At 64.3% G+C, this 56,133-nt stretch carries 54 protein-coding genes and 1 tRNA gene (2 of these 55 running past the window's edge); 30 read left to right on the top strand and 25 right to left on the bottom strand.

The genetic code is table 11. From position 1 onward, the window contains the following. A protein-coding gene (locus tag HS053_RS07675; RefSeq protein WP_174210642.1) for a formimidoylglutamate deiminase crosses the window boundary here: on the top strand, positions 1–572 show its 3' portion. It extends 787 nt beyond the left edge of the window; the window shows 572 of its 1,359 coding nt (coding positions 788–1,359); the start codon falls outside the window, past its left edge; its stop codon occupies positions 570–572. Beyond that, positions 569–1,255, top strand: coding sequence for a UTRA domain-containing protein (locus tag HS053_RS07670; protein ID WP_174210641.1), 687 nt, complete (start codon positions 569–571; stop codon positions 1,253–1,255). The genes HS053_RS07675 and HS053_RS07670 overlap by 4 nt, the downstream gene beginning before the upstream one ends. Here HS053_RS07670 and HS053_RS07665 read toward each other — a convergent pair whose 3' ends face one another. After that, positions 1,256–2,107 (bottom strand): LysR family transcriptional regulator, encoded by an 852-nt coding sequence (locus HS053_RS07665; RefSeq protein WP_174210640.1) that lies wholly within the window; start codon positions 2,105–2,107, stop codon positions 1,256–1,258. It lies immediately after the preceding gene. Between the two features lie 106 nt (positions 2,108–2,213). On the opposite strand from HS053_RS07665, the gene HS053_RS07660 reads away from it, so the two are divergent. Beyond that, positions 2,214–4,655: a GcvT family protein gene (locus HS053_RS07660; protein WP_174210639.1), complete on the top strand. Its 2,442-nt coding sequence runs from the start codon at positions 2,214–2,216 to the stop codon at positions 4,653–4,655. Positions 4,656–4,747: 92 nt separating this feature from the next. On the opposite strand, the gene HS053_RS07655 is transcribed toward HS053_RS07660, so the two are convergent. Beyond that, entirely contained in the window at positions 4,748–5,302 is a 555-nt protein-coding gene (locus HS053_RS07655) for a helix-turn-helix domain-containing protein (protein ID WP_174210638.1), read from the bottom strand. A gap of 160 nt (positions 5,303–5,462) precedes the next feature. On the opposite strand from HS053_RS07655, the gene HS053_RS07650 reads away from it, so the two are divergent. From HS053_RS07650 to HS053_RS07635, 4 genes are all read left to right on the top strand, one after another. Next, complete coding sequence (locus HS053_RS07650; protein ID WP_174210637.1) at positions 5,463–7,916, top strand: GcvT family protein; 2,454 nt, start codon at positions 5,463–5,465, stop codon at positions 7,914–7,916. Positions 7,917–7,981: 65 nt separating this feature from the next. Next, on the top strand, positions 7,982–9,541 hold the full coding sequence (locus HS053_RS07645; RefSeq protein ID WP_174210636.1) for a trimethylamine methyltransferase family protein: 1,560 nt from the start codon (positions 7,982–7,984) through the stop codon (positions 9,539–9,541). A gap of 7 nt (positions 9,542–9,548) precedes the next feature. Then, positions 9,549–10,979, top strand: coding sequence for an aldehyde dehydrogenase family protein (locus HS053_RS07640; protein WP_174210635.1), 1,431 nt, complete (start codon positions 9,549–9,551; stop codon positions 10,977–10,979). A 47-nt stretch (positions 10,980–11,026) separates the two neighbouring features. Beyond that, entirely contained in the window at positions 11,027–11,926 is a 900-nt protein-coding gene (locus tag HS053_RS07635; protein WP_174210634.1) for an NAD(P)-dependent oxidoreductase, read from the top strand. Between the two features lies 1 nt (position 11,927). Here HS053_RS07635 and HS053_RS07630 read toward each other — a convergent pair whose 3' ends face one another. Next, positions 11,928–12,890: a hypothetical protein gene (locus HS053_RS07630; RefSeq protein ID WP_174210633.1), complete on the bottom strand. Its 963-nt coding sequence runs from the start codon at positions 12,888–12,890 to the stop codon at positions 11,928–11,930. 234 nt (positions 12,891–13,124) lie between these two features. Here HS053_RS07630 and HS053_RS07625 point away from each other — a divergent pair, with 234 nt between their 5' ends. The 4 genes from HS053_RS07625 (at position 13,125) to HS053_RS07610 (ending at position 15,570) form a co-directional block, all read left to right on the top strand. Then, positions 13,125–13,727, top strand: a complete 603-nt coding sequence (locus tag HS053_RS07625) for a superoxide dismutase (protein WP_174210632.1) — start codon at positions 13,125–13,127, stop codon at positions 13,725–13,727. Between the two features lie 68 nt (positions 13,728–13,795). Then, positions 13,796–14,665 carry an EamA family transporter RarD gene (rarD, locus tag HS053_RS07620; protein WP_174210631.1) on the top strand — a complete coding sequence of 290 codons (870 nt, stop codon included), beginning with the start codon at positions 13,796–13,798 and terminating at the stop codon, positions 14,663–14,665. 44 nt (positions 14,666–14,709) lie between these two features. After that, the gene (locus HS053_RS07615) at positions 14,710–15,024 is read left to right on the top strand and encodes a hypothetical protein (RefSeq protein WP_174210630.1); all 315 of its coding nucleotides are present in this window, start codon (positions 14,710–14,712) and stop codon (positions 15,022–15,024) included. 15 nt (positions 15,025–15,039) lie between these two features. After that, complete coding sequence (locus tag HS053_RS07610) at positions 15,040–15,570, top strand: hypothetical protein (protein WP_174210629.1); 531 nt, start codon at positions 15,040–15,042, stop codon at positions 15,568–15,570. Between the two features lie 19 nt (positions 15,571–15,589). Here HS053_RS07610 and HS053_RS07605 read toward each other — a convergent pair whose 3' ends face one another. After that, positions 15,590–16,147 carry an LOG family protein gene (locus HS053_RS07605; RefSeq protein WP_174210628.1) on the bottom strand — a complete coding sequence of 186 codons (558 nt, stop codon included), beginning with the start codon at positions 16,145–16,147 and terminating at the stop codon, positions 15,590–15,592. A gap of 115 nt (positions 16,148–16,262) precedes the next feature. Between HS053_RS07605 and HS053_RS22175 the strand changes: the two genes are divergently transcribed. Continuing rightward, the gene (locus HS053_RS22175; protein WP_241699790.1) at positions 16,263–17,582 is read left to right on the top strand and encodes a LysM peptidoglycan-binding domain-containing protein; all 1,320 of its coding nucleotides are present in this window, start codon (positions 16,263–16,265) and stop codon (positions 17,580–17,582) included. Here HS053_RS22175 and HS053_RS07595 read toward each other — a convergent pair. Next, complete coding sequence (locus tag HS053_RS07595) at positions 17,555–17,935, bottom strand: ArsR/SmtB family transcription factor (RefSeq protein WP_174210627.1); 381 nt, start codon at positions 17,933–17,935, stop codon at positions 17,555–17,557. The genes HS053_RS22175 and HS053_RS07595 overlap by 28 nt on opposite strands. Before the next feature lie 88 nt (positions 17,936–18,023). On the opposite strand from HS053_RS07595, the gene HS053_RS07590 reads away from it, so the two are divergent. After that, positions 18,024–19,862 carry an ABCB family ABC transporter ATP-binding protein/permease gene (locus tag HS053_RS07590; RefSeq protein WP_174210626.1) on the top strand — a complete coding sequence of 613 codons (1,839 nt, stop codon included), beginning with the start codon at positions 18,024–18,026 and terminating at the stop codon, positions 19,860–19,862. Positions 19,863–19,918: 56 nt separating this feature from the next. On the opposite strand, the gene HS053_RS07585 is transcribed toward HS053_RS07590, so the two are convergent. From HS053_RS07585 to cobA, 6 genes are all read right to left on the bottom strand, one after another. Next, a complete protein-coding gene (locus HS053_RS07585; RefSeq protein WP_174210625.1) occupies positions 19,919–20,749 on the bottom strand; it encodes a ferredoxin--NADP reductase in 831 nt (276 codons plus the stop codon). 51 nt (positions 20,750–20,800) lie between these two features. Then, on the bottom strand, positions 20,801–21,205 hold the full coding sequence (locus HS053_RS07580) for a DUF934 domain-containing protein (protein WP_174210624.1): 405 nt from the start codon (positions 21,203–21,205) through the stop codon (positions 20,801–20,803). A 64-nt stretch (positions 21,206–21,269) separates the two neighbouring features. Further along, positions 21,270–22,013 carry a phosphoadenylyl-sulfate reductase gene (locus tag HS053_RS07575; RefSeq protein ID WP_174210623.1) on the bottom strand — a complete coding sequence of 248 codons (744 nt, stop codon included), beginning with the start codon at positions 22,011–22,013 and terminating at the stop codon, positions 21,270–21,272. Then, complete coding sequence (locus tag HS053_RS07570; RefSeq protein WP_174210622.1) at positions 22,003–23,673, bottom strand: nitrite/sulfite reductase; 1,671 nt, start codon at positions 23,671–23,673, stop codon at positions 22,003–22,005. The genes HS053_RS07575 and HS053_RS07570 overlap by 11 nt, the downstream gene beginning before the upstream one ends. 3 nt (positions 23,674–23,676) lie before the next feature. Continuing rightward, positions 23,677–23,982, bottom strand: a complete 306-nt coding sequence (locus HS053_RS07565) for a DUF2849 domain-containing protein (protein WP_174210621.1) — start codon at positions 23,980–23,982, stop codon at positions 23,677–23,679. Beyond that, positions 23,979–24,752 (bottom strand): uroporphyrinogen-III C-methyltransferase, encoded by a 774-nt coding sequence (cobA, locus tag HS053_RS07560; protein ID WP_174210620.1) that lies wholly within the window; start codon positions 24,750–24,752, stop codon positions 23,979–23,981. The genes HS053_RS07565 and cobA overlap by 4 nt, the downstream gene beginning before the upstream one ends. Before the next feature lie 136 nt (positions 24,753–24,888). On the opposite strand from cobA, the gene HS053_RS07555 reads away from it, so the two are divergent. Further along, positions 24,889–25,350, top strand: a complete 462-nt coding sequence (locus HS053_RS07555; RefSeq protein WP_174210619.1) for an Lrp/AsnC family transcriptional regulator — start codon at positions 24,889–24,891, stop codon at positions 25,348–25,350. Positions 25,351–25,441: 91 nt separating this feature from the next. Here HS053_RS07555 and HS053_RS07550 read toward each other — a convergent pair whose 3' ends face one another. Genes HS053_RS07550 through HS053_RS07535 form a run of 4 tightly spaced genes read right to left on the bottom strand, consistent with a single transcriptional unit; the run spans position 25,442 to position 31,309 of the window. Beyond that, positions 25,442–26,113 (bottom strand): TetR/AcrR family transcriptional regulator, encoded by a 672-nt coding sequence (locus tag HS053_RS07550; RefSeq protein ID WP_174210618.1) that lies wholly within the window; start codon positions 26,111–26,113, stop codon positions 25,442–25,444. Further along, positions 26,110–29,160: an efflux RND transporter permease subunit gene (locus HS053_RS07545; protein ID WP_174210617.1), complete on the bottom strand. Its 3,051-nt coding sequence runs from the start codon at positions 29,158–29,160 to the stop codon at positions 26,110–26,112. Before HS053_RS07545 ends, HS053_RS07550 begins: the two co-directional genes overlap by 4 nt. Beyond that, on the bottom strand, positions 29,157–30,227 hold the full coding sequence (locus HS053_RS07540; RefSeq protein WP_174210616.1) for an efflux RND transporter periplasmic adaptor subunit: 1,071 nt from the start codon (positions 30,225–30,227) through the stop codon (positions 29,157–29,159). Before HS053_RS07540 ends, HS053_RS07545 begins: the two co-directional genes overlap by 4 nt. Positions 30,228–30,253: 26 nt before the next feature. Beyond that, a complete protein-coding gene (locus HS053_RS07535; protein ID WP_174210615.1) occupies positions 30,254–31,309 on the bottom strand; it encodes an efflux RND transporter periplasmic adaptor subunit in 1,056 nt (351 codons plus the stop codon). A gap of 308 nt (positions 31,310–31,617) precedes the next feature. Here HS053_RS07535 and HS053_RS07530 point away from each other — a divergent pair, with 308 nt between their 5' ends. The 5 genes from HS053_RS07530 (at position 31,618) to HS053_RS07510 (ending at position 39,230) form a co-directional block, all read left to right on the top strand. Further along, positions 31,618–32,421, top strand: a complete 804-nt coding sequence (locus HS053_RS07530) for a transglutaminase-like domain-containing protein (RefSeq protein ID WP_174210614.1) — start codon at positions 31,618–31,620, stop codon at positions 32,419–32,421. A 339-nt stretch (positions 32,422–32,760) separates the two neighbouring features. Then, positions 32,761–34,098: a tyrosine-type recombinase/integrase gene (locus tag HS053_RS07525; protein WP_174210613.1), complete on the top strand. Its 1,338-nt coding sequence runs from the start codon at positions 32,761–32,763 to the stop codon at positions 34,096–34,098. A 271-nt stretch (positions 34,099–34,369) separates the two neighbouring features. Continuing rightward, the gene (locus HS053_RS07520) at positions 34,370–34,702 is read left to right on the top strand and encodes a helix-turn-helix transcriptional regulator (RefSeq protein ID WP_241699789.1); all 333 of its coding nucleotides are present in this window, start codon (positions 34,370–34,372) and stop codon (positions 34,700–34,702) included. 115 nt (positions 34,703–34,817) lie between these two features. Next, on the top strand, positions 34,818–36,980 hold the full coding sequence (locus tag HS053_RS07515) for an AAA family ATPase (protein WP_174210612.1): 2,163 nt from the start codon (positions 34,818–34,820) through the stop codon (positions 36,978–36,980). A 453-nt stretch (positions 36,981–37,433) separates the two neighbouring features. After that, positions 37,434–39,230: an AAA family ATPase gene (locus HS053_RS07510; RefSeq protein ID WP_174210611.1), complete on the top strand. Its 1,797-nt coding sequence runs from the start codon at positions 37,434–37,436 to the stop codon at positions 39,228–39,230. 35 nt (positions 39,231–39,265) lie between these two features. Here HS053_RS07510 and HS053_RS07505 read toward each other — a convergent pair whose 3' ends face one another. Next, entirely contained in the window at positions 39,266–39,496 is a 231-nt protein-coding gene (locus HS053_RS07505; RefSeq protein WP_174210610.1) for a hypothetical protein, read from the bottom strand. A 215-nt stretch (positions 39,497–39,711) separates the two neighbouring features. On the opposite strand from HS053_RS07505, the gene HS053_RS07500 reads away from it, so the two are divergent. The 5 genes from HS053_RS07500 to HS053_RS07480 are packed head-to-tail and all read left to right on the top strand — an operon-like array spanning position 39,712 to position 41,775. After that, positions 39,712–40,431, top strand: a complete 720-nt coding sequence (locus HS053_RS07500) for a hypothetical protein (RefSeq protein ID WP_174210609.1) — start codon at positions 39,712–39,714, stop codon at positions 40,429–40,431. Between the two features lie 3 nt (positions 40,432–40,434). Continuing rightward, positions 40,435–40,920, top strand: a complete 486-nt coding sequence (locus tag HS053_RS07495; RefSeq protein WP_206677593.1) for a hypothetical protein — start codon at positions 40,435–40,437, stop codon at positions 40,918–40,920. Then, entirely contained in the window at positions 40,917–41,324 is a 408-nt protein-coding gene (locus HS053_RS07490; protein WP_174210608.1) for a hypothetical protein, read from the top strand. Before HS053_RS07495 ends, HS053_RS07490 begins: the two co-directional genes overlap by 4 nt. Positions 41,325–41,350: 26 nt before the next feature. Beyond that, the gene (locus tag HS053_RS07485) at positions 41,351–41,512 is read left to right on the top strand and encodes a hypothetical protein (protein ID WP_174210607.1); all 162 of its coding nucleotides are present in this window, start codon (positions 41,351–41,353) and stop codon (positions 41,510–41,512) included. A 5-nt stretch (positions 41,513–41,517) separates the two neighbouring features. Beyond that, entirely contained in the window at positions 41,518–41,775 is a 258-nt protein-coding gene (locus HS053_RS07480) for a hypothetical protein (protein WP_174210606.1), read from the top strand. A gap of 1,095 nt (positions 41,776–42,870) precedes the next feature. On the opposite strand, the gene HS053_RS07475 is transcribed toward HS053_RS07480, so the two are convergent. The 4 genes from HS053_RS07475 to HS053_RS07460 all read right to left on the bottom strand — a co-directional run bounded on the left by HS053_RS07475 (position 42,871) and on the right by HS053_RS07460 (position 46,335). After that, a complete protein-coding gene (locus HS053_RS07475; protein WP_174210605.1) occupies positions 42,871–43,935 on the bottom strand; it encodes a hypothetical protein in 1,065 nt (354 codons plus the stop codon). Then, on the bottom strand, positions 43,922–44,812 hold the full coding sequence (locus HS053_RS07470; protein ID WP_174210604.1) for a hypothetical protein: 891 nt from the start codon (positions 44,810–44,812) through the stop codon (positions 43,922–43,924). The genes HS053_RS07475 and HS053_RS07470 overlap by 14 nt, the downstream gene beginning before the upstream one ends. Positions 44,813–44,814: 2 nt before the next feature. Next, positions 44,815–45,759 carry a major capsid protein gene (locus tag HS053_RS07465; protein ID WP_174210603.1) on the bottom strand — a complete coding sequence of 315 codons (945 nt, stop codon included), beginning with the start codon at positions 45,757–45,759 and terminating at the stop codon, positions 44,815–44,817. A gap of 123 nt (positions 45,760–45,882) precedes the next feature. Then, positions 45,883–46,335, bottom strand: coding sequence for a helix-turn-helix domain-containing protein (locus HS053_RS07460; RefSeq protein ID WP_174210602.1), 453 nt, complete (start codon positions 46,333–46,335; stop codon positions 45,883–45,885). A 754-nt stretch (positions 46,336–47,089) separates the two neighbouring features. Here HS053_RS07460 and HS053_RS07455 point away from each other — a divergent pair. The 3 genes from HS053_RS07455 to HS053_RS07445 are packed head-to-tail and all read left to right on the top strand — an operon-like array spanning position 47,090 to position 48,777. Next, positions 47,090–47,695: a hypothetical protein gene (locus HS053_RS07455; protein WP_174210601.1), complete on the top strand. Its 606-nt coding sequence runs from the start codon at positions 47,090–47,092 to the stop codon at positions 47,693–47,695. A gap of 9 nt (positions 47,696–47,704) precedes the next feature. Beyond that, the gene (locus HS053_RS07450; RefSeq protein ID WP_174210600.1) at positions 47,705–48,256 is read left to right on the top strand and encodes a DNA-binding protein; all 552 of its coding nucleotides are present in this window, start codon (positions 47,705–47,707) and stop codon (positions 48,254–48,256) included. Positions 48,257–48,261: 5 nt separating this feature from the next. Further along, the gene (locus tag HS053_RS07445; RefSeq protein ID WP_174210599.1) at positions 48,262–48,777 is read left to right on the top strand and encodes a hypothetical protein; all 516 of its coding nucleotides are present in this window, start codon (positions 48,262–48,264) and stop codon (positions 48,775–48,777) included. A 180-nt stretch (positions 48,778–48,957) separates the two neighbouring features. On the opposite strand, the gene HS053_RS07440 is transcribed toward HS053_RS07445, so the two are convergent. Beyond that, positions 48,958–49,032 (bottom strand) — tRNA-Asn (locus tag HS053_RS07440). A 58-nt stretch (positions 49,033–49,090) separates the two neighbouring features. Then, on the bottom strand, positions 49,091–49,909 hold the full coding sequence (locus HS053_RS07435; RefSeq protein WP_241699798.1) for an MBL fold metallo-hydrolase: 819 nt from the start codon (positions 49,907–49,909) through the stop codon (positions 49,091–49,093). 171 nt (positions 49,910–50,080) lie between these two features. Here HS053_RS07435 and HS053_RS07430 point away from each other — a divergent pair, with 171 nt between their 5' ends. After that, positions 50,081–51,415 (top strand): ATP-binding protein, encoded by a 1,335-nt coding sequence (locus HS053_RS07430; protein WP_174210597.1) that lies wholly within the window; start codon positions 50,081–50,083, stop codon positions 51,413–51,415. On the opposite strand, the gene HS053_RS07425 is transcribed toward HS053_RS07430, so the two are convergent. Genes HS053_RS07425 through HS053_RS07415 form a run of 3 tightly spaced genes read right to left on the bottom strand, consistent with a single transcriptional unit; the run spans position 51,412 to position 54,955 of the window. Further along, positions 51,412–52,062: an ATP-binding cassette domain-containing protein gene (locus tag HS053_RS07425; protein ID WP_174210596.1), complete on the bottom strand. Its 651-nt coding sequence runs from the start codon at positions 52,060–52,062 to the stop codon at positions 51,412–51,414. The two genes, HS053_RS07430 and HS053_RS07425, sit on opposite strands and share 4 nt — an antisense overlap. Then, complete coding sequence (locus HS053_RS07420; RefSeq protein ID WP_347233306.1) at positions 52,059–53,747, bottom strand: ABC transporter permease; 1,689 nt, start codon at positions 53,745–53,747, stop codon at positions 52,059–52,061. The genes HS053_RS07425 and HS053_RS07420 overlap by 4 nt, the downstream gene beginning before the upstream one ends. Beyond that, positions 53,744–54,955: an ABC transporter substrate-binding protein gene (locus HS053_RS07415; protein WP_174210595.1), complete on the bottom strand. Its 1,212-nt coding sequence runs from the start codon at positions 54,953–54,955 to the stop codon at positions 53,744–53,746. The genes HS053_RS07420 and HS053_RS07415 overlap by 4 nt, the downstream gene beginning before the upstream one ends. 104 nt (positions 54,956–55,059) lie before the next feature. On the opposite strand from HS053_RS07415, the gene HS053_RS07410 reads away from it, so the two are divergent. Next, a complete protein-coding gene (locus HS053_RS07410; RefSeq protein ID WP_174210594.1) occupies positions 55,060–55,674 on the top strand; it encodes a CDP-alcohol phosphatidyltransferase family protein in 615 nt (204 codons plus the stop codon). Positions 55,675–55,799: 125 nt separating this feature from the next. Further along, positions 55,800–56,133, top strand: the 5' portion of a protein-coding gene (locus HS053_RS07405) for an ATP-dependent Clp protease proteolytic subunit (protein WP_174210593.1). Its footprint extends 296 nt past the window's final position; only the first 334 of its 630 coding nucleotides appear in the window; it begins with the start codon at positions 55,800–55,802; the stop codon falls past the right edge of the window.

Genomic DNA, 56,133 nt, shown 5'->3' with positions numbered 1-56,133 from the left:
GGTGCCTGATCCATGCGACGCAGATGGAGCCGTTCGAGACCGAGGGGATGGCACGCGCCGGGGCGGTGGCGGGGCTGTGCCCGATCACCGAAAGCAATCTGGGCGACGGTATCTTTGACAGTATGCGGTTCCGCGCGGCGGGGGGCGTGTTCGGTGTGGGGTCCGACAGCAATGTGCGGATTTCGCTGAGTGAAGAGTTGCGCACGCTGGAATATTCGCAGCGGCTTGCGGGCAAGGGGCGGGCGATGCTGGCCGATGCCGGGCGCTCGACGGGCCGGGTGCTGTATGAAGAGGCGGCCAAGGGTGGCGCCGTGGCCGGGGGCCGCGCCAGCGGGGCGATTGCGCCGGGGCTTTGGGCCGATCTGCTGGCGCTGGATTGCTCCGGGCCGGATATGGCCTTTGCGGCGGGGGATACGCTGCTCGACACGTTCCTGTTCGCCGGGGATGACCGGATGGTGGCCGAGGTCTGGTCGGCAGGGCGGCATATCGTGACGGGCGGGCGCCATGCCGGGCGCGAAGCCATCCGGGCGCGCTACCGCGGGGCAATGGCGCGGCTGCGGGGGGCGTTGTGATCAGCGGCTGGGAGGATATCAGGGCCGAGGTGCTGCGCCGCATCCGGGTGCGCGATTGGCCGCCGGGGGCGCTGATCCCGACGGAAGAGGATCTTGCGGCGGAATTCGGCGTGGCCCGGGCCACCGTCAACCGCGCGCTGCGCGAATTGGCGGGGGCGGGCGTGCTGGAACGGCGGCGCAAGGCCGGAACCCGCGTGGCGGCCCTGCCGGTGCGCAAGGCCACGCTGGACATTCCGGTGATCCGGCAAGAGGTGGAGGCACGGGGGCAGGTCCATGGCTTCCGCCTGCTGGAACGGGTGGAGGGGGTGCCGCCGGTGCCCGTCACCTCGCGCATGGGGCTGGCGCCGGGCACGCGCATCCTCTGGCTGGAGACGCTGCATCTGGCCGACGGGCGGCCCTTCGTGCATGAGGGGCGTTGGCTGAACCCTGCGGTTCTGCCGGTGCCCCTGCCGGATTTCGCGGCGGTCAGTGCCAATGAATGGCTGGTGGCACATGTCGCTTATGCGACGGGCGACATCGCCTTTGCCGCCGAAGGCGCCGGTCCGCGTGAGGCGGCCGTGCTGGGCGTGGCCGAAGGAACCGCGCTCTTCATCACCGAGCGGATGACATGGACGGCAGAGGCGCCGATCACCTATGTCCGGCTGGCCCATGCCCCGGGCTACCGGCTGCAGACCATGGTCTGATCAGCGCGCCGGGAAGTGCTTTTGCACGCCCTTGACCAGCCGCCGATAAGACCGTTGCGGGCGGTGGCGCTGATGCATCGCGGCATAGACGGGTTGGGTGATCGGCTCGACATCGGTGACGATCTGGAACCCGCCCGTGGCGACCATCGCCTCGGCCGTGGTTTCAAGCACGAAACCCGCACCGCCGAAGGTCGAGAGCAGCCCCGCCACCGCCGCGTTCTGTCCGGTGGCAACGGGGGTTGCCGTCATCTCGGGCAGGGCCTGTGCATGGGCGGCATCGAAGGCGGGCGAGAAACTGGCCCGGATGTAATCCGCCGGGTTCAGCGCCGCCCGCGCCGCGCCCGCCGACGAGACCAGCCGATAGCTCACCTCGCCCAGCGAGACGAAATGCAGGTCGGGCAGCGGTTGCGGCGAATAAAGGATGGCGAAATCAAGCGCCCCTTTCACCACGTCCTGACACATCTGGATCGAGTAATCCGGCTCGATGTAAAAGGCGCAATCGGGCACCGCCCTGCGGAAACTACCAAGCCATTGGCCGAATTGCCCCATCGCCAGATCGTGCTGGATGCCGATGCGCAGGGTCATGGCGGCACTTCCGGCAGGCGCGACCGAGCGTTGCGCCTCGGTCCAGGCGTGGCGCAGCCCGCGGGCATGGGCCTGAAACTTCAGCCCTTCGGTGGTCAGTTGCGTGCCCGCACGCGAGCGGGAGAAAAGCCGCCCGCCCACCGCCTGTTCCAGCGCCAGAACCCGGGCCGACACGGTGGATTGCGTGATCTGCATCCGGTCGGCGGTGCGGTGAAAGCTGCGCGTCTCGACCAGATCGAGGAAGGTGTCGAGAAGTTCGATCTGCATGTGCCTGCCTGCCCCTGATCGTTTTTTCCGATCATTAGGCAAGAGGCGCTGCGATTGAAAGCCCCTTTGTGCTGGCCGATACTGCCGCCAAACAAGGGAGCAGACCATGAGTGATTTTCCGGCAACTGCCCGCGTCGTGATCATCGGCGGCGGGGCGGTCGGCGCGTCGAGCCTTTATCATCTGTGCAAGGCCGGCTGGACCGATTGCGTGTTGCTGGAAAAGAACGAACTCACGGCAGGCTCCACCTGGCACGCGGCGGGCAATGTGCCGACCTTCTCGTCAAGCTGGTCGATCATGAACATGCAGCGTTATTCGGCCGAGCTTTATCGCCGTCTGGGCGATGAAGTCGATTATCCGATGAATTACAACGTCACCGGCTCGGTCCGGCTGGGCCACAGCAAGGAACGGCTGCGCGAGTTCCAGAAGGTTGTCGGCATGGGGCGCTATCAGGGGATGGACCTGAACATCCTTGGCCCGGACGAATTGCGGCGGCTTTATCCTTTCGTGGAAACCCATGACCTGAGCGGCGCCCTGCATGACCCCTATGACGGCGATATCGACCCGGCGCAACTGACGCAGGCGCTGGCCAAGGGGGCGCGGCAGATGGGCGCGCGGATCGAACGCTTCTGCCCGGCAACCGGCGTGCGGCGTGAGGGGGACGAATGGGTGGTCTCCACCCCCAAGGGCGACATCCGCTGCGAGATCGTGGTGAATGCGGCGGGCTATTATGCCCGTGAGGTCGGCAAGTGGTTTGGCCGCGATCTGCCGATGATGGTGATGAGCCATCAGTATATGCTGTTCGATACCATCCCCGAGCTGGAAAACTGGACGGCAGAGGTCGGCCACAAGCTGCCGCTTCTGCGCGATGTGGATTCCAGCTACTACCTGCGGCAAGAGAAGAATGGCTTCAACCTTGGCCCCTATGAGGGCAACTGCAAGGCGCATTGGGTCACCAAGGACGATCCTTTCCCCGAGGATTTCAGCTTTCAGCTTTTCCCCGACGATCTGGAGCGGCTGGAATGGCATATCAACGATGCCATGGCGCGGGTGCCCTTGCTGGCGCAGGCCGGGCTGTCGAAGGTGATCAACGGGCCGATCCCCTATACGCCCGACGGCAATCCGCTGATCGGGCCGATGCCGGGGGTGCCGAATGCGTTTGAGGCTTGTGTCTTTACCTTCGGCATCTGTCAGGCGGGCGGCGCGGGCAAGGTGCTGGCCGAATGGGTGACCGAGGGGGCCACGGAATGGGACATGTGGTCCTGCGACCCGCGCCGCTTCACCGGCTTTGAAGACCCCGATTACTGCGTGAAAAAGGGGATGGAGGTTTATGGCCACGAATACGCTATCCACTTCCCGCACCATTCCTGGCCCGAGGGGCGCGACAAGAAGCTGTCAGCGGTGCATGACCGGACCAAGGCCCTGGGCGCCGTCTATGCGCCCTATAACGGCTGGGAGCGGGCGGCATGGTATGCGCGGCCCGGCGATGACACTTCGGAAGAGGCGCAGCGCACATGGGACCGCGAGGGGCCATGGTTCGGCGCGGTGAAGGCGGAATGCGAAGCAGTGCGCGATGCGGCAGGTATTTTGGACCTGCCGGGCTTCAGCCGCTTCCTGGTCACCGGCGCGGGCACGGCGGAATGGCTGTCGCGCCAGATCACCGGCAAGCTGCCGCCGGTCGGGCGGCTGGGGCTGGCCTATTTCGCCGATGACAAGGGCCGGATCGTGACCGAAATGTCGGTGGCGCGGCTGGGCGAGGATCAGGTTCTGCTGATCACCGCCGCCACGGCGCAGGGGCATGACAAGGAATGGCTTCTGAAGCACCTTGATCCCGGTCTGTCCCTTACCGATGCGACCGAGCTTTGGTCCTGTCAGATCCTGACCGGGCCGAAGAGCCGGGAGATCCTCGCGGCGGTGTCGGATGCCGACCTGTCCAAAGGCTGGCTGACCTTCCAGAAGGCGAAAATCGCCGGGGCAGAGGTTTATCTGTTCCGCGTCTCTTTCGCGGGTGAACTGGGCTGGGAAATCCACACGCCGGTGGCCGATACCGCGAAGGTGTGGGATGCCGTGCTGGCCGCCGGGGCGCCTTTGGGGCTGAAACCCTTTGGCATGTTCGCGCTGAATTCCTTGCGGGTGGAGAAAGGCTATCGCGCCTGGAAGGGCGATCTGTCCACCGATTACACCGTGTTGCAGGGCGGGCTGGAGCGGTTCGTCGATTGGACCAAGCCCACCTTCCGCGGCAAGGCGGCGCTGGCGGCCGAAAAGCAGGCGGGGGTGACCAAACGCTTCTGCACGCTGGTCATTCAGGCGGGCGAGATGGACCCGCCCTATATGGCGACGATCTGGCACGAGGGCCGCGTCGTGGGTGAGGTCACCTCGGGCTATTACGGGCATCGCGTTGGCGCCTGCATCGGGCTGGGGATGCTGCAATCGGGGCTGAATGTGCCCGGGCAGGCGGTGGAGGTGGAAATCTTCGGCACCCGCTATCCGGCGGTGGTGCAGGCGGATGCGCCGCTCTGGGATGCGAAGAACGAGCGGCTGCGCGCGTGACGGGTGGCGGACCCCGGGGGCTTCGCGCCCCCGGACCCCCGCGGGATATTTAGAGACAGATGAAAGGCAAAGGCGTGACGGTTCGGGCGGGATCAGTAGACCGGGGGGGCGATGACCCAGATCACCTCGCAGGGGGTCGGGCCGTCGTTGCGCCAGCTATAGGGGCGGGCGGCGAAGTGAAAGCTGTCGCCGGGGTGCAGCGTGGTCGTCAGCCCGTCGATGGTCAGCGTCAATTGCCCCGCGATCACCGTGCCGCCATCCTCGCGCGGGGGCTGGGGTGTTTGCGGGCCGCCATGGGCGCCGGGGGCGAAGGTGGATTTGATCATCTCGAAGGCGCCGCCAAGGCTGGGGGAAAGCAGTTCCTCGGTCAGGCCGGAGGCGGTGCTGCCCAGCGCCACGCGGTCTGCGGCACGCTGGATCAACCCGCGCTCTTCGGGGCGGCGGGCGGCAGAGCGGAAGAAGAAGCTGATGGTGACGCCGAACACTTCGGCGATGCGGGCAAGGTCGGGGATGGCGGGCACGGTCTGACCCCGCTCCACCTGACTGAGCCAGCCGGTGGAACGGTCGAGCCGCGCCGCAAGCTCTTGCAGCGTCAGGCTGCGCGCCTTGCGCAGGGCGCGGATGTCGGGGCCGAGGGGATTGGTCATGGCACGCTCCTATCCGGGCAGGGTGGCGTGAAACCGGGCCGGCTGGCAAGGGGTTCGGTGAAGAATTTCACCCATGAGCATTCAGAAATGAAAAAGAACATTGAAATTTCATTTTGGCGGGCGCAAAAGCTGGCTGTCCCCAAGCTGAAAGGTCTTTGACATGTGCGCTGCCCCGATTCCGTCCCATGCCCGTGCCGTCATTATCGGCGGCGGCATCTCTGGCGCCTCGGTCGCCTATCACCTCGCCAAGGCGGGCTGGAGCGACATCGTTCTCTTGGAGCGCAAGCAACTGACCTCGGGCACCACGTGGCACGCGGCGGGGCTGATCGGGCAGTTGCGCGGCTCGGCGAATATGACGCGGCTGGCGAAATATTCGGCGGATTTGTATGTGAAGCTGGCGGCCGAAACCGGGGTGGAAACCGGAATGCGGCAGGTCGGCAGCATCTCGGTCGCGCTGACGGAACACCGGCGCGAAGAGTTGCTGCGGCAGGCGACGGTGGCGCGGATCTTTGATGTCGATGTGCAGGAGATCAGCCCTTCGGACGTAAAGCGGATGTATCCGCATCTGAACACCGAAGGCGTGGTCGGGGCAGTGCATCTGCCCTTGGACGGGCAATGCGACCCGGCCAATATCGCCATGGCGCTGGCCAAGGGCGCCCGGATGCGCGGGGCGCAGATTTTCGAGCATACCAAGGTGACGGGCGTGACCCGGGCCGAGGGCCGGGTGACCGGGGTGGATTATATCAGCGCCGATGGCGAGCCGGGGCATATCGCCGCCGATGTGGTGGTGAATTGCGGCGGCATGTGGGGGCGCGATCTGGCCGCCGCCGCCGGGGTGACGGTGCCGCTGCACGCCTGCGAGCATTTCTATCTGATCACCGAGCCGGTGGCGGACCTTGGCCATATGCCGGTGCTGCGGGTGCCCGACGAATGCGCCTATTACAAGACCGATGCCGGCAAGATGATGGTCGGCGCCTTTGAACCGAAGGCCAAACCCTGGGGCATGGCCGGTATCCGCGAGGATTTCGAGTTCGACACGCTGCCCGAGGATTGGGATCATTTCCAGCCGATCCTTGAGGACGCGATGAACCGGATGCCGCTGTTCCAGACCTCTGGCATCCACACCTTCTTCAACGGGCCGGAAAGCTTTACCCCGGATGACCGCTATTATCTGGGCGAGGCGCCGGAACTGGGTGGGTTCTGGGTGGCGGCGGGGTATAACTCGGTGGGCATCGCTTCGTCTGGCGGGGCGGGGATGGCGCTGGCGCATTGGATCACCGAAGGTGAGGCGCCGTTTGATCTCTGGGAAGTGGATATCCGCCGCGCCCAGCCGTTCCAGAAGAACCGCCGTTACCTGAAAGAGCGGGTGACCGAAACGCTGGGCCTGCTTTATGCCGACCATTTCCCCTATCGGCAGGTGGAAACCGCGCGGGGCGTGCGGCGCACGCCGCTGCATGACCATCTGAAGGCGCGGGGTGCGGTCTTTGGCGAGGTGGCGGGCTGGGAGCGGGCGAACTGGTTCGCAGGCCCGGGGCAGGAGCGGGAATACCGCTATAGCTGGAAGCGGCAGAACTGGTTCGAGAACCAGAAGGCCGAGCATCTGGCGGTGCGCAACGGCGTTGGTCTGTTCGACATGACCAGTTTCGGCAAGATCCGGGTCGAGGGGCCGGGGGCCTGCGCCTTCCTCAACCGCGTCTGTTCGGCGGAAATGGACGTGGCGGCGGGACGGATCGTCTATACGATGATGCTGAACGACAAGGGCGGCATCGAGGCTGACCTGACGGTGACGCGGCTGTCGGAAACCGCTTATCTTCTGGTGGTGCCGGGGGCGACGCTGCAGCGCAATCTGGCATGGCTGCGGGCGCATCTGGGCGATGATTTTGCGGTGATCACCGATATGACGGCGGCGGAATCGGTGCTGTGCGTGATGGGGCCGAAGGCGCGCGATCTGATGCAGGCGGTGTCGCCCGATGATTTCTCGAACACGGGCCACCCCTTCGGCACGGCGCGCGAGGTTGAGGTGGGCATGGGTCTGGCCCGGGCGCATCGGGTGACCTATGTGGGCGAGCTGGGGTGGGAGCTGTATGTCAGCGCCGACCAGACGGCGCATGTGTTTGAGGCGCTGGAAGAAGCGGGCGCGGGGCTGGGGCTGAAGCTGTGTGGGCTGCACGCGCTGGATAGCTGTCGGATCGAGAAAGCCTATCGCCACTGGGGCCATGACATCACCGACGAGGATCATGTGCTGGAGGCGGGGCTTGGCTTTGCTGCCAGCCGCAAGAAAGCCGCCTACATCGGGCGCGAGGCGGTGCTGCGCAAGGCTGAAGCCGGGCTTGACCGCCGGATGGTGCAGTTCCGTCTGACCGACCCCGAGCCTTTGTTGTTCCACAACGAGGCGCTGGTGCGCGATGGCAAGATCATCGGGCCGGTCACCTCGGGCAATTACGGGCATCATCTGGGGGGTGCCATCGGCATGGGCTATGTGCCCTGCCGGGGAGAGAGCGAGGCCGAGGTTCTGGCCTCGCGCTATGAAATCGAAGTGGCGGGGGTGCGGCATGAGGCCGTGGCCGCGCTGGCACCGATGTATGATCCGAAATCGGAGCGGGTGCGCGGCTGAGGCGGCGGACCGGGGGCCAGCCCCCGGACCCCCGGGATATTTTTGCCAAGATGAAGGGGCAAGGGATGAGCGATATCGGCGAAGTTTGCGAACCGGCGCGGGCGCGGGCGGGACGGTCGGGTGGGCGCTCGGCCCGGGTGGCGATGCGTGCGGCGCCCTTGGCCGATGACGTGCGCCCGGTGCGGGCGGGGATGCCCGGCGGGCAATACAAGCCCCTGACCGAGGCCGGAATTGCGCAGATCCACGAATCTGCCTTGCAGGCGCTGGAAGAGATCGGGCTGTCGCAGGCCCCGCCTTCGGGGGTGGAGATTCTGACCGGGGCGGGGGCGGTGCTGGGCGATGACGGGCGCATCCGTTTCCCGCGGGCGCTGGTCGAGGATATGCTGGCGGTGGCGGCGCGGGGCATCACCCTGCACGCCCGCGACCCGAAACATGACCTGCATCTGAGCGGCTCGAATGTGCATTTCGGCACAGCGGGGGCGGCGGTGCATATCGTGGACCCGATCACGCTGGACTATCGCGAGTCCACGGCGCAAGACCTGTATGACGCGGCGCGGCTGGTGGACAATCTGGACAACATCCACTTCTACCAGCGCACCATGGTCTGCCGTGATGTGGTGGACAACAAGGAGATGGACCTCAACACGCTGTATGGCTGCCTTGCGGGCACCCGGAAACATGTCGGAACCAGTTTCAGCGACCCGGCCCATGTCGCCGATTGTTTCGAGATGCTTTATACCGTGGCGGGGGGCGAGGACAAATGGCGTGAGCGGCCTTTTGTAAGCAATTCCAATTGCTTCGTTGTGCCACCGATGAAGTTCGCCGAGGAATCCTGCATCACGATGGAGGATTGCATCCGCCGTGGGATGCCGATGCTCTTGCTGTCGGCGGGGCAGGCGGGGGCGACGGCTCCGGCACCCATCGCGCTGACCATCGTGCAGGCCATGGCGGAATGTCTGGCGGGGGTCGTCTATGTCAATGCCATCAAGAGGGGCGCCCCGGCGATCTTTGGCACCTGGCCTTTCGTTAGCGATCTGCGGACGGGGGCAATGTCGGGCGGTTCGGCGGAACAGGCGCTGCTGACGGCCGGTTGTGCGCAGATGCACCGTTTCTATGACCTTCCCGGCGGGGCGGCCAGCGGCATTTCCGACAGCAAGCTGCCCGACATGCAGGCGGGCTGGGAGCAGGGCATCACCAATGCGCTGGCGGGCCTGTCGGGCCTGAACATGTGCTATGAGGCGGTGGGGATGCACGCCAGCCTGCTGGGCTTCTGTCTGGAAAGCCTTGTCTTGGGCGATGACCTGCTGGGGCAGGCGATGCGGCTGGTCCGCGGCATCGACGTGACGCCGGACAGCACCTCGATCGAGGCGATGAAAGAGGTCTGTCTGGGCGGGCCGGGGCATTATCTGGGCAGCGACCAGACGCTGAAGCTGATGCAGACCGAATATATCTATCCCAAGGTCGGCAACCGGATGAGCCCCAAGGAATGGAACGAGGCGGGCAAGCCGCTGTTGCTTGATCGCGCGATTGCGCGGAAGAATGAGATTCTCGCCAAGGCGGGCAATGTGATTGATCCCGAGATCGACCGCGCCATCCGCCAGCGCTTCAACATCTACTTCAAGTGAGGTCGCCATGATCCCGGCACATCTGGACAAGTTCTATATCAACGGAGCCTGGGTGGCGCCGCATTCGACCAACCGCATGGGAGTGGAAAACCCCGCGACCGAGGAAATCGTGGCCGAGGTCGCCCTGGGTGATCAGGCCGATATCGACGCGGCCATTGCAGCGGCGCGGGCGGCGTTCGATGGCTGGACCGTTACCCCGGTGGCCGAGCGGATTGCCTTCGTGAAGCGTATTCTTGAGGTCTACAATTCGAAATACGAAGAGTTCGCACAGGTGATGTCCACCGAGATGGGCGCCCCCATTGAATGGGCGCGCGGCGCACAGGCATGGGCGGGGCAGGTGCATATCGAAAGCACCATCAAGGCCGCCGAGGAGATGGCCTGGGAATACATGCGCGGCGACACGCGGATTGTGCTGGAGGGGATCGGGGTTTGCGCGCTGATCACGCCGTGGAACTGGCCGATGAACCAGATCGCCTGCAAGGTGGCGCCGGCGCTGATTGCCGGTTGCACCATGGTTCTGAAACCCTCGGAAATCGCGCCGATGTCGGGCACGCTGTTTGCGCAGGTCTGCCATGAGGCGGGGGTGCCGGCGGGCGTCTTCAACATGGTGAACGGCACCGGGTTGGAGGTGGGCGCGCGGATGTCGTCGCATCCCGAGGTGGACATGGTCAGCTTTACCGGCTCGACCCGTGCGGGCACCGCGGTTGCGGCGGCGGCGGCGCCGACGGTCAAGCGGGTGGCGCAGGAGCTGGGCGGCAAATCGCCCAACATCATCCTGCCGAGCGCCGATCTTGAGGCGGCGGTTAAGGGCGGGGTCGAGGGTTGTTTCGGCAACACCGGCCAAAGCTGCGACGCGCCGACGCGGATGTTCGTCCACCGCAGCCAGCACGATCAGGCGCTGGTCTATGCGGCCGAGGCGGCGGCGGCCGTGGTGGTGGGCGATCCGACCGATACGGCGACCACGATGGGGCCGCTGGTGTCAAAGCTGCAATTCGACAAGGTGCAGCGGCTGATTCAGGCCGGGATTGACGAAGGCGCCACGCTGGTCTGTGGCGGTGTCGGCCGCCCGGTGGGCGTCAACCGCGGTTGGTTCGTGCGCCCGACGATTTTCGGCAACGTCACCAATGAGATGACCATTTCGAAGGAAGAGATCTTTGGCCCGGTGCTGTCGATCCTGCCCTATGACGATCTGGACCATGCGGTGGTGATGGCCAATGACACGCCTTACGGGCTGGCGGCCTATATCGCCGGGCCGGTGGAAGAGGGCAAGGTTCTGGCGCGGCGCCTGCGGGCGGGCACGGTGAATCTGAACTATCCGGCATGGGATACCTTTGCGCCCTTCGGCGGCTACAAACAATCGGGCAACGGGCGTGAATATGCCGATTGGGGCATCCATGACTTCTGTGAGGTCAAGGGCATCGTCGGCTGGGGCGCCTGAGGGCAACCGGGGCGGCCATGGTGCCGCCCCAAAATCACAGGAACATCATGCGTTACGGATATATCGGCCTGGGCAACCTCGGGGCCAATTGTGCGGCTTGTCTGGTGAAGGCCGGCTTCGGGGTGGTGGTCTATGACCTGAACCCCGCTCTGGCCTCGCCGCTGGTGGCCGAGGGGGCGACCCTTGCCGCCAGCGCCGAAGAGCTTGCGGCGCAGGTGGATCATGTGATCACCTGCCTGCCGTCGCCGGCGGTTTCCGAACGGGTGTTGCGGAATATCCTGCCGCATATGAACAAGGGTTCATCTTGGCTGGAAATGTCCACCCTTGGCCGGGATGAGGTGCTGAAACTGGCCGCAGTCGCGGCGGTGGCCGGGGTGCGGATGTTGGAACTGCCGGTCACCGGCGGGGTGCATCTGGCGGCGCAGGGCAAGATCACCATGCTGCCCGGCGGCGATGCCGATCTGGTCGAATTGCACCGCCCGGCAATGCAGGCGATGGGCGACCGCATCTTTCACATGGGGCCTTTGGGTGCGTCGAGCATCATCAAAGTCATCACCAACATGCTGGCCTTCATCCATCTGAAAGCCTGCGGCGAGGCGCTGATGCTGGCCAAGCGCGGCGGGCTGGACCTTGGTCAGGCGTGGCACGCCATTGCGGCAAGTTCCGGCAATTCCTTTGTGCATGAAACCGAAGGGGCGCTGATCCTGAACGGGTCTTACGACATCGCCTTTTCCATCGACCTTGCGCTGAAAGACCTTGGTTTCGCGCTGGAATTCGGGCGCGAATTCGGCGTGCCGCTGGACCTCGCCAGTGCCACCAACCAGACCTATGTGGCGGCCAAGGCGGCCTATGGCGGGGCGGCGCAATCGCCGATGATCGCCAAGCTGCTGGAAGACCTGCTCGGCACCGATCTGCGCGCGCCCGGCTTTCCGGCGCGGCTGGAATAGGCTAACGGATCGTCGGCACCGTCTCGGGCACCTGATTTTCCACCCGGTGACAGTTGACCACCGAAACCCAATCGGTGCCGTCGTGCCCCTCAAGCGACAGGATCAGCGCCGATGGCAGCAGGGCCTCGGCCTCGACAATCTCACGCTCTTCGTCGGTGGTGCAGTTTTGCAGCGCCGCCTTGCGGCCCGGCGTCATGCCCACCGGCGCATCCATGGTGATCGTATAACGCACCCGGATGCCGTTCTGCACCAGTTCCTTGAGGAACCCCTCCACCTCGCGCGCCATGCGGGTATTGGCATCGGCAGAGAACGGCACCACGTTGCGCGGATCGGCGCCGCTGCCGTTGACCTGATGGTTCAAGAGATGGGCCAGCACATAATGGGTCTTCTTGCCCAGGGCGCCGGTATGCATGTTCTCATGGCAGCGCTTCTTGAGGACGCCCCAGAGCGGTGCCAGCCGCTCGATCTCGCTTTGATCGGGTTGTGAGCCAAAGGCGCTTGCCCCGTAAAGCTTGGGGTCGGGCAGATAAGTCAGGGCGCCCGGCGTGGACAGCGCTGTCCCCATGCCATGGCTGGGCGAGGCGGCACCCAGCGTCACATGCGACTGATCGACCAGCCCATTGGCCTGCGCCACATTGCGCAGCCGCTGCACCAGACCCTGCACCCGGGTATCGCCCTTACGGTTGTAGGTGTCGAAATTCGACATCAGCGCGCTGTGCGCCGCGCCAACAAAGGCAGAACCCTCATCCAGACTGGCCGAGAAATCGGTTCCGTTCACGATGATGCGGCCCCAGTGGTCACTATAGTCCAGCCCCATCATCAGGGCATTCGCCTCGGCCGTTGTGCCGGGAAGATTGGTCTCCATCGCTGTGATCAGCTCCCGCCAGAGCGCAAGATCGCCTTCGGACTTCAGGGGGAAGGCGCCTTTGCGCAAATAGCGCTTGAGGGCATCGGAAAGCGGCATGGCAGGTCTCCCGGGCAAGGAATGAAGGAAAAGGCAACCGAAACAGCAGAGGTATCGGAAGGGACAGCAATGCGGAAATTCCCTGCATGATTGTGGCGCGACGGGCCGCCGATCAAGCGATTTCACAGCCCCGTGGCCGCGCCGCCCGCGGGATCGGGCGATGTCAGCCCTTGACCTTCCCCGTCCCGCGGCCCTTATTCGCAGCATCGGTTTTGCCGCGAACAGGAGATCCCCATGGCTTTCACCCTTCCCGATCTGCCCTATGCCCATGATGCGCTGGCATCCCTTGGCATGTCGAAAGAGACGCTGGAATACCACCACGACCTGCACCACAAAGCCTATGTCGATAACGGCAACAAGCTGATTGCCGGGACCGAATGGGACGGCAAGTCGCTGGAAGATATCGTCAAGGGCACCTATGCCGCAGGCAGCGTGGCCCAGAACGGCATCTTCAACAACGCCTCGCAGCACTGGAACCACAACCTCTTCTGGGAGGTGATGGGCCCGGGCGAAGACAAGAAGATCCCCGGCGCGCTGGAAAAGGCGCTGGTCGAGGCTTTCGGTTCGGTTGCCAAGTTCAAGGAAGATTTCGCCGCCGCCGGTGCCGGTCAGTTCGGTTCGGGCTGGGCCTGGCTGGTCAAGGACGCGTCGGGCGCGCTGAAGATCACCAAGACCGAAAATGGCGTGAACCCCTTGTGCTTTGGCCAGACCGCGCTTCTGGGCTGCGATGTGTGGGAGCATTCCTATTACATCGACTTCCGCAACAAGCGCCCGGCCTACCTGACCAACTTCCTTGACAAGCTGGTCAACTGGGAAGCGGTCGCGGCCAAGCTGTAATCGGCGGCAAGGCAGGATTTCGGCCCGCCCGGACGCAATCCGGGCGGGCCTTTTCAATGGGATAGAGAATGACCGCCGCGCGTTCCGGTGTCTGGATGGTTTTGGCCGCCTGCGTCGTCTGGGGCGTGGCGCCGATGTATTACCGCTATCTCGGCCGCATTCCCGCGCCCGAGATGATGGCGCATCGCACCATCTGGTCGCTGGTGTTCTTCGGCGCCATGCTGGCGATGCAGGGGCGGTTGGCAGCACTTCTGGGCCTGTGGCGCAACCCCGAGTTTGGCCGGATCGCGGCGGCTTCGGCGCTGATCAGTTTCAACTGGTTCGTCTTCATCTGGGCAGTGCAGCGCGGCCATGCGGTTGAGGCGGGGCTGGCCTATTACATCTTTCCGCTGATGGCTGTTTTGCTGGGCGTGGCAACGCTGGGCGAACGGTTGACGCGGTTGCAGGGGCTGGCGGTGGCGCTGGCCACGCTGGCGGTGGGCCTGCTGACCTGGGGGCTGGGGGTTGCGCCCTGGCTGGCGCTGGCATTGGCAGCCAGTTTCGCCGCCTACAGCCGGATCAAGCGCGGGCTGAAGACGGCTGCGGCGGTGACCGTAACGGCGGAAGTGGCGCTGATCGCGCCCTTTGCCCTTGGCTGGCTGATCTGGCTGGAGGTGACGGGGCAGGGCGCCTTTGGCCATGACGCCGGGGCAAGCCTGCTTTTGCCCGTCGCCGGGCTGATCACCGCCGGGCCGCTGATCCTGTTTTCATGGGGGGCGCAGCGGGTGCGGCTTTCGACGCTGGGGCTGGTGCAATATCTGAACCCCACATTGCAGATCGGCTGCGCCACGCTGATCATGGGTGATGCCTTTACCCGCTGGCACGGGGCCGCGCTGGTCTTGGTCTGGGCGGGGCTGGTCCTCTATTCCGCCGAAAGCTGGCGGCAGGAGCGGGGCTAAGGTCAGCCACACAACAGGTGGCGGGTCTTTCGCCGGAGCGATGATTGATCCAGAGTGTCCCGTATGATTTGGGGGGACCGTCGGTGGATTTTATTCGTGGGCATATCGAGCCGCACGCTCCTTTGATGGACATACCGCCGGGCGATCATCTTCTTCTGAAGATTATGAGTCTCGATAACTTCGAAAGATCGTTGCAGGACGGCTATCTCCACTTCAACCGGGTCGACTGCTATGACGTTGACCCGCACGACGGAGAGATCGCCCCGGAGGACCGCAAGCTGGCCAAACAGGTGGCGTTCGAGAAGGCCGCAAAACAGACACTGGCCGACTACTACGACCAATGCCGGTCTCGAAGCTAAGCTTGTTGCTTCACGATGGAGAACAGCCCCGAAATGTGGAGCGCCTACGGTGGTCCGGGCGGGCAGGACACCAAGGTCGGCATTGAGGTCCGCTTCAGCGTCCTCCGCCGCCTGGTGAATGAAGCGGTGCAGGCGATACTTGAGACTGAAACCGGCCCAACGCCGCATTGGCTTCAGCTTTTTTCGGTGAACTACGGTCGGGTTCAGCATGGCGACTGGAGGGATATGAAACTCGCCTCCGACATCTTTCCGAACCCGGTTGTTCCAGTCTTCTGGAAGGACGGGCAGCGGTATGGCTCGGAAAAGGAACTCAGGATCGCACTGTCGGCAATCGGCATTGGCCAGCCGCTCATGGGCGCTGCCCGGACCTTCGAGTTTCCGAAAGGTCTTTCCTATCCGTTCGATCTGCGGGCTGCCCTTATGGGTGGCAGCATGGCCCTGCGGCTGGATCAGCCGACAGCCCTCGATCGGCTGCGCAGGATTACCGAGAAAGCTGGCTTCTCCTTGGGGATGCGGCAGGACAGCGGGGCACAGGGCAAACCCTGAACGGTGCTACCCTCCTCCGTCACCCCAGCGCCCCGCGCAGCGCCGTCACCGCGGCGGGCACATCCGGCACCACCTGAAACAGGGTCAGCATCGAGGGGTCGGCAAAGCCCTGATCGACGATATGGCGCAGCAGGGCCACCAGCGGCTGCCAGTAGCCTGCGACATCCAGCAGCAGGATCGGTTTGCGGTGCAGCCCGATCTGGGCCCAGGTCAGCACCTCGAAGAACTCGTCCAGGCTGCCCGCGCCGCCCGGCAGCACCGCCACAGCGTCCGAGTTCATGAACATCACCTTCTTGCGCTCGTGCATGTCCTCGGTGATCACGAATTGCGTCACGTCGCGCTTGCCGCGCTCGGCGCCCATCAGATGCGTCGGGATCACGCCCATCGCGGGTGCGCCTGCGGCCATGGCGGCGCGGGCCACTTCGCCCATCAGGCCGACATCGCCCGCGCCATAGACCAGACGCCAGCCCTCGGCGGCGATGGCGGCGCCAAAGGCGCGGGCCGCCTGCGCATGGGCCGGGTCGCGGCCCGGGCGCGCGCCGCAGAAGACACAGATCGAACGAAGGGTTGGCTGCATCGGGGGCCTCAATCGGAAATCTGTTGCTTTGCCGGGTGTATCGGGGTTCCTTGGCAAAGGAAAGCAGGGGCCGGAAACAGGCCCCGCCCAAGGGGATAGCGGGGGACGGAACGTCATGGCCTTGTCGTGGTCAAGCAAGCAGGCGCGCGTTGCCGGGGGGGCCGCGGCGGTGGTCGTGATCGGGGTGGCGGGGGTGCTGTTCCTGCGCCAGAGCGCACCGGAACCGGCCCCGCCCGCCGCCGTCGCAGCGGTGGAGCCGGCGGCGGAACCGGCGGCGGCGCCTGCCCCCGCCGCAGCGCCCGAACCGGCCACCCTGCCGCCCGAACCGCCGCGGTTTGAGCTGGTCCGGGTGGAAACCGATGGTTCGGCCACCGTGGCGGGCATGGCCGCGCCGGGGGTGCGGGTATCGGTGCGGCTGGACGGGGCCGAGGTCGCCGCGGTGCAGGCCGATGGCACGGGCCAGTTCGCGGCGCTGCTGACGCTGGCACCCTCGCCGGTGCCGCGGCTTTTGTCGCTGGCCATGGAATGGCAGGGCGGCGAGATTGCCGGGGCAGAAACGGTGGCGGTTGCCCCGGTGGCCGGTCCCGAAGCTGTTGCCGCCGTGGAAGCCCCCGCTGCGCCTGCGGCAGAACCTGCCGCTGCGCCGGAACCACCCGCCGCGCTTTTGGTGACGGAAGAGGGCGTCAAGGTGCTGCAACCCGGGGCTGAGGTTCCGGCAGAGCTGAAGGCCAATGTCAGCATCGACTCGGTGGCCTATACGCCCGAAGGTCTGGTGCAGGTCGGCGGGCGCGGGCAGGGCGCGGCCCTGGTGCGGCTTTATCTGGACGGGGCGCCGCTGGCCGAGGTGCCGGTTGGCGCCGATGGCCAATGGGGGCTGACCCTGCCCGATATGGCACCCGGCATCTATACCCTGCGGGCCGACCAACTGGATGCGGAGGGCAAGGTCACCTCGCGCTTTGAAACCCCGTTCAAGCGCGAAACACCCGAGGCGCTGGCAGCCGTGCTGACACCGCCCGCCGCGCCAGAGCCGCAGGCGGAACCGGCGCCCGAGCCCGAGCTGGAACCAGCGCCCATTCCGGCACCTGCCGCCGCGCCGGAAGCCGCCAGCCCGCAATCCACCGCCGCGCCGGAGGCGCAAGCCGCGCCTGTTCCGCAGCCCGCCCCGCAGCCGGAGGCGGTCGCCGCTGCGCCCGAAGCGCCGCCTGTGGCACCGGAACCCGCCGCCGTTGCCGAAGCCGCCGCGCCCGAGGCTCCGCCCGCGCCGCCGCCGCCCGTGACGGTCACGGTGCAGCCCGGCTTCACGCTCTGGGGTATTGCCGAGGAGAAATTCGGCGATGGCGTCCTTTATGTGCAGGTGTTCGAGGCGAACCGCGACAAGATCCGCGACCCGGACCTGATCTATCCCGGTCAGATCTTCACGATGCCGGGGGATTGATCGGCGACAGGGGCGTGATCGGCTGCCCCGGGCCTGCGGCTGTGACGGCAGCAGGCCAGAACTTCGGGATGGTCCATGCAGCAATCGTTCAGCAGAAAAGCGATCGTTTCGCCCATCCCTGCGGCATCCACCGAATAGAACACATTGCGCGCCACCTTGCGCGAGCGGATCAGCCCGGCCTGTTCCAGCGCTGCCAGATGGAACGACAGCCGCGACGCCGACAGGCCCAGCTCGCGCCCGATCTCGCCCGCCGTCCGCCCGTCCTCGCCCAGCGGCATCAACAGCCGCACAAGGTCGAGCCGGGCCGCATGGGCCAGCGCCGACAGGGCCCCGAGGGCTTTACTCCGCTCCATGGTTCAATTACTCATGAACAGTTGAACAATTCAGATGTAGCCGAAGCCCGCGCCCGGATCAACCGCGGGGCGTCACAGGACCGACGAAATGCGCCGAAACACCGCCAACAGCTCTGACCTGCCAGAAGAAACCGCCTCGGGCTGGCAAACCATCCGCCGGGTGCTGCCCTATCTCTGGCCCGAGGGGCAGAGCTGGGTCAAGCTGCGGGTGGTGGGCGCGCTTTTGCTGTTGCTCGCGGCCAAGGTGATTTCGGTCTATACGCCCTGGCTTTACAAGGCGGCGGTCGATGGGCTGGCGGCCGAGGGCGGCAATGATGCGGCCTACCTGATGGCGCTTGGCGCGTCGGGGCTGGTGGTGGCCTATGGTCTGGCACGCTTCGGCGCGGTGGCCTTTGGCGAATTGCGCGATGCGGTCTTTGTCAAGGTCGGCCAGCGGGCGCTGCGGCAACTGGCGCTGGAAACCTTTACCCATATCCACAAACTGTCGCTGCGCTATCACATCACCCGCAAGACCGGCGGTCTGAGCCGGATCATCGAGCGCGGGGTGAAGGGCGTCGATTTCCTGCTGCGCTTCATGCTGTTTTCCATCGGGCCGCTGATCCTGGAACTGACCATGGTTTCGGTGATCTTCGCGGTGGTTTTCGGCTGGGAATATATGGCCGTGGTGGTGGCGACGATTGCGATTTATGTCGCCTATACGTTCAAGGTGACGGAACTGCGGGTCCGCATCCGGCGCGAGATGAACGATCAGGACACCGATGCCAACCAGAAGGCCATCGACAGCCTGCTGAACTTTGAAACCGTCAAGTATTTCAATGCCGAAGCTTGGGAAGCCGCCCGTTATGACCGCGCCATGGCGCGTTATGAAAAGGCGGCGGTCAAGACCGGGCTGTCGCTGTCGCTGCTCAATGCCGGGCAAAGTTTTCTGATCACCACCGGCCTTGTGCTGGTGATGGTGATGGCGGCGCGCGGGGTGCAGGCGGGCACGCTGACGGTGGGCGATTTCGTGATGGTCAACGCCTATATGATCCAGATCACCATGCCCCTGAACTTCCTTGGCACGGTTTACCGCGAAATCCGGCAGGCGCTGGTCGATATGGGGCAGATGTTCGGCCTTCTGGGCCAGCCGGCCGAGGTGGTGGACGCGCCCGGGGCCAAACCGCTGGCGGTGCAGGGCGGCGAGTTGGTGTTCGACGATGTGAGCTTTGCCTATGACCCGGCCCGGCCGATCCTGAAAGGCATCAGCTTTCGCGTGGCGCCGGGGCAGAAATTCGCACTGGTCGGGGCTTCGGGTTCGGGGAAATCCACCATCGGGCGGCTGCTCTTCCGGTTCTATGACGTGACGGGCGGCGCGATCCGCATTGACGGGCAGGATATTCGCGGCGTGACGCAAACCTCGCTGCATGGCCAGATCGGCGTGGTGCCGCAGGACACCGTGCTGTTCAATGATACGGTCTATTACAACATCGCCTATGGCCGCCCCGATGCCGGGCGCGAAGAGGTCGAGGCGGCGGCGCGGGCGGCGAAGATCCATGACTTCATCACCTCGCTGCCCGAAGGCTATGAAACGACGGTGGGCGAGCGGGGGCTGAAACTCTCGGGCGGCGAAAAGCAGCGGGTGGGCATTGCGCGCACCCTCTTGAAGAACCCGCCGATCCTTGTGCTGGACGAGGCGACGAGCGCGCTGGACAGCCAGACCGAGCGCAGCATTCAGGAGAGCCTCGCGGAAATGGGGCAGGGTCGCAGCGTCATCACCATCGCGCACCGGCTTTCGACCATTGCCGACAGCGATTGCATTCTGGTGCTGGACGATGGCCGGGTGGTCGAGCGCGGCACGCATGAAGAATTGCTGGCGCTGGAAGGCCGCTATGCCGCACTTTGGGCGCGCCAGTCGGCCGAAGAGGAAGAGGCGGCCAAGGCGGCCTGACCAAAATGCAACGGGCCGCCGGAGTGAATCCTGCGGCCCGTTGCATGTCGGCGGTTTCAGATGCCGTCGCCGACGAAAGCCTTTTCGACCACGAATTCCTTCGGGTCGGAATTGGCGCCTTCGCGCAGGCCGAACCCCTCCAGAATGGCCTTCACGTCGATGTTGAAGGCAAGCGAGCCGCAGACCATGGCGCGATCCTCGGCAGGGTTCATCTGCGGCAGTCCCAGATCGGCAAACACCTTGCCGGACGACAGATTGTCGGTGACGCGGCCCTTGTGGTGGAATTCTTCGCGGGTGGTGGTGGGGTAATAACGCAGCTTGCCCGCCACCATCTCGCCGATCAGCGGATCATTCTCGAGGCTTTCCACCAGTTGGCGGCCATATTCCAGCTCGGCCACCTCGCGGCAGGTGTGCATCATGATGACCTGATCGTATTTCTCATAGGTCTCGGGGTCGCGCATCAGGCTGGCAAAGGGGGCAAGCCCGGTGCCGGTTGCCAGAAACCACACCCGCTTGCCCGGCAGAAGGGCGTCATGCACCAGCGTTCCCACCGGCTTCGGCCGCAGGATGATCTCATCCCCCGGCTGGATGTGTTGCAGTTTCGATGTGAGCGGGCCATCCGGCACCTTGATCGAATAGAATTCCAGCTCTTCGTCCCACGAGGGCGAGGCGATGGAATAGGCGCGCAAGAGCGGTTTGCCGTTGTCGCCCATCAGCCCGATCATCACGAATTCACCCGAGCGGAAGCGCAGCGACTGCGGCCGCGCCACCCGGAAGGAGAACAGCCGGTCGGTCCAGTGTTTCACCGATTGCACGATCTGGGCGTCGGGCAGATGCGGTTTGGCAGGCTTTGGGGATGCGTCTTGCATGGCCTTCGCTTCGGTCATTTCATTCGTCTTTCGAGATACGTTTATTCCGGGCGCGTGGAAAGCCCGTGTTCAGGCCCGAAGCCGCGACTGATAGTCATGGGCCTGCCAGTCGGCGCGGAAGATCCATTGTTCCTGCGGCTGGCGGGCGGCCAGATCATCGGGGATTTCCACCGTGTCAAAGCCGACGCGGCGGGCCATGGCATATTGGTCGGCGATCACCGGCCCCATGGCGCGCAACTCGCCGGTGTAACCGGCCATCCGCAGCCGCCGCGCGATGGTGAAGGCGCGGCCATCGCTGAAAGCCGGGAAGGAAATGCGGATCAGGGTCAGCCCCGCCAGATGCGGCTCGACCAGCGTAGGGTCGTCGGTATGGGCAAGGTCCAGCACGCCCTGATGCGTGGCGATTTCGGCCAAAGTGACGGCGGTGACGGGCGCGGGGGTGGCAAAGCCGGTATCGGTGACGAGAACGGTCATGGTTGATCTCCCAGGCAAGTTCCTTCGAAGGAACTTGCAAATTTCTTCGAAGAAATTTGCGTGGTCATGCGGCTTCTCCGGTTCGGACCGGCTTGCCATTGATGAAATGGATGCCGCATTCGGATTTCTCGCTGCCGCGCCAGCGACCTGCACGCGGGTCTTCGCCCGGCTTTACCGGGCTGGTGCAGGGGGCGCAGCCGATGGAGGGATAGCCCTTGGCCACCAAGGGATGCCGGGGCAGGCGGTTTTCCACCATATATTCCTCAAGATCCTCCCGCCCCCAATGGGCCAGCGGGTTGACCTTGATCCGGGTGTCGCCCTCGGCCTCAAAGAACTCGACCGTGCCGCGGGTGTTGCTCTGGAACCGTTTGCGCCCGGTGATCCAGCCATCGAACTGCGCAAGGGCACGTTCCAGCGGCTCGACCTTGCGCAGGGCGCAGCAGGCATCGGTGCTGAACTGGTGCAGCGTGCCGTCCGGGTCGTCGAATTCGACCTTTTTCGGATGGGCGCGGATGGTGCGCAGGTCGCAGAGCGCCAACTTTTCGGCCAGCTCGCGCTGATAATCCAGCGTCTCCTGAAACAGCATCCGCGTATCGACGAACAGCACCGGGGTTTCCGGCGCGATCACCGAAACCAGATGTAGCAGCACCACCGATTCCGCACCAAAGGACGACACCAGCGCCACCCGGCCCAGATCGTCATCCTTCAGCGCATGTTCCAGAACGGCGGTGGCCGAATGGTGCTTGTAGCGGGCATTCAGCGCCGCCACCCGCTCGGCCACGCTGCCGGTGTGCAGATCACGCGGCATCCTGCGTGCCTTCCGTGCCATAGAGCGCGGCCTTGAACGGGTCGAGCCCCAGCCGCCGCACCGCCAGAAGGAAGGTCTCGCCCGGTTCCAGCCGGTGGGCCAGATAGGCGCGCACCAGACGCTCGATGGCAGGAACCACCTGATCATAGGCAAAGCCCGGCCCCATCTTTTCGCCGATGGCCGCCGTTTCGCTGCCGTCGCCGCCCAGCGTGATCTGGTAGTTTTCCACCCCGGCGCGGTCCAGCCCCAGAATGCCGATATGGCCGACATGGTGGTGCCCGCAGGCGTTGATGCAGCCGGAAATCTTGATCTTCATCGGGCCGACCTCATGCTCAAGGTCAAGCTCCTTGAAACGCAGGGCAATCTCTTGCGCCACCGGGATCGAGCGGGCAGTGGCCAGCGCGCAATAATCCATGCCGGGGCAGGCGATGATATCGCTGATCAGGCCGACATTGGCAGTGCCAAGCCCGGCCTGCACCAGTGCTGCATGAACCGCGGGCAGGTCGGATTTGTGGACATGCGGCAGGATGACGTTCTGTTCATGGCTGATGCGCAGGTCGGAATGGCCATAACGCTCGGCCAGATCGGCCATGACGCGCATCTGGTCGCTGGTGGCATCGCCGGGCGTGTCGCCATGCGCCTTCACCGAGATGGTGACGATGGCATATTGATCGTTGCGATGGGCGGCCAGGCTGGTATCGGCCCAGGCGCGGAACACCGGATCGGCCTTGTAGAAGGCGTCAAAGCCATCGGTGGGCGCATTGCGGAAGGCGGGCGGGGCAAAGGCTGCGCGGATATCGGCGAGCAGGGCCTGATCGGCGCCGCCGAAGAGGGGGCGCAGCTCGGCAAAGCGTTCCTCAACCATCCGGGTGACTTCTTCTTTCCCGGTCTCGTGCAGGGTGATCTTGATGCGCGCCTTATACTTGTTATCGCGCCGGCCCAGCGTGTTGTAGACGCTCAGAACCGCCTCGACATAAGGCAGCAGGTCGGGCACGGGCAGGAAATCGCGCACGACATGGCCGATCATCGGGGTGCGGCCCAGACCGCCGCCCACCAGCACCTCGAACCCCGGCTCGCCAGCGGCGTTGCGCACCATGCGCAACCCGATGTCATGGGCGCGCGTCACGGCGCGGTCATGCGGGGCGCCGGTTATGGCGATCTTGAACTTGCGCGGCAGGAACTGAAATTCCGGGTGGTCGGTGGACCATTGCCGCAGAAGCTCGGCATAGGGGCGGGGGTCTTCGATCTCATCCGCGGCGGCGCCGGCGAAATGATCGGCCGTCACGTTGCGCACGGTGTTGCCCGAAGTCTGGATCGCGTGCATCTCCACATCGGCCAGCGCCGAAAGGATCGCGGGCACATCCGGCAGCTTCGGCCAGTTGAACTGGATGTTCTGCCGGGTGGTGAAGTGGCCATAGCCCTTGTCCCAGGTGTCGGCGATATAGGCCAGTTGCCGCATCTGATGCGGCGACAGCGTGCCATAGGGAATCGCCACCCGCAGCATATAGGCATGCAGTTGCAGATAGAGCCCGTTCATCAGGCGCAGCGGGCGGAACTCATCCTCGGAAAGCGAGCCGTCCAGACGGCGCTCCACCTGCTGGGTGAACTGGGCCACGCGGGCGCGGACAAAGCCCTCGTCAAAGTCGGAATAGGAATACATGGATCAGCTCGCGTAGTCGGCTTGCTTGCCGTGGTGATAGTTCGACGGGCCGCGGGTGCGGAAGGCTTCGCGGAAATGCGTCGGCTCGGGGCCGTTCGGGCCTGCCTTGGCATCGGCCAGATAGGCGCCGACCACCAGCAGTTTTTGCGCCGCGGCGTGCAGCAGGCGCAACTGGCCATGGGCCTCGTCCTCGATCAGCTCGGCCTCGTGGTGGAACGGGCTCCAGCGGTCATCGGCGGTCAGGTAAACCACATCGCCTTCGCGCAGGCGGTTGGCGGTGATGACCTTGGGGGTAAAGCTGCGGCTCATGCCTGGGCCTCTTTCAATTCGGTTGCAGCACGCAGGGCCTGGCGCGGTGCCAGACCCAGAAGGATGACGGCAGGCCCGGCCAGCGACTGCGCCGCCTCGGGCAGGGTGGCGAGCGTGGCGGCCAGCACCCGCTGATCGGGGCGCGAGACGTTTTCCACCAGCGAAACCGGGGTGGCGGCATCGGCGCCGTGCATCATCATGCGGCCCTGAATGAAGCGGGCCGATTTCTTGCCCATATAGATCGCCGCGACCTCGCCCCGGCGGGCCAGCCCGCGCCAGTCCTGTTCGGCAAAGCCCGCCATGTCATGGCCGGTCACGATGCGCAGGCTGGCGTTGCGGCCGCGTTTGGTCAGGCTTTGGCCGATGCTGGCGGCGGCGACGCTGGCCGCGGTCAGCCCGGGCAGGATGCGGAACGACAGGCCCGCCGCCTCCAGCGCGTCCATCTCTTCGTCCAGCCGCCCGAAGATGCCGCAGTCGCCACCCTTGAGCCGCACCACCCGGGCGCCGGTCATCGCCTGCGCCACAAGGGTGGCGTTGATGGTGGTTTGCGTGGTCGAGGGTCCGAACCCCTCTTTGCCCACGTCGATGCGGGCCACCCCGGCGGGAACCAGCGCCAGCACCTCGTCGCCCACAAGGCGGTCATGGATCACCACGTCGCAGTCCTGAAGCGCGCGAAAGGCGCCAAGGGTCAGATGGGCCGCAGCCCCCGGCCCGGCACCGACAAAGGTGACGGCCACCGGAGGGGCGGCGAAGGCGGGCAGATCGGTCATGCTGGCAACTCGCGGTTTCTGCCGTCAATATAGGACATTTTCCCGGTTTTGCGCCAGATGCCCTTGCGGATAAGGACGTTTGTTCCGATAACTGGCCAGGATGGAACGGGGTTCCGCAAAAACGGGGAACAGGCGAATGGCGGCCCAGTTGGATGAGCTTGACCGGAAAATCCTTGCCGAGTTGCAGGCCGATGCCGAGCAATCGCTGGATGAGATCGCGCGCAAGGTGGGGTCCTCCAAGACGCCGGTCTGGAACCGGATCCGGCGGATGCGCGAGCAGGGGGTGATCCTGCGGCAGACGGCCCTTCTGGATGCGGAATCGCTGGGGCTTGAGGCCTGTTTCTTCGTGCTGATCCGCACGTCCGAACATGAGGCCGACTGGCAGCGCAAGTTCCTGCACGTGCTGCGCGCCCGGCCCGAAGTGCTTGAGGCGCATCGGCTGGCCGGCGACATCGACTATATCCTGAAAGTGCGGGTCAGGAATGCGCGGGCCTATGACCTCTTCTATCAGGCGCTGATTTCCGAAGTGCGGATCTACAATGTGACCGCCCTGCTGAGCATGGAGGAAATCAAGGCGACGACGGTTTTGCCCGTCTGACTGCGGGTTTGAACCGCCGATTTCTGCAAAGAAATCGGGCCGGAGCCTTTGAAGGCTCCGGGGCGGAGTTTTTGAAAACTCCGCTGCGCCGCTAGCCGGCGCGGCGTGCGGCTTCGGTGCGCGCGACAAGGCTTTCGGGCGGGATCTCGGGCAGGGTGACGGGCAGGTCCGCCAGACGCGCCGCCGCCTCCGGCGGCAGGCCAAGCCCGCGCAGCAGGGCCGCCACGATGGCCGCGACATCCACCGCCTCGCCCCTTGCGGTGCGGGCAAGGCTGGCCAGAAGTGTGGCCGCCAGCAGGTCGCGCGCCTCGGGCAGCGGCATGCGGGCAAAGCGCCCCTCGCTCATCCCCCGCGCGAGAAGTGGCGTCAGCACCGCCTCGGCCACCGAGCCCTGCGTCAGCCCCTTCAGCCCCATGCCGGCGGCAAAGCGTGCCAGCAAGGGATGCGCCGCCGAAAGGTGCAGGAACAGCGTCAGCCCCCGCGCCACTTTCTCGGCGGGGTCGGTGACATGGTCGACTTCGGCCAGCACGAAGCCCACCATCTCATCTGCCAACTCGCGGTTGGCCGCCAGAAGAAGCTCCTGCAAGGTGAAGAAATAATTGTAGAAACTCCCACGTGAGGCGCCGGCCGTCGCAGCCACGTCGTCGATCATCGTGGCTTCCAGACCCTTGGCGGCCACCACCAGAAGGGCTGCCTCGATCAGCCGGGCGCGCATCCTTTCGCGCTTGAGATTGGCCACGGCGCTGCGGTGGTCGGGTCTCATGGGGTGGGCTCGGGAACGGGCGGCTTCACCCGGAAGACCGCGCAGTACAGGGCGGGCGCGAAAAGCAGGGTGATCAGCGTGCCCGCGATGATGCCGCCCATCATCGCATAGGCCATCGGCCCCCAGAACACCTGCCGCGAGATCGGGATGAGGGCAAGGCTCGCCGCCGCCGCCGTCAGAAGGATCGGCCGCGCCCGGCTGTCACTGGCCTGAAACACCGCCTGCCAGCGGGTGACGCCCGCCATCACCAGATCCTCGATCTCCTGCACGAGGATGATGGAATTGCGGATCAGGATCCCCACCAGCGCCAGCACGCCAAGGATGGCGACAAAGCCCAAGGGCGCGCCCGAAGGCAGAAGGGCCGCCACCACCCCGATCAGGCCCAGGGGCGCCACGGTCAGCACCACGAACATCAGGCGGAAGCTTTGCATCTGGATCATCACCAGCGTCAGCATGACCAGAAGCATCACCGGCACCACGGCGACGATGGGGGCCTGGCTTTCGGCGCTGCTGGCCACGGTGCCTGCGGTAACAATCTTGTAAGCCGGGGGCAGGGTGGCCGCCAGTTCATCGACCTTTGGCGCCAGCGCCTTGACGATGGTGGCAGGCTGCTCCTTGCCCGCGATGGCGGCCTTGACGGTGATGGTCGGCACCCGGTCGCGCATATGGATCACCGGCTGTTCGGTGGTCCATTCCAGATGGGCAAAGGACGACAGCGGAATGGGCATGCCGGCGGCATTGCCGATTTGCAGGTTGCTGAGGGCATCAAGCGAGGCGCGATCCTCGGCCACGCCACGCGCCAGCACGTCGATCAACAGGCGCCCGTCGCGCAGTTCGGTGACGGTAACCCCTTGATAAAGGCTGTAAAGCACCTGCGCCACATCGCTGCGCGTCAGCCCCAACTGCCGCAGCCGGTTCTGGTCCAGCGCCACCCGCACCACGCGGGCCGGCTCGTTCCAGTCCAGCGTGATGCTGGTCAGCCGGTCCTCCTGCGACAGCACGGCGGCCAGATCGCGGGCATGGTCACGCAAGACCTGCGGATCGGGGCCGGAGATGCGGTATTGCACCGGCTTGCCCACCGGGGGCCCGAGTTCCAGATATTTCGCATAGACCTCGACCCCGCTGAGGCCCGCGCCATAGGCGGTGATCGCGGCTTTCAGACTGTCGCGCGCTGCAAGGTCGGGGGTCATGATCACGATTTGCCCCATGTTCGGCCCCGGCGTCGGCACGTCCAGCGCCAGGATGAAGCGCGGCGCACCGCGTCCGACATAGGTGGACCAGAAGCTCGCCTCCTCGCGGGTGGCCAGCCAGCGGTCCAGATCGGCCAGCGCGGCATCGGTGGCCGCGAATGAGGCGTTCTGGCGCAGGGTGACATCGACGATCAACTCGGGGCGGTCCGAGGTGGGGAAGAATTGCTGCTCGACAAAGCGCATCCCGAAGATCGACAGGCCGAAGGCCGCCACGGTCAGCGCGATGGTCAGCCATTTCGCCCGCATCGCCGCCAGAAGCGCGCGGTGAAAGGCGCGTCGCAACCGGCCCGGCCCATGGGCATGGTGCGCCATCTGCTGCGGCAGGAAGGTAGAGCCGAGGATCGGCGCGAAGAGGACCGCCACGACCCAACTGATCACCAGCGAAATGGCGATCACATAGAAGAGCGACAGCGTGTATTCCCCGGCCTTGGAGCTGTTCAGCCCGATGGGAATGAACCCCGCCACGGTGACCAGCGTGCCCGTCAGCATCGGAAAGGCAATCGAGGTCCAGGCATAGGAGGCCGCCTTGCCCAGACTTTCGCCCAGTTCCAGCCGCAAGATCATGGTTTCAATGGCGATCATCGCATCATCCACCAGAAGCCCCAGCGCGATGATCAGCGCGCCCAGCGAAATCCGCTGAAAGGTGATGCCCATGAGATGCAGGCAGACAAAGGTCAGCGCCAGCACCAGCGGAATGGTCAGCGTCACCACGAAACCGGCGCGCATCCCCAAGGACAGAAAGCTGACGGCCAGAACGATGATCACCGCTTCGGCCAGTGCTTGCAGGAAATGGCCGACGGATTCGTCCACCACATGCGGTTGATCGGCGACCTTGTGAACCTCGATCCCGACCGGAAGGCTGGCCGCAACGCGGGTCATCAGCGCATCCAGCTCTTCGCCAAAGCCGACGATGTTGCCGCCCTGCCGCATCCCCACCGTCAGGCCGATTGCAGGCTTGCCGTCATGGCGGAAAAGGGCGCTTGGCGGGTCTTGGTAACCCGAGGTCACCTCGGCCACGTCCGACAGCGCAAAGAAAGTGTCGCCCACCCGCAGCGTGGTCGCCGCCAGCGCCTCGGCCGAGGTGATCTGGCCTGCGACGCGCACCAGAACCTGCTCGCCCGCAGTCTGGATGATGCCCGAAGGCACGATGGCATTTTCGCCCGCAAGGGTGTTCAGCACCGTCGCCCGGTCCAGCCCCAGCGCGGCAAGGCGGCGCGAGGAAAACTCGACATGCACGACCTGATCGCGGGTGCCGATCAGCGCGACCTTGCCCGCCTCGTCCAGTTGCAGGATTTCGGCGCGGATATCCTCCACCCGGTCCTGCACCTCACGCGGGGTAAAGCCGTCATAGGTGAAGGCATAGATGTTGCCATAGACGTCACCGAAATCGTCGGTAAAGGCGAAGCCCGCGAATTCCTTGGGAAATTCGCCGCGGATATCGGCCATCATATTGCGCACGCGCGCCCATGTGGCGGGCACTTGCGCCGCCTTGGTGTCGTCGCGCAATTCGACATAGACAATCGCCTGCCCGGGATAGGTGACAGAGCGGGTGAAATTCAGACTGTCGAGTTCCTGCAGCTTTTTCTCAATCCGGTCGGTGACCTGCGTCACCGTCTCTTCCGCCGTGGCGCCGGGCAGGGCGGCGGAAACGATCATGGTCTTGATGGTAAAGGCGGGATCTTCCTCGCGCCCCATCGACATATAGGAAAACACCCCCGCCAGAAGCGAGACGATCATCAGATACCACAGGAAGGACCGATGCCGCAGCGCCCAGTCCGACAGGTTGAAGCCGCTCATTCCACCTGCTCCCCAAGGTTCGCCCCGACGATCTGCCCTTCGGTCAGCGAGGCGGCGCCCCGGACCACGATTTCCTGCCCCGGCGCAAGGCCACGGACGATCACCACCCGCTCGCCCAGCCGGGCGCCGGTTTCCACCGCCAGTGCGTGAACCGCGCGGTTTTCGGTGACCTGCCAGACCTGCGGCGCCTCGGGTGGGCCAAACAGCGCCGCCGCGGGCAGGGTGATCACACTGGCCCCGGCATCGGCCAGCGTTGCCGTCACCAGCCCACCCAGCCGCCAGCCCGGCGGCACGGCGCCCAAGGACAGGCGCAGGCGGCGGGTTTGCAGGCTGGCACCTGCCTGCGGCTCGATCAGGCGCAGCCGGGCCGTCAGCGGCTCCAGCCCGCTGACCGGGCTTTGCACGGTAAAGGCGGCGTCGGGCGGCAGCAGGGCGACATAGGCCGCCGGCACGTCGATCACCGCTTCGCGCCCGGTCTGGCCCGCCAGTTGCACCACCGGCGTTCCGGGGGAAACAACGCTGCCGGCCTCGGCCGGGGTGGCCAGAACGATGCCGTCGATCGGCGCCAGAAGCGTGCCAAAGCGGGCGGCATCCTCGGCCCGGGTCAGATCGGCGCGGGCGGCGGTAAGCCGGGCCTCGGCGGTGTCGCGGCCAGCCTGCGCGCGTTCAAGCTGCGCCGTGGCGGCCACGCCGCGCCGCTGCAATTCCTGCGCCCGGGCAAGGCTTTGCGTCGCAAGCTCGGCCTGCGCCTGCGCCGCCGCCACCGCGGCGCGGGCCGCACTCAGGTCTTCTTCCAGCGTCACCTGATCCAGCACCGCCACCACCGCACCCGCCTGCACCACATCGCCCGGCGCCACCGAAAGCGTGGCCAGCCGCCCCAGCGTCTGAAAGGCCAGAACGGTCGTGACCTCCGCCTCGATCACGCCGGGAAAGCTGCGCTGGCGGGTCGGGTCGGCGGTCACGATCTCGCTGATCACGGGGCGCGCGGGGGCAGGGGCGGTAGGCGGGGCGGTTTCGGCCTGCACCACCGCGGGAAAGGCCAGAAGGGCGGCAAGCATCAGGCGCATCGGCAGGGCTCCGGCGAAGAGGGGGGTCACGGCGCGGTCGTGGCCACGACGGCCCGCCCGGGATAAAGCAGATGACTGCCGGCGGCGACGACCTGCGCCCCCTCTGCCAGCCCCGATTGCAGCGCCACGCTGTCATTGCCGTAGGACGACAGTTCCACCGGCGTCAGGGTGACGGTCATCGTGGCAGGGTCCACCGTCCAGACCGCCGGGCCTGCGGCGGATGAGGTCAGCGCCGTCCACGGCAGGGTGATCCGCGCCGGGCCGTCAAAGCTCACCCGGCCCGTCAGCGGCGCCCCGATGGCCAGCCCGCCGCCCGCCGGATCGTCCAGCCGCGCTTTCAGCCGCACCGTGCCATTGGCGGCCACGATCGGCGACACCTCGGTCAGTTCGGCATCAAGCTGCAGGTCGGACGGGCCATCCAGTGGCGACAGGATGACCCTGAGGCCCAGATTTTCCTCAAGCTCCAGCCCGTCAGGGGCCAGAAACACCGCCTCGCGCCCGGTCTGGCCCGCCAGTTCCAGTGCAGATTGCCCGGCGCTCACCACCTGACCCGGCTCGATCCGGCGCGTGGTGACGATCGCCTCTTCGACGGCCAGAAGCGTGCAATCCTCAACCGCGCGGCGGGCCTTTTCCAGCGCCGCCGCCGCCTGATCGCGCCCCGCCCGGGCCGAGGTCCAGGCTTCGGTCGCGGCATCGAGATCGGCCTGGGTGCCGGTGCCGCGTGCGAGCAGCCCCGCCGCCCGTTCACGCGCCAGACCCGCCTGCCAGAGCGCCGCGTCTGCCCCGTCCAGCACCGCCTCGGCCGCGCGGCGCGCCGCTTCGGCCTGCGTCGGGTCCAGCCGCGCCAGCACCGCCCCCTTGGCCACAAGGTCACCCACCTCGACTGCCACCGCAATCACCCGCCCGCCGCTGCGAAACGCCGCCGGATAGCTGTCGGTCGCGGCCAGCGTGCCGGTCAGGGTGAACTCATGGCGGTCGGTGGTGACATGCGCCGTGAGGATTTCGACGGCAAGGGGTGTTTCCGCGCTGCCATGCAACGGCAGCAGGGCGATGAGAGCAGTGGTCAGAAGACAGGCGCGCATGGCAGAACCCGATGACAGCCGGGCAGGGGGCCCGCTTTGCCTCACGCTGCCAGAATCTGACGATTGCGTCAATATGAGCTGATCGGTTCATATTGACCAGCCCATGGCGTCATCTGCGTTTCGCCCATTTTCCTTGCATGATGACATGTTTGCTTGCATGCCCGTGGGATGCGGGGCCAATACCCCGGCAAAAGCCGATGGGGATGGGGAGGCCGGATGGTCACCTTGCCCTGCATCCCGCAGGCTTTCTTCCTGCCCCGCGCAGCCTGACCTGCAGGCGTCCGGCATTCGCAATCGAGGGACCCCCCATGCTGATCCGTTTTGGCCACGAAATCACCGTCACCTGTGAAAGGCCGACGCCGCTGGTCTGCCTCGTCGCCCCACATCATGAGCGGCTGGCCGATCTGGCGCTGCCAGAGATGATCACCACCAATCCGCCCGTGCCGATCCATAGCTATTTCGACCTGTTCGGCAATCTTTGCCGCCGTTTTGTCGCCCCGGCGGGCAGCATTACCTTCTCGTCAGATTGCACGCTGCGCGACAGTGGCCAGCTCGACCCCTATGCACCCGACGCCGCCGAAGTGCCGATCAGCGACCTGCCTGACGATACGCTGGTCTACCTGATGGGCAGCCGCTATTGCGAAACCGACCGGCTGAGCCAGATCGCCTGGGACACCTTTGGCGCAACCCCGCCCGGTTGGGCCCGGGTGCAGGCGATTTGCGATTTTGTCAACCGCCGGATCAAGTTCAACTATATGGAGGCCAGCTCCACCCGCACAGCCTGGGACGGCTATCACGAGGGCAAGGGCGTCTGCCGCGATTTTGCCCATCTGGCCATCGCCCTGACCCGGGCGATGAACATCCCGGCGCGTTATGTGAACGGCTATCTCGGCGATATCGGTGTGGCCCCCACCGGCCCGGGCGATTTCGCCGCCTGGATGGAGGTGTTTCTGGGCGGCCGCTGGTGGACCTTCGACCCGCGCAACAACGTTCGCCGGATCGGCCGCATCGTGGTCGCCCGCGGCCGCGACGCCGCGGACGTGCCGTTGGTCAACTCCTTCGGCCCACATGTGCTGACCGGATTCCGGGTGTGGACGGATGAGGTGGGGTGAGAAAGGGTTCTGGTTCGCACGGGATAATCGGCCACTCATGCGCCAGTAACGGACCATCAAGAAATGCGCCAAATAGTGGATCGCGCCAAAAAACAAAGGGCCCAGCGATTAAGCTAAGCCCTTGGTTTTCTTGGCTCCGGCGGTAGGGATCGAACCTACGACCAATTGATTAACAGTATCCAGCAGCTCGACCTGACGCAGCCCTATGCAGCCCGAAGCAGCCCTATAGCATACGGAAAACATAGCGATTTCAGTTGCTTGGCCGATGTGATAAGCCCTATGCAGCATTTCGCAGCACGACCGCTGGTGCTGTTGATCTGCTTATGAGGAGCTGCCGCCATGCCCGACCCGACCCGCAAACACCCGCCCCTGAAACTCACGAAGAGCTACATCGACAAGGTGACGCCCGGACCCGCTGACGAACTGCACTGGGATACGGAGGTGAAAGGCTTCGGCGCTCGCTGCACCCCCACAGGCAAGCTGACCTTCATCGTTCAGGGGCGCACCGACCCGAAGAAGCCCGCCGCCCGCATCACCATCGGCCCCTATGGTGTGTTCACCGTAGATCAGGCACGCGACGTTGCCCGTGAACACCTCCGATCCATGCGCATGGGGGTTGACCCGCGCGAGGTGAAGAAACAGCAGGAGGCGGAGCGCCAGCAGAAGGTGACCGAGGGGGTCACGTTGAAGCAGGTCTATGACAGCTATGTCAGCCGACCCGGCGCGCTCAAGCCATCCACCCGCAAGTGGTATGAGTTTTACGTCACGAAGGTATTTGCCGACTGGCAGGACAAGCCCGTGGTCGCCGTCACCCGCGACATGGTGAAGGAGAAGCACGCCCAGCTTGCCCGCGACGGGCTGCCCGGGAAGAAGGTGAAGGGCGGGGCACCTGCCAGCGCCAACTCTGCCATGGTCGTCTTGCGCATCCTGCTCAACTACGCCGCCGACGAGCACCAGCTTGCCGACGGGTCGCCGCTGATTTCCACCAACCCCGTTGCCGCTATGAAGCGTCACTGGGCACCGGCTGGTGATCGCACCGACCGCTATGTCAGCTTCGACAGGGTGGGGGCGGTCTGGAATGCGCTACACGACGCACGGATCACAGCCCGAAACGGCGATATTTTCGCCGGGATCAACTTCGTGCTGTTTTTGATGGTCACGGGTGCCCGCCGATCCGAGGTTGCCAGCCTTCGCTGGTCTGATGTGTGCATCGACCGCGACGACCCCGCAAAGAGCTATTGGTTCGCGGATGACCGCAAGCAGGGCAAGCCGACGCGGTTCCCCTTGTCAACCGCAGCGGTCGCAATCCTTGACGCCTGCAAGCGGGTTGACGGAAACGACCATATCTTTCCGAGCCGTGGGAAGGGCGGGCACATCGTTGATCCGCGCGGGGCGCTGGAACTGGTGGACAAGGTGGCGGGGCGCATCGTCGGGGCGCATGGGCTTCGCAAGACGTTCTCCAATATCTCGCAGCGGGAATGCCGTATCGAGAAATTTCGGACGGACTTGCTCATTGGGCATAAACCCGATCAATCCGATGTGACGAGCAGGGCGTATCTTGACCTGACGGACCTTCGTTGGCTTCAACCCGAGGTTGAGGCAATCGGGGCTTGGATCGAGCAGAAGGGCGCGGTTAACGCCGGGGCAAACGTGGTGCCGCTGGTTCAGCGCGCTTGACTGCCGCGTATCCCCCCGAAAATTGCCGGCAGCAGCCGGGGTTCGCTACCCGCCGCCGTGTGGGTGGCGCGAAACGGGATAGTGGCTGTAGCGCGGCGGCTATCGCCCCTTTCGGGTTTCACTCTGGGACAGTGTGTTTCGTATCCGAGTGCAGTTCTCGGTTGCCCGACGCAGCATGGCTGTGCAATGCTGCACCTGCCTGCCCATCTGAGCGTGATGCAGCGCCGACGGCATAACACCAGTCGGTCAGATGTGCGATAAGTAGCAGCCCATGGGGGATGCGGCCTCGTTGAATGCGGAAGCGTCCAGCGATCATCCCCATGCAGGTCTGCACATCATGACACATCCTAACGACCTCCTTACGAGCGCGGATACTGCCGCGCTTCTGGGCATCAAGCGGGGCACGCTGGAACTGTGGCGGCAAAAGGGGCAGGGCCCCAAGTTCGTCAAGCTGGGCACCGCGTCTCAAGCCCACATTCGCTATCGCCGCAGCGACGTGGCCGCGTTTATTGAACAACGCCTCTATGCCAGCACCAGTCATTACACGGCGGCGCTGGCGACCCTTAGACCCGATGTCAAACGGGCAGGGGGCGCATCGGAATGAAGTTGCTTCTGAATTTCGGGGCGGGCTGCATTTCGCTAGCCCGTCAAAAGCCCACGCACGAAAAAGGGCCGGTTGCCACCCCGGACCCTCTCGGATGTGCTTGGGAGTATCGTTGATGAACACTCACAGCATGGGGCAGACCGCCGAAGGTCCGCAAGCGACACAATTCGCCACCTACGCCGTCATGAAGGGGGTTCCCCGCTGGCTGCTTTGGGAGGCGGTGCCCAACCCTGACTCGGAGAAGAAGCCTCGCAAGGTGCCGCGTTACGTCAACGGCGGGTATCGCGGCACAACCGACACGCCCGAAGACTGGGCGAACCTCGCCACCTATGACGCTGCCAAAGCTGCACTTGCGCAGCGTGGCGACGGATGGGGTCTGGCGTTCGCGCTTGGTCCTGACGGGACGGGCTGGCACTGGCAGGGGATCGACTTTGACGACATTGTGGACAATCGCCTGCACGACCTTGCCGACGTTTGGGCACGAGGCGAGGGTCAAGCCTACGCCTATGCCGAATACAGCCCCAGCGGCGCTGGCATTCATATCATCGGGTATGGCAGGCAGTTTGCCCCGCTTGGTTCCAACCCGACTGGGATCGAAGCCTATTCATCAGGTCGGTTCTTCACCGTCACCGAAAACGCACTTCGGGATGACGGCAGCCTCATGGACCTCGCGCCCCATGTCGAAAAGCAGCTTGCGCCTCGCCATGCCCTCGGTCGCGCACCGACTGCCAGCAGTGGTGCGCCCGTCGAGGTTGTGCAGGTTGACGCCAAGACCGTCTCAACCTTGCGGTCGGCGCTGACGCACCTGCGGGCAGATGACCGCCAGCTTTGGGTGTCAGTCGGGCACGCCCTGAAAGAGTTGGGCGAGGTTGGCAGGGGTCTGTGGCTGGACTGGTCGCAGACCTCAGCCGAATATCGACCGGGCATCGACCCGAAGAAGTGGGACGACTTGTCTTGCGACCGCACGGGTTGGCAGTCGGTCATCAAGAAGGCGCAGGATGCCGGATGGGTCAATCCTGCCAGCGGTGCTGCACAGCTTCCGGCGCTGCCCCAGGAGACCCCGGCGCAGATGCTTGGGCGCATGACGGTAAACTGGGATGGCGAGGACGATCCCGAAGTGCCCGACATTGTGGAGGGGCTGGTCGCGGATGAAGACGTGACGCTTTTGGGCGGGCATGGTGGCATCGGCAAGTCGTTCCTCGCCTTGCAAATGGCTTGCGCCGTGGCGCTTGGTGAACCGATCCTTGGGTGCAAGACCCGGCAGAACCGCGTGCTTTACTACTCGGCGGAAGACAGTCGGAAACGCCTGACGCGCCGGTTGCGAACCATCGTTGACAAGGCGGGTTATGACGACGCGTCGGTGAAAAAGAACCTGCTCGTCCTTGACGCCAGCGAGGTCGATCCGTTGTTCGGTGAGACCTTTGTTGACGTTGGCAGCGGCGAGAAGCCTTACATGGTGAAGCAGACTGTCGGAACAAAAGACTTTCTCAACCTGTCCAAGATGGTTGAGGCGTTCGACCCGCAGCTTGTGATTGTCGATGGTGCCTCCGACACGTTCGACGGCAATGAGATCGTCCGCCGCGAGGTGCGGGCGTTCATCAAACTCCTGCGGACGGCGCATCCGAAGCGCAAGGTTGGCGTCCTGCTGATGGTGCATATCGACCGCGCCAGTGCGCGAGGGCATGTGTCAAACGACGATGGCTATGCTGGCAGCGGGCAGTGGCACAACTCCAGCCGCCGCCGTCTATGGTTGCAGGCTGAATACGAGAAGAACGACGAGACGAAAAAGATGGAGCCGACCGGCACCTACGTCCTTCGGGTGATGAAGAACCAAGACGGCAAGCCCTTGGATGACTTTGCCCTAACGAACGCCAACTACGGCGTGTGGCAACCGCTGGCCTCCTTCGGCGGGCAGTTTGCGCCCGGACCCCGCGTCAGCACCCCGCCACCGAACCATGGTCCTGTGATTGCCCAGCTCATTCAGGAGCATTACGAGCGAGGCCAATACATCACCGCCTCGAACGCACCGAACGCGCCGAACGGACCCTACGCGGTGTTGCAGCATGACCCGAAGTTCCCCGTCGCTTTGAAGCGGGCGAAGCGGGCAGCGTCGGAGACCGTGGGCGTTGTCCAGCGCCTGCAAAGGGAAGGCGTCCTTGAGGTGGAGACCTACAAGAACCATCAGCGCAAAAACGCGCAACGCTGGCGGGTCGTGCCGCCGCAAAGTGAGGTGCCGCAAGACGAGCAGGAGGGTCAGGTTGAGCCAGATGAGGGGTGAGTGGCGCACCCTGCGCACCCTGCGCACGCTGGCTACTATGCGCAGGCAGCGCAGGGCGCCCTACAAGGGCGCACCCTGCGTGGGGGTATAAGGGGGTAGGCTACGCAGCGCACGCTGCGCCGCGCCACCCAAAATCGCCCTACACGCGCACGCGGGCGGTGGCCCGCACGCTTGCCCGCGCAAGTGCTCGCGCTGGTGGCAGTGCCAGCCTGCGCCGCTGTGGGTCGAGCCGCTGACCGTTGTTCAAAGAGCCGAAGCCCTGAACTGGCTAGAATCGTTCAATTCTGCCTTGCTGTCGCCACGACGTGCAAGCCTAGTGTAAGCCGAACCACGGCAATCTATTGCGAAACTCCTCCCAAAGAAGCTTCTACAGCGAAGAGAAATCAACTAAGAGTGACGCAATCTTATGCTTAGCTCTACCCGAACCAACAGCGCCCTCTGGAGTCCAAAATAATGTATCTGGAAAAACTGCATCTAACCAACTCCGGACCCATCTCTGAAGCGTTGGTAACATGCCAGTTTAACCCAGACGGCAGTCCGAAGCCCCTAATCATCGTCGGCAAGAATGGATCGGGAAAGAGCATCGCAATCTCTCACGTTGTGAGCGCCATAATTGCTGCCAATGGAGCCATATTTGACGACCCAGATGTAGAAAAGGGCAAAGTATACAAACTGCGTAGTCCTGGATACGTTCGCCACGGCGCGGAGTATTCAACCGGAGAGGTCACGTTCACCGGCGGATTCTTTGTGTCGGAAGCACAGCTTCTAAAGCCAAAATCAGAGTTTACTGAAGCGATTGCGACCTACTCTCAGTGGGACCAGATCGGCACAAGTATGCTCTCGCATTACAACAGTAACTTTCTATCAAGAATTGAAGACTTAAGAACGACGCTCTCGAAAGACACCCATCTCTTTTTTCCGCCGAACAGATTTGAGGAGCCTGCTTGGCTGAACGAAATCAACCTCAAGAGTCGCGCCCAATATCCTTCGATGCGGCGTTATGAAAACCTATCCAATAGGCCGACAATTATTTACGCACCCATGATGCAAATCCGAAATTGGCTTCTTGATTTGATATATGATTCTTTTGCGATTGAGCGAAAGGTGATTCTGGCACCAGTGGCAGACGGTTCCCAGCAACTTCGAGAACATGTTCTTCGAAACGGCCCCGCCTCAAATATCTTAACTTCGGTAGAAAACATAGTCCGTTTGATAATAGGCGGAGTTGGCCCCATAGGTTGGTTCGTCGGGCAAAGAAATGCGCGAGAAATAGGAGTCAGGGTAAACGGTGAATTAGTTGTTTCCAATCTTTTCGGACTTTCTACTGGTCAAACAATTCTACTCGACATGTTTCTCAGCATCATAAGAGACATTGATTTGGGTGGCGCAGTCTCGCCAGCTTTAGGAGAAATCAGTGGTATAGTTGTGGTTGATGAAATTGACCTCCACCTTCATGCCGATTTACAACATGATCTTTTGCCAAATCTTATAAGAATGTTCCCAAAACTGCAGTTCATTGTCACAACTCACTCACCGCTCTTTGTGATGGGAATGGAAAAGGTCTTTTCTGCGGACGGGATGCAGCTGATTGAATTTCCCAAAGCCACAGCAATATCTGGGGAGCAGTTTTCGGAGTTTGAGTCCGCCTTTCGGCACATGCAGGATAGTGCAAAGTTTCGAGACGAAGTGGCTGCCAAGGTGTCACAGAGTAAGCGGCCTACGGTTTATTTGGAGGGCGCCACTGATATTGACTATATCAAAGCTGCCTCAAAAATGTTAGGGGAAGAGGAATTAGTTGGAGAGTTTGAACTTGTCGATGGAGTGGGTTTTCCTCACATGGATAATTTGTGGAATGCGTTCAAATCTCACTTCCATCTGACTCTCTCCCAGAAGTGGATTCTGTTATATGACTGCGACACCAAGAAGCAAGATTCAAGCAAGGGGCGAATGTTTCGACGGATGATACCCCAGCAGCCTAACTCAATTGACTGTGGCATTGAGAACCTGTTTTCGGATGATACTATTAGGAAGGCGGCTAATTTTAAGCCCGCCTTCATAGACATAACGAGCGCCCATACAGCCACGGATCGCGGGAAAAAGATAGAGGTTCCAGAGAAGTGGAAGGTTAATCGCAACGAGAAGCGAAATCTGTGCGATTGGCTATGTGCAAATGGTGATGCAAATGATTTTGCCAAGTTTTCCGTTATATTTGACATTTTGCGCGAAGTGATCGCCGCGCCAGTAAGCTAACGTTCACCGTCCGCCTTGACAGCGGCCCAGCGACGCTACAGCAGGTCGCTTGACAGGTCCGGTGGGCCATTGGGCCAGTCCATCGGCATCATGTCCATCGTGACCTTGTCCCAGTGCAGGCGGTAAACCTGCGCCAGTTCGTCAAGCGTCACGCCCGTGTATGTTGCCCCCTCGGGGTCGGTCGTCACCGTGTAGAGGTTCGCCCCTGCGTGGGTCGCGATCAGCGCATACCCTTGTCCAATGTCGTTCATCATTTCCCGAACCATCACGTTCACCTTTTGTCCAAGACGCCCCCGAAGTGCACATGGGTCCGGCTGGAATGCAGGTCAAGGACCGACCCGCTAATGCCTAGTCAAGCGTTCAAGGGCTTTGTTTTAGACCTAAGTAATTGATCGCAATAAACTTTCGCTTGTGATGTTTTTGCTTTCAGCGCTACCCTTGCAGCAATTCGTAAGCTTCAACGTCACAAACGAGGGTAAAAATGGCAGACGAAAAGAGGACACCGGATACGAGGGTGACTCCCTCGTTCGACAGTGCAAACGTGCGGGCGCTCCCGCATTACGACGACGACACTGCACCGCTGTTCGGACCTGTCGTTGATGCCTTCGATACGGCGCTCGCGGTTGTCGGACGAATCCACGACGCAAGGGAGGCAGCGGCGCAGGACACGACGATGAACGAAAACGCACGAATCGTGAAGGTCGCTGACTTTGCCGACACGCTGCTGGAGACGGCCACCCGTGCCTTCGACCGCGCGAACACGGTCGTTGGCAACAATATTGCCGCTCTGGAAAAGGCGCTGACCGAACCTGTTGAGTCATCCGCCGCGAACAGTGCGATCTCGCGGGAAATCCGTGATCATGTTCGCGGGCTGAAAGGTGTCGGTGCGGCAATGGGCTTTGTCACAGATTGCATCCGGCGGCGGGATTTTTCCAGCGCAGCCGCAATCTTGGGCGCGCCAGCCTATCTGAGCGGATTGACGCCCGAATCCCAAGCGGTCCTCCTCCGCATGTTCCATGAGGCACGCGATCCACAGACAGCGCGGCGTCTGGCTGCTCTGAAAGCGGCGCAGGAACATTTGGACCGCAACTCGCCCCTCCTGTTCAAGCAGGTGGAGACTGCCATCGGCGGCGATTACCGGAAGGTTCAGATGATCCGGAAGGGTGCCAACGCATCCAAGAAGGCGTTCGGTGGGGTCTGATCAATGGACCAGCAAAACCTTCCCGATGAACCTGAGTGGTTGAAGAACCACAACCCTCCGCCCGGTGATGGGCGGGGCAACCCCGGCTGGCACAAGGGCATGAAAAGTCCCAACCCGAGCGGTCGGAAGCCTGAGTTTGGGGTCGCCCGCACCAAGATCACCAGCATGTTGATGGACAACGTGGGCGGCATTCTTGAGAAGCAAATCGCCAAGGCGCTTGAGGGCGACTCGGGCGCTGCAACCCTCGTGTTGTCGCGCGTCATGGCACCGCTGAAAGCTGACAGCGAGCGGGTGCGGTTCCACTTCGACCCCGCATTACCCATCAGTCAGCAGGTTGAGCAGGTGCTGGCGGCGATTGCGGCGGGCGCGGTGGCCCCTGACATTGGCAAACAGATCATCGACGCAATTGCAGCCCTGTCCACGGTTCGGATGAACGAGGAGTTGGAGTTGCGGGTGAAGACCCTCGAAATGAAGACGGTGGGCGCATGACCCTGCTTTCGCAACACGACCTTTGGGGTTCGGGCGGCAATAGCGTGGTCGCCCTTCCGCCCAGCCCCGGCGATGTGTTCGTTATCACGACGCTGTTCGGTCGGGCGGTAACGGTGCAGCCGATTGGCGACTTTGACCACGCGGTGTCCCTCGCCAAATCCTTCACCCGGCATATCAGACCCGCACGACCGATCACGATCAAGGTGCTGTGCCTGTCGCTGCAAGAGGCGCAGGCGATGGGCTTTGTGCCAGACGACCTGTTCGCCAACTTGGCCCCGGCAGAGGAAGCCGAGCTGCGCCAGCTTGTCGTGGACGCCTGTCGCCGCGCGATACTGAACAGCCCCGACGCGGCAATCCGCAACGACGCGATGAATTTACTGATCAATATGGGAGAACTGAAATGATGCGACCACAACCCAAGCCCAAGGGCATGACCGCCATGGGCGCAAACCGCGCACTGGACCACCAAGCCAAGACGCTCGCAGAACTGACTGAGCTTTGGATTGCCACGGGCAAGCGCGTCCTGGAGCTGACCGAGCTGGTGGAAACGCTGGAAGCGAAGGTTGCTGCGCTGGAAGCTGCGAGGGGTTGACCACAGTGGCGAACGTCCGCTCCCTCCTGACCCGCGTTGCCAAGCTGGAAGCCGCGCGGGTCACGCCCAAGTCACCCTTCGAGGTGGCGTTCGGCAGCTTGGACGCTTTTGCCGACAAGGTGACGGCTGACATTGGCGCGGACAAGCTGGACAAGGTTGACGGGCCGATGCTCCTGCAAGCCGTGCTGAAATGGCATCGTGACCGCCTGTGGAGCGGCTTCCGTTACCACAACAACGGTCAGCCGCAGTATGGCAACCGATGAACCTGCGTGGCTTGCGGCATGGAGGGGCGCGGATGCACCAGCACAGCCAGCGCAGCCACTGCACCAGCCGCGCACTGCAACAGGTGGCCGGGGTAGCGGCACCAGCAGCGCAGCCAGCACCACAGCGGCGGCAGCGCAGCGGTTCAGTGCGGGTTTCAGCGAGCCGACCCCGTGGAAATGGGACGGCGGCAAGCGAAGGGAGGCAGTTCACGACATTGACCACAACCCGCCGCGCTTTATCCGTCGTGTCGGTTGGCGAATCTGCGTCACCTGTTCCCGACCGTTCTGGTCCGAGCATGTGGTCAGTGTCCGAATGTGCAACAGGTGCAAGGGTGCGCCTGAATAGAGACCCCTCGCTAGTGTCCCATGCACACAGAGGGTCCGGGCTAGTGCCTTAGCGCCCGGCGGAGATAGGAAACCGAGCCTCCGTGAACAACATCGGGACCAGCAGCAGGCCTGCTTATCCAACGGGCTGACGCTGTAGCGCCCTCTGCCGAAAGGCAGGGGGCATTTGCTTTTGGGGCTGTAGGGGGGTGGTAGCTTCTGGACAGAGCCGGAAACCCACTTAGAGCGGGTTAAGATGTTGGGATCGCGTGGAAATCCTGAAATTATGGCGCGTGGTGGCGATGCAAGTTCGCGGCTGAAAATGCGTGAAAAGACGTCACCGGGCGCGCAGGTAATCGACACCTGACCTGCATGTGATCGACATCGGCCCGCATCGGCTAACGTATTGAAGCGGAAAGGCTTCATCAGCGTAGAGGGGATGCAATAATGCGCTTCGCGCAGGCTGGCCGATAGCTTGGGGCCGGTAGGTTTCGGAAATCGGTGCCGAAACTGGAGCATGGATAAAGAAGATGAAATAATTTACAATAAATCAACTGGTTAGCCGCTATGCGCAAGCGGAGACCCGCTATGTAGTTTCGGAACTACTGGTGCGGTTTCCGACCTGACGCCGGAAACCTTTCCTGATGTGGCCTATCGGCAAAAAAAGTGTGGTGTATTAGTGGGTTAAGTCACGGATTTTGTGCCGATCTCCAAGGGCAGGTTTCCGGCGCTGCGAAACTGTCAGGTTCGGAAAACTTCCTGACGGGGTAACTATTCCTCAACGCACGCGACAATCGCGGAGTCGCACATTAGGGCCGGATAGATACGCCATACCCATGCCGCCAATCCTTGCACCTTGAGGACATCTGGGAAGGGAACGTCTGGGCGCGCGCTCACAGATACGGCGGCTCGCATCCATGCAGGATTTACACGCAAATCACCGACCGGAATGACGCGATACACTGCACCACCGGAAATTCTAATCTTGCTATATTCTCGGGCTATATCAAGGTCTGCCGTGACATGCACAGAGGTCGAGCAGTATGCCAGCTTTGCCCATCCGCGCGGGTCGTTGCCGGTTAAGCGCGATGGCAAAAGCTTGTCTCCTAGCCGTAGACCGCCTTTGCCACCGTGATATAGCGAGGAACCATTGGCACATGCCAAAATCTTCCGAGCTACCTCTGACTCTGCTACTGAAAGGCTTTCCTCCGGTCGGCGTTCAAAGAGGGAGGTTTGTCCGGCCAGCGCACCGCTGAAATCCATACTGCCGGAGTAAGTTGGCAGTGCCGCCTCGCTAGCGCTGGTATCTTCTTGCATCAGCACCTTGCTGAACAGTTCCTCCCACTCGGGCGGATCACGGCTCAGGGCAGCTGCGCGATTCACCAGATAATGGAACTGTTCTTGCGACCACGGCAGAGAGAAGAAACGGCGATCAGGCATGATTCCAACCCGCACCAGATTGAAGCGGTCAGCGTCGAAACAGGCTCCGATTTGTTGAATGCTACTGACAGTCCCTTTGTCGTGCTGCTCACAGGCGACCGCGAGCGCCTCAACCTCGTCTGACGTCAGGGCCGACCTGATCACATCGGAATGCCGAGCGAGTTCTGCGGCGCGCGGGCCGTGGCCAGGATCAAAGTGATCGTTCTGGCGGCGGCAGTCGTGCAGCATACCAAACGCAAGTGCCAGATTCGGGGACAGGCAGGGAAAGTTCTCGCAGAAACTTAGTCCTATCGCAGCGACCGCCCGCCAATGCAGTTCCCCGTGGATGCCGCAAACAATTCGGTCACGGGATTTCCTCGCCGTCGACAGCAGTTCATTCCACTCATCTCTGCCCATCAATCACCAAGTCTACAGCATCGGCAAAGCTGATGCGCTTCTCCTTGGCCATCTGGTTCGCCGCTGCGAACAGCGCCTCGTTCCTGCGGTCGACGGTGAAGCCGTCAGGAACCTTGTGGGCCGGGCGCTGCGCCGGACCGCCAAACGGGTCGGACCCAAGGTCCATCTCGCCAAAGCTGACCACCTTCGGCTGACGGGCCAGATAGGACATGAACCAGTCCTTCCGCGTGACAGCATCACCACCGTCAGAAAAGCTGACAGTCTCGTTGTCATCCAGACTGGCCGCGAAGGATAGCACCTCGCCCTTGAAGACCGGAAGCACCCGGCCATCATTGATCAGCGCCTCCAATTCCTGCTCCCGCACTTTGCGGCGCAGGCGCACCAGCTCGTCATCCTGGGCGAAGGAGGCCGCGCCCGGTTTGTCCTGGCTAAAGGTCAGGCTGTCTGCCGAACCGCCCATGAACTTCACAGGCTTGAGGCCGGGGACGGCAGGCGCGGTCGCGCCAAGGAAACCGACATGCTTCAGATAGAAGTTGCCGGGCTTGGGATTGGCGCTGCTGCCCGGAAGGAACAGCGCGATCGACACGCGCTTGTAGCGGCCTTCCTTCACCACATCGGCAAATTCTGACACCGTGTCCTGAAGGGTGGCCTTCAGGATGCCACCTTCCACATAGAGGTGTTCCACCCAGCCGAAGGCCGGAGCGTCCACCTCGGGATGGCCGATCACCACCGGCGCCGGGGCAAGCTCCTGATCATAGGACGCCGCGATCTGCCGAAGGTCCGCTTCCCTGATGGTCTGCGCCGCGCCGCCCATGGGCTTGAAGGTGCCAGCCCGGAAAACCTCAATGGGACCATATTTGCCTGCTTGTCCGGCCATGATTAGGCTCCGACGATATTGGTGAACAGGAAGCCCGAGGCGATGCCCGTCAGCACGGGCTTGCGCTCATAGGTCACACCGTAAATCCAAGACCGCTTGCCACCTTCCCAGCGCGGCGGCTCCACGAAGGGATGGCCCTTGAGGGTATAGGTGTAGCCGAAGGAAGGTTGCTCAAGCGCGGCGTCCTGTGTCGGGACGTAGGCCAGAATGGCGGCGTTGCCCCAAGCTTCCTTGAACTGAGCGCCGGGGAGGTTGCTGTCAACGTAGGTCGCCTTGCCCACCGCAAGCTCATCCAGTTCCAGAAGATTTGCCAGCATCTTGGCCGTGATGCTGTCCGCCGTGGTGTATTTGAACTTCTCGGCGATGCTTGCATGATACTTCAGAGCCTTGAAGCCCGCCGAACTTATCACCATCCGGTTCGGCTCGACACCGCAGGCCTTGCGCACCTGATCCTTTGCGGCTTCGATGTCGGAAATCGGGGTGCTTGCCGTCTGGTTCCACCGTGCCGTTCCCGCCAGCGCCAGCTTGTTGCTTGCTGCATAGTTGGTGGGGTTTGATGCAAGCTCGGCCTGTTCGATTTCCAGTGACAGGGTGAGGCTGTCCATGGCGGTGACCACCGCGCGCTTGCCGAGGTCGATGCCCGGCACCGCTTGCGCATCTTCGGCATGTTCGCGCGGCACCGGCACATCCAGCGAGAACTGGTCAAGGCTGTAGGGCTTGCCCTCATAGCCGAACTGGATGTTCACCGCATCCGCGCCCGGCGCGCGACGGGCCTTGTAGTCGAAGAAGCTTTCGCGCCCGAACTCGATCACCTTGCCACCGCGTTGCATCACTTCGATGGCAGGGAAAAGGACGTGGCCGACACGCTGGGCATGGGTATAGCCTTGTGCGATGCCGGAAAGAACCGGGTCGATCACGCGGGCGCTGCGGGTGTTGAGGGTGGTCATTGTTGCCTGTTTCCTTTGGGGCTGTTTTCCGCCGTTTCTGACGGGGGTTCGTGTTTTGGGCGGTCTTGGGTGCCGGAAGGGGCGCTCGCCCTGTTAGACCCCCGTTAGGATTGCTCGGCGGGCCTATTCGGCGGCGATCAGGGCGTGGGCCTCCCCGAACTGCCCGGATGCGCGCGGTCGTCCTGCTTTGCGGGGCCGCTGTAGCGGGCTGATCTTGATGCCAAGTCCTGACAGGTATCGCCGCACCTGACGTTCGGACTTGTCCAGGCGCTGCGCGATTTCTCGGGTCGTCAGACCTTCATCGACAAGCGTCAGATAGCGTTCTTCCAGAGACAGCTTGGGAATGTAGACCGGCTCATCGGAAAAGACCTGCGCCAGCTTGTGCGCGCTCTCACTCCCCAATGCGACCACAAGAAAGTGGTCATCCGCCATGACGCTGGGCGGCTTGGGAAACCGAATGTCCAATCCGCCCAGCTTCAAGCGCAGCTGGCGCAGAAGCTCCGCGCCGAACATGTCGCGCACCGTGCGGCAGAAGCTGTCAGGCTCGAAATACTCGTGAATCGTCTGCCGCCCCATGTCGCAAGCCCCCGCGAATTTGCCACTTAAAGAGGACGTTAGTCCTGTCTACAGGCCTGCGCGGTTGGACACTTGTCCGGCCTTTCCAAGGGGTTGCCGGTGCTGAATAGGCGCACGGCCTACATGCTGGGGCTGGAAATGCGCGTTGCGTGTTGGTTGATCACCTCGGGTTGCGCCTGTTGCCAGAGGTCGAAGACACCACGGGAAGGATGGCCGGTCCTTGGGGGCATCGGCCATCCGACTCGCGCCGGGTTCTCCTCAGGCAGAATCTCGGATCTTCTGATCGACTCTAGGGGGCGGCGGCTTCGGCCCGACCGCCCCCATTTACCGGGGTTTGATCCGTTGCGATCAACCTGACGAGCTTGGAAGGTAGGCGGTGCGTGCCCTCAAGACCTTCCCGGCGGCGAGTTCACGAACACCCGTGGCGCGCGCCTGACATGTGCCGGTGAAATGTCAGGATTGCTTGGGAAGATAGCCGCGCTCCCGAAGGTAGGCGACTGCGATCCGCCGCATCATTTCAGGCCGACTCGGTTCATCGCCAGCGGCCACAGCCGCCGCCTCCAGAGCAGATAACAGGTCAGCCTGAAGCCTGACGCCAATAAGCGTCCCTGTCTCAGCGGGGCGCTTCTTGCGTTTCGCGTTATCACGAATTGACGGCTTCATGCGGTCGTGTTAACACCAAAGCAGCCCGAGGGGAAGGTGGAAGTTCCCACTCGGGCCTAACCGAAGCACGGTCTATTAGGGAGATCGCACAATGGCTGAGGCCAGTTATAGCGGCATATCATCTGCGGACCAAGGCCCCAGCCTGTCCGACTTCTACACGCAGGTCGATGATACCTATCATGCCTTGCGCGCCTTAAATTTCTTGATTGACGCCATGCACGAAAGCTCTGCTGGCGGGGTTTCGGCTCTCATCGGCTATGGCATCGGTCAGCTTCTGCGCCGCCAGATAGATGATCTTGAGGACATCAAGGGCGGCGTGTCTCGCCTGATTGATCGGGTCCGTGCCGCAGAGGAAATTACTGCCGATGGCGCGCGGCATGGCCTGCCGTCCGATATGATGGTGCTTCCCGCCTTCCACCCCGGCATGGAGCATGAAGCGCGCGCAAAGGTCGAGGACGCCGCAGCGGCGAGAATCCGCGAAATCATGCAGAATGTGAACGAGGCAGAGCGACTGGACCGTCAGGAACCGACCGCCACCGAGCTGCGCGAGGCCATGATTGTAGCGCAGCTGCGCGACGGGGTGGAGCCGGGCATCATCGCGCAGGCGCTGAACCTGCGGAAATCGGCGGTGGCCAAGGTTGCGGCAAAGCTGACGGTCGAGGCGCAGGACGCCACGCCATCCGCCAAGGCAGGGTGAGGGCAGGCCATGACAGGCGACCTGCCGTTGGTGGTAACGGTCCCTGCCGATGATTGGGCGTTGGTCAATCGGCGGGTGGCCTATCTGGAAGCGCTTCTCCTGCGCGTGGTCCGTCAGGAATCAGCCTTCCGTGAATGGTATGAGGCGGCAGAGTTGGAGGCCCTGCGCCTGCCCGGTCTGCCGCCGACAAGGCAGGCCATCGCGCGCAAGGCCAGCGCCGAAGGATGGGCGCGGGTGAGGCAGGGCGGGCGCTTCTACTATCACGCCACCGCCCTGCCGGGCCGTGCGTTTGATGCGCTGCTAGCTCGCATCATCGACCTGCCGCCGCTGGATGCTGACACCGATGGGCTGTTCGATCTGCCGTTTCCTACGGTGCCGGAAGCGCTGCCGGAGAACGCTGCGCCGCCTTGGGTGTTGCCACTCTTGCGCCTGATGAAGGGTGAGGCGCAAGGCAACCTCGGGAAGGCATGGCAGGCGCTTCCGGCGCACCTGCCCGAAGGTGCCGCATTGCCCCCGATAGAGGAAGCGGCCAAGGTGTTGGTCCGGTTCCAACTATTCTGATTGCCATGAAGAAGCGCGTTCCAGCACCGCCACCGAAGCCAGACAAGGCGGCTCTGAATAAAGCTAGGGCATTAGCACAAGCGAAGGCGCGACAGGCGATCCTGTCGCGCCTTGACGACTTTCAGGCAAGGCATGGTCTTTCACGGAATGCGGCCGTCTCAGCACTTGTACAGGCTGTTCAGGCCGCTTCGCAGTCGCGGCTATCCCACCACATTGTGCAGATTGAAGGCTTCGACCTGCCCTATGCAATCGTCCGCGATGCAAAGGGGTGGAACGCGCGGGGCGGCAAATGGAAATTGTCCCGCGCAACTATCTATGAATGGATTTCCGCAGCTACGGCAAGTGAACGCAGTTCCACCAATCCAGTTCTGCCGCGCGCGAAGGTCGAAAGCGCAACTTCCCACGACTTAGCCACCACTCTGCGGTTCCTGGAGCAGGCACCGGACCCGATCCTTGACTTAGTCGTGCGCTATAACATGCGCCGCCTGACCGCAGCGATGAAGCGTGTCCAAAGCGACTGACAGCTTGTCCAGAGTTCGCTTGTCCAGTCCAGAAGCTGGCGCGCCGTTGTCCAGAAGCTGGCGCGCCGCCACAGGGGCAAGCCACCCCGCGCGGCTGCTAACGATATGCTTATCACCCCAAAAGCAGCACTCACCGAGACCGTTGGGTCTTCGGTAAGTAGCTGTTTTTGTGTGGATTTTTGGCTCCGGCGGTAGGGATCGAACCTACGACCAATTGATTAACAGTCAACTGCTCTACCGCTGAGCTACGCCGGAACACGGGGGCCGTATAGCAAGCTGGTTCGGGGGGGGCAAGGGGGGGGCGGCAAGAAAATCAGGGGTGGTGAAAGATGCTGTCGGCGGTCAGCGGCAGGGGGGCGGAGATCAGGTTTCTGTCTGCCAGATCAAGCAGATGGGCCAGAACATTGCGCCGCGCCGCGGGCAAGAGGGCGGCGGGCGTGTCATGATAGATCGCGGCGGCAAGGGTTGCGGCATCGGCTGCGCCGGCCGTCAGCGCCGCCAGAACGGCCGCTTCGCGTGCTGCGCGGTGGGTGATCAGCTCGGCCAGTCTTGCGGCGGCATCGGCGACCGGGGCGCCATGGCCCGGCAGCATGGCCCGCCAGCGCCGCGCCGCCAGCCGCCGCAGCGATGCCATATAGGCCCCCATGTCGCCATCGGGCGGCGAGACCAGCGAACTGGCCCAGCCCATTGCCAGATCGCCCGAAAACAACAGCCCGTCGCAGGCGAAACAGAGGTGGTTCGACATATGGCCCGGGGTGTGCAGCGCCTCGATCTGCAAGGGGCCAAGCTGCAGAACCTCGCCATCGGTCAGGCAGCGGTCGGGGCGGAAGGCGCGGTCGATCCCTTCGCCGCCGCCGGTCAGCCCCTCGGCCTCAAGCCGGGCCATCAGCGCGCTTTGTCCGGCACCAGCCGGGCCGAAGGCCAGCACCGGCGCGCCGGTGGCGGCAGCAAGGCCGGGCGCCAGCGCGGAATGGTCGAGATGGGCATGGGTGACCAGAATCGCCGCAAGCGGACGCCCTGCGAGGGCGGTGAGAATCGCCCGCAGATGCGCGTCCAGCGCCGGGCCGGGGTCGATCAGCACCACCGCCTCCCCCTCGACCAGAAGCCAGGTGTTGGTGCCTTCGCCCGTCATCGGCGAGGGGTTGGGCGCGCGGAGCAGGGTCAGGCGGGGGTCAGTCACGGGGTCGGTCACGGGGCGCACTCCGGGCTTTGGCCCAGTCTTGCGCCGCACGGCGGCAGGCTCAAGGCCCATTTGCGCATTGGGTGATGGACCCGGGGCGGTGCGATGGCCTAGAGTCGGGTCATGGTGCTGCGTCTCAAACCCTTTCTGCCGCGTGGGCTTTTTGGCCGGGCCGCGCTGATTCTCGTGCTGCCGATCGTGGTGTTGCAGCTTGTCGTCGCGGCCACCTTCATCCAGCGGCATTTCGAGGGCGTGACCCGGCAGATGAGCGAGGGCATCGCCATCGAAATCCGGCATCTGCTGGCCGAGGTGGCGGCGGCGCCCGATCTGGCGGCGGCGCAGGGGCGGGCGGCGGATCTGGGCGGGGCGCTGGATCTGGTGGTCAGCCTGCCGGGCGGCCCGCCGGCGGCGGCGGATGCCCGCGCCTTCTGGGACTGGTCGGGCCGGGTGGTGATCCAGACCCTGCGCGCCCGCCTGCCCGAGATGGAGGTGGCGGACCTGCTGACCAACACAAGGCAGGTGCGGGCGTGGTTCCGCACCCCCTGGGGCGAGATGCGGATCGAGGTGGACCGGCGGCGGGTTTCGGCCTCGAACCCGCATCAGTTGCTGGTGCTGATGGTGCTGGCCTCGGTCGTGATGACGGCGGTGGCCTTCGTCTTCCTGCGCAATCAGATGACGCCGATCGCGCGGCTGGCCAAGGCGGCCGAAGCCTTTGGCAAGGGGCAGGTGGTGCCCTACCGGCCGCGCGGCGCGCTGGAGGTGCGGGCGGCGGGCCATGCCTTTCTGGACATGCGGGCGCGGATCGAGCGGCAGATCGAGGCGCGCACCATGATGTTGTCCGGGGTCAGCCACGATCTGCGCACGCCGCTGACGCGGATGAAGCTGGCGCTGTCGCTGATGCCCGAGGATGACGAGACCGAGGCTCTGGCGCAGGATGTCGCGCAGATGGAGCGGATGGTGAACGAGTTTCTCGCCTTCGCACGCGGCGATGCGATGGAAGAGGCGGTGCCGGTCGATCCGGCGGCGCTGGTGACCGGCGTGGTCGAGGCGGCGGCGCGTGCCGGGCAGCCGGTGACCTTGGGCGCGGTGGATTGGCCGGTGGTCGGCGGGCCATCGCTGTTGCGGCTGCGCCCCGATGCGCTGGCGCGGGCGCTGGAGAATCTGATCGGCAATGCGGTGCGTCATGGCACGCGGGCCGAGGTTTCGCTGATCACGCGCGAGCGGATGCTGCGCTTTGTGGTCGAGGATGACGGCCCCGGCATCCCGCGCGAGCAGCGCGACGAGGCGATGCAGCCCTTCCGGCGGCTGGACAGCGCGCGCAATCCCAACAGCGGCGGTGGCGTGGGGCTGGGGCTGGCGATTGCCGCCGATATCGCCAGCAGCCACGGCGGCGCGCTGCGTCTGGGCGAAAGCGAGCGGTTGGGCGGCTTGCGGGCAGAGCTGTCGGTGGTGCGTTAGGGCAGGACGACAGGGTTGCCGAAAAGGTCCAGAACCGGGCCGCCGGTGGCGCGGGCATCTTCCGGGTCATGGGTGACAAGGATCACCGGCAGGCCGCGGGCCCGGCTGTGGCCAAAGGTAAAGTCGCGGATCTGTGCCCGCAGCCCGGTATCCAGCCCTGCGAAAGGTTCGTCCAGCAACAGCGCCTCGGGGCGGGCCAGAAGGGTGCGCAGCAGGGCGACGCGCGCCCGCTGACCGCCCGAAAGCGTTGCCGGGTCGCGGTCGGCAAAGCCCGCAAGCCCGGCTTCGGCCAGAGCCGCGTCAACCTCGGCCCGGCGTGCCGCACGATTGCCCCCGGGCGGCAGGCCAAAGGCAAGATTGCCGCCGACCGAAAGGTGGTCGAACAGCACATCCTCCTGAAACATCAGGCCGATGCGCCGCGCGGCCGTGGGCAGCGCGGTCAGGTTGCGCCCGTTCAGCCAGAGCTGCCCGCTCAGGGCAAAGCCGGGCGGCAGCGCGCCGATCAGCGCAGAAAGCAGGCTGGACTTGCCGCTGCCCGAGGCGGCCATCACGCTGACCACCTCGCCCGGCGCGACCCGCAGCGACAGGCGGGCCAAAAGGCTGCCCCGCAGCCGCAATTCGATACCGTCGAGGTGCAGGCCGTTCATCCTTGCCCCCCGGTCCGCAGCGCACGGCGGTTGCGGAAGATCAGCCGGGGCAGGCCCAGCGCCAGCGCGAAACCAAAGGCGGGCAGCGCCAGTTGCGCCAGCCCCCATGCCCCGATCAGGCGGCGGTTGCCGCCCGATGCCAGCGCCACCGCCTCGGTCGTCAGCGTGCCCACCCGCCCGCCGCCGATCAGCAGCGTCGGCAGATATTGCCCGACCGACACCGCCAGCCCCAGCGCCACCGCGGTCAGGATCGGCGCCACGAGCAACGGCAGCCGCAGCCGCCACAGGATGCGTGCAGGTGAGGCGCCAAGGCTGGCCGCGATCAGCGGCAGGCGCCTATCCATCCCGCGCCATGCGGGCGCCAGCGACAGAAAGACGTAAGGCAGCACGAAAACCAGATGCGCCGCGGCCACCGCAGGCCAATGGCCCTGAAACCCGGCGCCAAGGGCCAGCATCTGCAACCCCGGCAGCATGGCGATCTGCGGCACCAGAAGCGGCAGGTAAACCAGCGTCTCGATGGGGATGAAGGGGCGCTGGCCGTGCCGGGTCTCCGCCTCAAGACAGCCCAGAACCAGAACCAGCGCCGCCCCGGTGGCCACAAGCGCGATCAGCAGCGTCAGGCCAAGGCTTTGGCCAAGGGCGGGCGCGGTGCTGTGCCAAAGGTGCAGGCTGATCTGATCGGGCAGGGCGGCGGGAAAAGGCCAGAGCCCCGCCAGCGACCAGAGCGCCAGCCCCGCCAGCGACCATATGAGCAGCGCCGCAAGGCCAAAGCCTGCGACGGTCGCAAGCCACCTTGCCGCGCCGTCCAGCCCACGCCCGCGGCTGCCGCGCCAAAGCCACCCGTGCCGCAGCCCGCGCGCCGCCCGCTCGGCCAGAAGCCACAGTGCCATCGCCCCCAGCACCAGCGCGAATTGCAGCGCTGCCCCGGCTGCGGCGGCGGGCAGGGCGCGCAGGCCCGGATCGCTCATCCACAGGGCCACCTGCAGCGACAGCGTGGGCGGCAGCGAGGGGCCAAGGATCGCCGCCATCTCGACCGTGGTCATCGCATAGGCCAGCACCGCCAGCACCGGCAGCCGCAACCGGGCGTAAAGCGGCGGCCAGACGGCATGGGCAAAGCCGGCCAGCCGGCCATGGCCCAGCGCAGCCGCCACCGTCAGGCGGCGCGGCGCATCGCAGGCGGGCAGGGCGGCCAGACCCATCAGCAAGAGGAAGGGCAGTTCCTTGGCCACCAGCCCCAGCATCAGGGCAAGGCCGAAAGGATCGTTCAGAATCAACAGATCAGGCGGCACCTGCCAGCCGGTGGCCCAAGGCGACAGTGCCCGCGCGATCCATCCCGAAGGCGCGATCAGAAAGGCCAGCCCCAGCGCCGCCGCCGCATGGGGCACCGCCAAGAGCGGCGACAAAAGCCGCCGCAGCAGGCCAAAGACGGGCCGGTCTACCAGCATGGCAAGGATCAGCGCCGCCAGCCCCAGCGCGATCAGCGTCGATCCGATCCCCGTTACCAGCGACAGCCGCACCGCCCCCGCCAGCCCCGGCCAGTCCATGATCCGGGCAAAACCCTGCGGGCCAAAGCCGGGCGCAAAGCTGGCCGCGAGGCCGCCCAGCACGGGCAGCACCAGCACGGCCAGCGTCAGCCCAGGCACCAGATGCCAGCCGATGCCGGGCGGGACGGCGGCCCTTGTCACGGGGCAACACCGTAGCGGGCCTGCCAATCCTCGGCGATGCGGGTCATCCAGCTTGCATGGGGTTCCAGCAGGGCCGGGCCAAGGGCCGCAGGCGGCAAGGTGGCCACGCCCAGTGCCAGCCCGTCGAACCGCGCCCGGTCGGCTGCATTCAGCGCGTTCAGGTTCAGCACGGTCTGAAAGCCCAGAATGGCCGGGTCTTGCGCCCGGGCCTGCACCTCGGGGTCCAGCAGCAGATTGGCCACCACCTGCGCCGCCTCGGGCTCTGCGGCGTTGAACGGGATCGCCACGAAGGAGGCATTGCCGATCGTCCCGCCCGCAAGCACGAAGGTCCGCACGGTATCGGCAAGGTTGCCCGCCGCGATTTCCGCGCTGGCCCGGCCGGGGTTGAACGCAAAGGCAATATCCACCTCCCCATCGGCCAGAAGCTGCCCCAGCGCCGGCTCGCTCGCCGGAAAGGCCCGGGCGCTGCGCCAAAGGGCCGGATGCACCGCGTCGAGGAAGTCCCAAAGGGGCGCCACCTGCGCGGCATAATCCGCCCCGGCGGGCGCCTGCAGCAGGGCCGGATCGGCCATCACGCCGTAAAGCACCTGCTTGAGGAAGGTCAGCCCCAGATAATCCGGTGGCTGCGGATAGGTGAAGCGGCCCGGGTTGGCCAGAATCCATGTCTTCAGCGCGGCCAGCGTGGCGGGCGGCACGGGCAGGCGGGCGCTGTCATGTTCAAAGACAAGCTGCGCCATGGCCCAGGGCGATTCGCGCCCTTCGGTCGGCAGGGTGAAATCGGTGACCACCGCAGGCTTGCCCGCGACATCGACCAAGGGCCAGTTCGGCAGGTCTTCGGCAAAGGGGCCGTGCAGCAGGCCCTGCGCCTGCATCGCGGCGAAATTTTCACCGTTGATCCAGATGAGGTCCACTGCGCCGCCGGTGGTCTGGCCGGCATCCCGCTCGGCCAGAACGCGGGCCACGGCATCGGCGGTTGCGGCCAGCTTGACATGCTCCAGCGTCACGCCATGCCGCTCCTGCGCCAGAGTGCCGACCCAGGCAATGAAATCGTTGATCTTGGGATCGCCGCCCCAGGCGTGCCACCAGACGGTTTTGCCTTGGGCCGCCGCAAGCGTGGCCTGCCAGTCGGCGGCCAGCGCCGGGCGCCCGGCCAAGAGCAGACCCGCCCCGGCAAGGGTGATCTGTCCAAAGTGGCGGCGTGTCAGCATTGCGGTTCCTTTCGCTCTTCCGGGCAAAGGGATACGAAACCCAAAGGGCCCGGCGCAACCGAATCCACCCCGAAACCACCCGGCCCACGCAGAGGTGATGTGCCATGCTTGACCGCCATATCCGCCCGCTGATCGACCCGGTTCTGAACCGGCTGGGCGCGCGCGTCGCCCATCACGGCATCAGCGCCAATGAGGTGACGCTGGCCGGGCTTGGCTTTGGCCTTGCGGCGGCGCTGATGCTGGCGCTGGGGCTGCCCGGCGTGCTGGCGCTGGTGCCCTTGCTGATCGGGCGGGTGCTGGACGGGCTGGACGGGGCAGTTGCGCGCGCCAGCGGCGGGAAAAGCGAGTTCGGCGGCTATCTCGACCTTCTGTGTGACTTTGCCTTTTACGGCGCGGTGCCGCTGGCCTTTGCGTTGCGAGAGGGGGGCAATGCCCCGGCGGCGGCCTTTCTTCTGGCCGCCTTCTATGTCAACGGGGCGAGCTTTCTGGGCTATGCCGCGCTGGCCGCCAAGCGCGGCATAGAAACGACGGCGCAGGGGGTGAAGTCGCTCTATTATTCGGCGGGGCTGCTGGAGGGCACGGAAACCGTGCTGTTTTTTGTCGCCCTCTGTCTCTGGCCCGAGGCGTTCCGGCCGCTGGCACTGGGGTTTGGCCTGTTGTGCCTTGTGACCGCAACGGCGCGGGCACTGATGGCGCGGCGGGTGTTCGGCGGGGCGTGAGGCAGAGTCGGGGTTTACCCCGACTCCGCTCGAGGCCGGGTGCCCTTGCAGCCCCCGGCGCGCGACACTAAGACTCTGGCAAGCATCCGGCGATAAAGCTTCGAACATCAGCAGGCAGGTTTGACATGAGAGACCCGGTTTCCACGTTCTACAACTTCATCATCCCGACGGTCGAAGAAACCTCGGCACGTGGTTCGATCCGCTATGACATCTTCTCGCGCCTGTTGAAGGAGCGGATCATTTTCGTCGCGGGCCCCGTGCATGACGAGATGGCCACGATCATCGTGGCACAGCTTCTGTTCCTTGAGGCGGAAAATCCCTCGAAGGAAATCTCGATGTATATCAACTCGCCCGGCGGCGTGGTGACATCCGGCATGTCGATCTATGACACGATGCAATACATCAAGCCCAAGGTTTCGACGGTCTGCATCGGGCAGGCGGCTTCGATGGGCTCGCTTC

Source organism: Tabrizicola fusiformis (assembly GCF_013328815.1).
Lineage (GTDB): Bacteria > Pseudomonadota > Alphaproteobacteria > Rhodobacterales > Rhodobacteraceae > Fuscibacter.
Note: the sequence above shows the minus strand (reverse complement) of the source record. Positions and strands in the feature narration are given on the sequence as shown.

Coding starts and splice junctions, on each gene's coding strand:
- cobA (WP_174210620.1), bottom strand. CDS start 24,752: ATGACCGATCTGCCCGCCTTCGCCGCCCCTCCGGTGGCCGTCACCTTT.
- HS053_RS07490 (WP_174210608.1), top strand. CDS start 40,917: ATGACCCTGCTTTCGCAACACGACCTTTGGGGTTCGGGCGGCAATAGC.
- rarD (WP_174210631.1), top strand. CDS start 13,796: ATGACCGCCGCGCGTTCCGGTGTCTGGATGGTTTTGGCCGCCTGCGTC.
- HS053_RS07565 (WP_174210621.1), bottom strand. CDS start 23,982: ATGAGCCGCAGCTTTACCCCCAAGGTCATCACCGCCAACCGCCTGCGC.
- HS053_RS07470 (WP_174210604.1), bottom strand. CDS start 44,812: ATGGCCGGACAAGCAGGCAAATATGGTCCCATTGAGGTTTTCCGGGCT.
- HS053_RS07500 (WP_174210609.1), top strand. CDS start 39,712: ATGGCAGACGAAAAGAGGACACCGGATACGAGGGTGACTCCCTCGTTC.
- HS053_RS07505 (WP_174210610.1), bottom strand. CDS start 39,496: ATGGTTCGGGAAATGATGAACGACATTGGACAAGGGTATGCGCTGATC.
- HS053_RS07415 (WP_174210595.1), bottom strand. CDS start 54,955: ATGCTGACACGCCGCCACTTTGGACAGATCACCCTTGCCGGGGCGGGT.
- HS053_RS07655 (WP_174210638.1), bottom strand. CDS start 5,302: ATGACCAATCCCCTCGGCCCCGACATCCGCGCCCTGCGCAAGGCGCGC.
- HS053_RS07445 (WP_174210599.1), top strand. CDS start 48,262: ATGAAGAAGCGCGTTCCAGCACCGCCACCGAAGCCAGACAAGGCGGCT.
- HS053_RS22175 (WP_241699790.1), top strand. CDS start 16,263: ATGGCCTTGTCGTGGTCAAGCAAGCAGGCGCGCGTTGCCGGGGGGGCC.
- HS053_RS07575 (WP_174210623.1), bottom strand. CDS start 22,013: ATGCCGCGTGATCTGCACACCGGCAGCGTGGCCGAGCGGGTGGCGGCG.
- HS053_RS07580 (WP_174210624.1), bottom strand. CDS start 21,205: ATGACCGTTCTCGTCACCGATACCGGCTTTGCCACCCCCGCGCCCGTC.
- HS053_RS07570 (WP_174210622.1), bottom strand. CDS start 23,673: ATGTATTCCTATTCCGACTTTGACGAGGGCTTTGTCCGCGCCCGCGTG.
- HS053_RS07630 (WP_174210633.1), bottom strand. CDS start 12,890: ATGCCGCTTTCCGATGCCCTCAAGCGCTATTTGCGCAAAGGCGCCTTC.
- HS053_RS07530 (WP_174210614.1), top strand. CDS start 31,618: ATGCTGATCCGTTTTGGCCACGAAATCACCGTCACCTGTGAAAGGCCG.
- HS053_RS07550 (WP_174210618.1), bottom strand. CDS start 26,113: ATGAGACCCGACCACCGCAGCGCCGTGGCCAATCTCAAGCGCGAAAGG.
- HS053_RS07595 (WP_174210627.1), bottom strand. CDS start 17,935: ATGGAGCGGAGTAAAGCCCTCGGGGCCCTGTCGGCGCTGGCCCATGCG.
- HS053_RS07645 (WP_174210636.1), top strand. CDS start 7,982: ATGAGCGATATCGGCGAAGTTTGCGAACCGGCGCGGGCGCGGGCGGGA.
- HS053_RS07465 (WP_174210603.1), bottom strand. CDS start 45,759: ATGACCACCCTCAACACCCGCAGCGCCCGCGTGATCGACCCGGTTCTT.
- HS053_RS07535 (WP_174210615.1), bottom strand. CDS start 31,309: ATGCGCGCCTGTCTTCTGACCACTGCTCTCATCGCCCTGCTGCCGTTG.
- HS053_RS07635 (WP_174210634.1), top strand. CDS start 11,027: ATGCGTTACGGATATATCGGCCTGGGCAACCTCGGGGCCAATTGTGCG.
- HS053_RS07660 (WP_174210639.1), top strand. CDS start 2,214: ATGAGTGATTTTCCGGCAACTGCCCGCGTCGTGATCATCGGCGGCGGG.
- HS053_RS07430 (WP_174210597.1), top strand. CDS start 50,081: ATGGTGCTGCGTCTCAAACCCTTTCTGCCGCGTGGGCTTTTTGGCCGG.
- HS053_RS07495 (WP_206677593.1), top strand. CDS start 40,435: ATGGACCAGCAAAACCTTCCCGATGAACCTGAGTGGTTGAAGAACCAC.
- HS053_RS07485 (WP_174210607.1), top strand. CDS start 41,351: ATGACCGCCATGGGCGCAAACCGCGCACTGGACCACCAAGCCAAGACG.
- HS053_RS07540 (WP_174210616.1), bottom strand. CDS start 30,227: ATGCGCCTGATGCTTGCCGCCCTTCTGGCCTTTCCCGCGGTGGTGCAG.
- HS053_RS07650 (WP_174210637.1), top strand. CDS start 5,463: ATGTGCGCTGCCCCGATTCCGTCCCATGCCCGTGCCGTCATTATCGGC.
- HS053_RS07610 (WP_174210629.1), top strand. CDS start 15,040: ATGGAGAACAGCCCCGAAATGTGGAGCGCCTACGGTGGTCCGGGCGGG.
- HS053_RS07515 (WP_174210612.1), top strand. CDS start 34,818: ATGAACACTCACAGCATGGGGCAGACCGCCGAAGGTCCGCAAGCGACA.
- HS053_RS07585 (WP_174210625.1), bottom strand. CDS start 20,749: ATGACCGAAGCGAAGGCCATGCAAGACGCATCCCCAAAGCCTGCCAAA.
- HS053_RS07455 (WP_174210601.1), top strand. CDS start 47,090: ATGGCTGAGGCCAGTTATAGCGGCATATCATCTGCGGACCAAGGCCCC.
- HS053_RS07545 (WP_174210617.1), bottom strand. CDS start 29,160: ATGAGCGGCTTCAACCTGTCGGACTGGGCGCTGCGGCATCGGTCCTTC.
- HS053_RS07525 (WP_174210613.1), top strand. CDS start 32,761: ATGCCCGACCCGACCCGCAAACACCCGCCCCTGAAACTCACGAAGAGC.
- HS053_RS07460 (WP_174210602.1), bottom strand. CDS start 46,335: ATGGGGCGGCAGACGATTCACGAGTATTTCGAGCCTGACAGCTTCTGC.
- HS053_RS07475 (WP_174210605.1), bottom strand. CDS start 43,935: ATGGGCAGAGATGAGTGGAATGAACTGCTGTCGACGGCGAGGAAATCC.
- HS053_RS07590 (WP_174210626.1), top strand. CDS start 18,024: ATGCGCCGAAACACCGCCAACAGCTCTGACCTGCCAGAAGAAACCGCC.
- HS053_RS07520 (WP_241699789.1), top strand. CDS start 34,370: ATGGGGGATGCGGCCTCGTTGAATGCGGAAGCGTCCAGCGATCATCCC.
- HS053_RS07510 (WP_174210611.1), top strand. CDS start 37,434: ATGTATCTGGAAAAACTGCATCTAACCAACTCCGGACCCATCTCTGAA.
- HS053_RS07555 (WP_174210619.1), top strand. CDS start 24,889: ATGGCGGCCCAGTTGGATGAGCTTGACCGGAAAATCCTTGCCGAGTTG.
- HS053_RS07450 (WP_174210600.1), top strand. CDS start 47,705: ATGACAGGCGACCTGCCGTTGGTGGTAACGGTCCCTGCCGATGATTGG.
- HS053_RS07640 (WP_174210635.1), top strand. CDS start 9,549: ATGATCCCGGCACATCTGGACAAGTTCTATATCAACGGAGCCTGGGTG.
- HS053_RS07425 (WP_174210596.1), bottom strand. CDS start 52,062: ATGAACGGCCTGCACCTCGACGGTATCGAATTGCGGCTGCGGGGCAGC.
- HS053_RS07605 (WP_174210628.1), bottom strand. CDS start 16,147: ATGCAGCCAACCCTTCGTTCGATCTGTGTCTTCTGCGGCGCGCGCCCG.
- HS053_RS07625 (WP_174210632.1), top strand. CDS start 13,125: ATGGCTTTCACCCTTCCCGATCTGCCCTATGCCCATGATGCGCTGGCA.
- HS053_RS07665 (WP_174210640.1), bottom strand. CDS start 2,107: ATGCAGATCGAACTTCTCGACACCTTCCTCGATCTGGTCGAGACGCGC.
- HS053_RS07435 (WP_241699798.1), bottom strand. CDS start 49,909: ATGACGGGCGAAGGCACCAACACCTGGCTTCTGGTCGAGGGGGAGGCG.
- HS053_RS07410 (WP_174210594.1), top strand. CDS start 55,060: ATGCTTGACCGCCATATCCGCCCGCTGATCGACCCGGTTCTGAACCGG.